Here is a 46,236-nt window from a genome sequence, read left to right as displayed (position 1 = left end):
TCGGTTGAGGCAACTTCGGCGGAAACAGGGCCGTCTACGATGTCGCAAATTTCTTTAACAACTTCGAGGAAATCGCGGCCCGATTTGGCGATCAAACTTGGGTTGGTTGTAACACCGTCCAAAAGACCGGTTTCATTGAGTTCTTTAATGTCTGCAACTTCTGCAGTGTCGACGAAAAATTTCATGGCTCACCTCGTTTGGTTGTGGCGTCAAAATGTGGGGCCGTTGTCTCACAATTTGCCCCCTAACCGCAAGGCGCAACATAGGTGAAGTTAAAATTTTTATCAAATAGTCAAATTTTGACACGATTGCGCTTGCTTGCTGGTTCAGGTAGCACTGCCCCATGCAAAATCATTTGGCTAAAATCAGTCTAGAACCAGATTGTAAAAACTGCGCTGCCTATTGCTGCGTGGCGCTGGCGTTCGATAAGTCCGCGATGTTTGCCTATGACAAGCAAGCGACCGAGCCGTGCAAACATTTGGATGATCAGCACGCCTGCGCCATTCATGACAGCTTGGACGATCAGGGATTTCGCGGCTGCATACGCTACAATTGCTTTGGCGCAGGGCAACGGGTGACCAATCAGATTTTTGATGGCCGATCTTGGCGTGATCACCCTGATGAATCACAAGAGATGTTTGACGCTTATCGGGCCATGCATAAAGTACATGAGTTTTTGGCGATGCTGATGGAAGTGCGCAAGCTAAAGCTAAATGCTGCCCAATTCGCGCAAGTTGAGGCGTTTGAAACCGAACTCACCCCCCTTGAAAAATGGACCAGCGCCACCCTAATCGCCTATGAAACATGCGGCACGTTTGAAGAAATTGGAAGCTTTTTTAAAGGGCTTGGGGATCGGGTTTGAGGGATGGCATTTATTTAAAAATAGAAAGCCCGTTTGGCCATTTTCGGGCCGTAGCGGACCTTCGTCTTGTTCGCAAATTCTGCACGTGTAAACGTCAATTTCTTTATGCTATAGACTACCAATAGGCAAAACACTTCTTAACGCAGACCGAGCAACGGCAGCGTCTTCGGCGGATGATGCGCCGGAAATTCCGATTGATCCAATGATGTTCCCGTCATGCCAAACGAGCTCGCCTCCGGGTTGAGGCGCAAATTTCCCGTCGGCAGCGGCACTGATCGAAGCTGAAAAACGGTCGGGTAATACACCCTGTTCAAACAATTGAAACAGATCGCTTGTGCTCATTCCCATGCCGATAGCGGCATAGGCCTTGGCTTGGGCGATTGGAAAGCGCAAGGGCCCGGCACCATCTTGAACGGTAGCGTGCTTGATGTTTCCACCAGCGTCCAACATGACAATAGCCAAAGGTGAAAGCGCGCGCTGCGTAGCTATTGCCAAGGCCGTTTGTGCCAGGGTCTTGGCGAGGTCATGCTTCATGGGTAAACGCCCACGCCGACATGCCTATTGAGCCGTAGCTACAGCTGCGATGCAACCGCTGGGCCTGACCCGTGCCATTTTGTCCCATTCCTGCACCTGCCGCCATGAGCAGTGGTAGAAAATGCTCTGGCGCGGGGTGACACATCCGACCGTTTTGTGTGTGTGCAAACTCAAAAAGGGTAGACCAATCACGTGCGGCCAAAGTCCGCTCAACCCAATCGTCAAATTCCTCAGCCCACTTAGGAGGGGACGTGCTTTCCGGACTGATCCGTTGCAGATTATGAACCGATGCGCCGGAGCCAATCACCAAAATATTTTGGGCTGAAAGAGCAGATAGCGTTCGGCCAAACTCAAAGTAGCCTGCCGGTTGACTTCGACGCGGCAATGAAATTTGCACGACAGGAATATCGGCAGCAGGCACCGCAAGGCGTAAGGGGATCCAAGCGCCGTGATCCAAGCCTCGAGAGGTGTTTTTGGTAACTGAAATACCGTTGTTTCGTAAGTTCGCTTCAACAGTTTCAATTAGCCACGTATTGGTTTTTGCTGGATATGAAATGGCGTACAGATCCTGAGAAAACCCACCAAAATCACGGATAGTCGAAAGCGTGGGTGCTGAGGTCATCTCTAAGCCTGCCGTTTCCCAATGGGCTGAAATGATGACGATCCCATCTGGTCGCTTTGCGTCATTAAGCACTGATCTTAGGAACACTGCCGCAGGAATGTCAGCGATCGCCAAATCAGGCGCGCCATGTGGTAAAAATAAAGCTGGTTGCATGTCTTATAATCCTAGGGCCGAAAGATCGGGTCCATTGGGCACTATTCCTAAAGGATTAAGCGCCTTTACTGAGTAGTAACCCGCCTTTATGTGATCAATATCAACGGCTTCACGGCCCCCCTTCAAGGCCAACAGTGATTTCAAAAACGCCTGCAAATGGGGGTAATCGGCAATGCGTTTATGATTGGTCTTGAACAGGCCGTGATACGCTGCATCAAAACGGATCAACGTCACGAAAAGTCGGACATCCGTTTCTGTGATTGCATCCCCAAACACAAAGCGCCTGCCGTCCGATAAGCGCGCATCAAGCTGATCAAGTTGTGCAAAAATTTCGGCGTTTGCTTCCTCATATGCTTGCTGTGATGAAGCAAAACCCGCTTTATACACACCGTTATTGAGCGTCTCGTAAATTTCGGTGTTGAGTGCGTCAATCTTATCCGCCAGAAAGGCTGGATACAGGTCTGGCCCAATCGCGCCAACGTTATCAAAAGCCGTATTGAGCATGCGTAGAATGTCTGCGCTCTCATTGTTGACAATAGTGTTGGCCTGCATGTCCCACAACACCGGTACTGTAGCGCGACCCGTGTATGTAGAATCCGCACGTGTGTATAGTTCATGCATGAAAGACGATCTAAACATAGGGTCTTCATCGGCGCCGTAAAAACCACCAAAGGCCCATCCTTGATCTGTTAAACGCGGATTCAGCACCGTGACTGCAATCATCTCCTCTAAACCTTTAAGTTGACGTGCGATCAATGTTCTTGATGCCCAAGGACAGATCAATGCCACGTATAACCTGTAACGCCCTTCCTGTGCTTGAAAACCAGCTTTTCCCGTTGGCCCAGCGGATCCGTCGGGCGTGATCCAATTGCGAAACACTGACTGCTGGCGGACGAACCGACCGTCCTCATCTTTTGACTGAACTGGTTGCCAGTCTTTTTGCCATACTCCATTGATCAGCACAAAATTACTCCTTCAAGATAACAGGTTGTCTAGGTCTTATGAGTCAAACGGGTAAGGGCGCCGCAACTGTGTTGCAGCGCCACAAAACGTGATTAGTCGCGCAATCCAAGTTGACGATAAAATGTGTCGTTATCCCAGAACAGCCATTCATGAATCATGAGACCATCTTGCCAAAAACCCACTGTCGCCATTTTTAACTCAAATGTTCGCCCTGTAGGCTCAATGAATTGGCCTTCACCAATTGGCATTGGTTCGGAAAACGTGCCGCTCATAACGCCAATAACTGTCGTCCAGTCACCAGATCCAATTTTCACAGGGTGCGTTTTGATTGAAATATCTGGCGCAAAGACAAACATGTTTTTGAGATCCGAGATATGGACTTCAATACCTGTGGTAGAGTGTCCGTCAGGCCATGTAACGATGATATTTTCGTCGTGGCTTTCATGTAAACGTTCCCATTGTTGCCCTGAGAATACTTCGAAATCCAAAACATCAAATTTGTCGATATGAGACTGCGCTTCCGTGCCGGAAGTGGAGCCGCCATTATAGAATTGTTCTGCGGTGATCCCGTGCGGCATGGATACGTGGCTGGGGCTCATATCTGCGGCCAAAGTGGGGACTGCAGGGAGTGTAATGATCGCAGCTACGAGGGCAGCTTTTAGGTTGTATGTCATTCTCAAAGTCCTTGTGTGTTCATCTGTCGTTACGCGAATGCAGCGTTTATTTCGCCAACATAGCTGTCCGATGGGTTTGGTATGACAGCTTCAATTGAGCTGATAAATAGACCTATTGCAGAAACTCTTTCGCCGTAGTATGGACAATCATGGACACTCTTGATGGTATGAAAACATTTGTCGCTGTAGTTGAAGCAGGTTCATTCACCAACGCGGCGGACCGGCTCTCGATATCTAAAAAGTTAGTCAGCAAATACATCGCGCAGCTTGAAGATCACCTTGGATTACGATTATTACATCGAACGACCCGACGGATCAGCGTTACCAGTGAGGGGCAACGATATTACGATCAAGTTCTTCGGATACTCGATGAGATTGACGATCTTAATACGAGCCTACGCGATGATACGGCAAATCTATTAGGTTTACTGCGGATTTCTGCCCCCAGCACGTTCGGAGAACTCTATCTTCAACCGTTGCTCTGCGCGTTTCACAACCATCATCCGGACATTTCATTCGACCTCAAACTCAGCGACAGTTATGTCAGTTTGACCGAGGGAGGGTTCGATTTAGCGATACGTATCGGTGAGTTGGAGACATCTAGTTTGATCGCCCGAAAGTTAGGGGCAACAGAGCTTTGGACCGTAGCATCGCCGCGCTATCTTGAAGAAAATGGAACACCTAAAATTCCAGACGACCTTATCAATTATGATTGTATTCGTGACACCAATATGCGGTCTGGGGATAACTGGGTATTCACGCACGGCACCCAATCGTATAGCATCCCGGTGAAGGGGAGTTTTAAAGTCAATTCAGCCAGATCTTCACGGGATTTGGCTGTGGGGGCTCAGGGGATTGCACTTTGCCCAGATTATGTTGTATCACGCGACATCGCAAATGGGCGTTTAGTACGGATATTGTGCGACGCGAGCACCCAGACCAAAGGCATTCACGCCATTTTCGCCGCAGCCAAATATATGCCTTCGCGCGTCCGTACCTTCATCGAATTCCTGACGGTAGAATTTAGTGCAAATCCTGACTGGAAGACGAACAGGTTCCAAGATATTGGGCGCGACGTAAAACACTAAACCCAACAACATTACAGTTCATGATTTCTCCCCCCCACATAACGCTTCTTTCGCATCAGCAACGAAAGTCCGCTTCCCGCCCTTCTATCTTCCGACCTAACCAAACCCGCTTGATCTGAAGTGCAAGATGACAGGTACTCTATTTGACTGAGCGAAAACGCTTTAGCGCTATTCGCCTCAAACAGAACTAAGCAACAAGTTCGTTTCAGAATTCAAAATCCCGTCGATCATGCGGACTTTGCGCAATACATTGTCGAACTCGGACAATGATCCCGAGTGGATTTCTGCGATTAGATCCCAATTGCCGTTGGTGGAGTGGATGGTGTGGATTTCTGGTAGGCCGCGTAGTTTTCGAATGACGTCGGCGGTGGATTTTCCGACGATTTCAATCATCATTACGGCGCGGACCTGATCATTATCATAGTCTTCGCGCACCATATCAAGCGCGGCGTTAAACAACACGGTATTGTAGCCAATGCCAGCCCAAAGCGAGACGATGACGATTGCCTGCATGGCCAGATTTTGATCGGTCAGCATGTTGGGGATATGGATCGAAGCTGAACTCATCAAGAAGTCCAATAATCCGTCCAACCCGAAATTTCTGGGGTCACTGTGATGTTGGGGTGTTCTTTGGTTACGAGATCAGCAAGGCTTTGCCATAGAGCCGCGTCGGTTTCGCTTCCCCACATTTGCAACGATAAATTCACAGTTGCATCTTGCGCATTTGCGCTAAATATGGAGCCACCTACCCTCAGACCCTCAGCGCGCAAAGCATCTACATAGGGGCCAAGCATATCCTTGCCATATGGCGTATTAGTGACTTTGTAGTCGGTGAACTTGCTGTCCCAAAGACAAAAACCCTCATGGTGTTTGGCGGTGAGCACGACATATTTCATGCCCGCCTCACGCGCAGCACGCGCCCATTCTTGAGGGTCATATAAATCTGGGTCAAAATTCTCGAAATATTTTGCGTAATCTTGGGTTGTTATCTCTTCGCGATGCTTCAACCATTCGTGGCGCGCACCCAAGGCATAAAGTCCGAAATGGATGAACATGCCAAAACGGTCAGAAGTGAACCACGCCTTGCCATCATTCGTGTCTGAAAATTTCTGTGTTGGCAGAGCTTGATCCAAAATATTTCTCCCTAAATTCTACTTGTTCGAACCGGTTCGATAGCCAATACTGGACTCAGGCATTGGCGAATGTCAAGGCTCGAAACGAGAGTGGCTCGCTATTTGGCTTGCAAAACGGCGATAGTCTGATAGTTTTCTTCGTCAACATGCTGGTTTACTTAGACAAGAGAATTATTATATTAATGGAAGCGGTTCGATAGTTTTATGCCTAATATTCGTGATGTCGCCAAGCTTGCAAAGGTTTCTGTTTCTACTGTTTCTCTTGCGTTGAATAGTCCGAGCCGTGTGAGTGAAAAAACACTTGCGCGTGTTCGAAGCGCGGTCACAGAAGTGGGTTATGTCGCAGATCCGCTCGCTCAAAGTCTTGCGCGTGGGCAAAGTCGGATGATCGGCTTTGTGGTTGGTCATGTGGGTAACCCATTTTTCGGCGACATCCGTAGGCAGTTGGAAAACCATGCTTTGGCGCAAAACCATTTTGTGTTGGTTACTGACTCTTCTGGTGAAGAGGAACGAGAGCGACAATTGGTGAAACACTTGATCGGCTTAAAAGTCGCAGGTCTTGTGCTGTCACCCGCCGGATTTGATGAGAAATACACTGATTTCATCAAAGAATTGAAAATTCCTATCGTATGCTTTGACCAAAAAGTGCCCGGGATCGAGCGCGACTTTGTCGGCTCTGACAACCATTTGGCCGGCGCAATGTTAACTGAACACTTGTTGCAATTGGGCCACCGCGATATCGCATTCATCGCAGGTCCCGAACACATGCATACAGCCAGCGAACGCTATCGCGGCTTTCGAGATACGATGATGGGCGCGGGAGTTGATATCAACCCCAACTTCATTGTGAATGGTAAGTTTTCGCGCCAAGCAGGATATGAGGCGGCCATGCGTTTACTCGTTCAAAAAGAACGCCCTACCGCGATCATAGGCGTTAATAACGTCGCAGCGCTGGCGGCGCTTCAAGCCATGCAAGAACTCGGCTTCAATTGCCCTAACGATGTATCGCTAGCGATGATTGACGATATCCAATGGAGCGAGGTCATGACGCCGCGCATTACTATGGTCATTCAAGACACACTGGAACTTGGTCATATCATTTCACAACGTATCCTGCACCGCATTACCAACCCTGAAGGCCACGCAGATCCAATAGAAGATTTTGTGCTCGCACCCAAATTCGTCCCAGGCAATTCGTGCCGCAAACTTTAGTGCGGATGCGCCGTTAGCCGTGATCCTCTCGCCAACCTTCTCGACCTTGGAAACTGGTTCAGTTTATGCCCTGATGGGCACCTGCTTTTGATGGAATAGAGATAGCTCAAAGTTCACATTGATTGTTCATTTCAAAATATAATCGTTTTTATTTTTGTCAAATTGTGTATGAGTCTGAAAAATGGATTGGGTTTCAGTTTAGCGAAAGCACGGAGCGATTAGTATGTTGGAGTTGGGCGTTTGTTATTACCCAGAGCAATGGCCGAAAGAAATGTGGGCAGATGATGCGCGCAAAATGGCCGCTTTGGGTTTGACTTGGGTCCGCATTGCTGAGTTTACCTGGTCATTGGTTGAGCCAAGCGAAGGTGAGTTCGATTGGGATTGGCTTGACCAGGCGGTCGATACGTTGGGAAAAGCGGGTCTGCAGGTCGTGATGTGTACGCCGACAGCTGCCCCGCCTAAATGGTTGGTTGATAAACATCCCGAAATACTGCCTGTGGATGAACATGGCAATGTGCGTAAGTTCGGCGCACGCCGCCATTATTGTTTTTCAAGCGACATTTACCACGAACATGCGGTGCGCATTACAAAAGCATTTGCCAATCGATACGGTAAAAACGAATTCGTGCATGCATGGCAAGTCGACAATGAATATGGCGATCACAATACAATCTATAGCTATTCAGATGTTGCACAAACAGCTTTTCAAAAGTGGTTGAGCGCTCGATATGAAGCCATAGATTGTTTGAATGAAGCGTGGGGCACCCGCTTTTGGGGGATGACCTACCAATCGTTCAGCCAAATTGAATTACCTAATAATTTAGTTGAGGAACCAAGCCCTACCCACCTGTTAGATTTTTATCGTTTCTCATCTGATCAAGTTGTGAGTTTTAATAAGATGCAGGTGGACCTGCTGCGCAAACTCTCGCCGGGTCGCCCAATCACCCATAACTTCATGGGGCATAACACTGACTTCGACCATTATGCGGTGGGTAAGGATATCGATTTTGCTTCATGGGATAGTTACCCAATGGGCGCCTTGGTTTATGCAGGGTTGGATGACGAAGAAAAGGCAGAACGGCTGCGCACTGGAATTCCTGATCAACCTGCATTCAACAATGATTTGTACCGACAGGTTGGGCAAGGAAAAGCTTGGATTATGGAGCAACAGCCCGGACCAGTAAATTGGGCGAAACACAATCAATCACCTCAAGATGGGATGACAAGGCTGTGGACATGGCTGGCATATGCGCATGGCGTCGATGTGGTTTGTTATTTCCGTTGGCGACAATCAAAATTTGCACAAGAACAGTTTCATGCGGGTCTATTATTGCCCAATAATGAGCCTGACCAAGGGTTTCTTGAGGTTGAACAAGTTGTGCGTGAAAGCGCTTTGTTGCCAGAAACGGGGCAGCGCCAGCAATCAGAGGTAGCGTTGGTGCTCGATTATCCATCTCGATGGGCTGCCCATGCATTGCCGCAGGGTGAAGATTATTCCAGTTCTCGGGTTGCTATGGATTGGTATGTTGCCTTTTCTCAGCGCGGCATTGACGTGGATATTGTCGGTCCGCATTCTGACCTTGAGCACTATAAGTTAGTGGTTGTGCCGGATATGATCATTGATAATTCAGCGTTTGTCGACAAGTTAGAAGAGAGTTCAGCCAAGGTCTATTTGGGCGCACGAACAGGCAGCAAAACCAAAGACATGCATATACCAACCAAGTTGCCGCCAGGAAACTTTACCCGTTTAATTGATGTGAAAGTGGAACGTGTGGAATCCTTGCCCCCCTACAATAAGGACCGCGTAGAACTCGACGGGATCCTGGGTGACTTGGGCAATTGGCGTGAGCATATTGTAAGTGACGAGACGGTGCTGGCAACGTTCCAATCTGAGTTCCGACAAGGCTCACCTGCACTCGTGGGAAATGACAAATGTTGGTATGGTGCAACGCACTTCACGCCAAGCCTACTGCAGGAAGTGGTTGGCAAGCTGACAAGTTGGGCTGACGTTTTCGCATCACCAAACGTTGCAACCAATGTGCGGGTCACACGTCGTGAAAACCTGAAGTTCGCATTCAATTTTTCTCATAAACCTGAGCAGCTTGATTTGCCAACAGAAACGCAATTCTTAGTTGGCGGGATGGAGCTGGCTCCCTATGACGTGGCCATTTGGCAGATTTAATATTCAACAGCGGATTTTACCAATGCTGTTTTGAATTGGTGGTTCGTATGAGTTGCATGATAAGCACAGAAGACAATTGTCAAAAGAAATTGAATGAAGACTTTACTTGAAAAGTTAAACGTTTATATTTCTAATGATACCTAAGGGAAAATGGGTGATAAATGGCTGGCGTAAAAATCAAACAGCTACACAAAAAGTTTGGAGATGTGCCTGTACTCTCAGGTGTTGATCTGGATATTCGTGATGGTGAGTTCGTAAGTTTTCTTGGCCCGTCGGGCTGCGGTAAAACCACCCTACTTAGATCCATCGCCGGCTTGGAAAAAATCAATGCTGGCGCTGTGGTTTTAGACGAACGTGAAGTCACCAATTTGCCACCTGCCAAACGTGACATTGCGATGGTTTTTCAGAACTACGCGCTTTATCCGCACATGAGTGTTTATAAAAATCTGTCGTTTGGCTTGTCGTTGAACGGTGTGCCGAGGAGAGAAATCGAAGAGCGCGTGCAAAATGCAGCGCATATTCTACAAATTTCGGACCTGTTAAAGCGCCGCCCCAAGCAACTTTCAGGCGGCCAGCGGCAGCGTGTTGCGATTGGGCGGGCAATTGTGCGCGACCCTGAACTGTTTTTGCTCGACGAGCCCCTATCTAATCTGGATGCAGGGCTGCGCGTTACCATGCGGGTTGAACTTGCTAACCTGCATAAGCGATTGGGCGTCACAATGATTTATGTGACCCATGACCAAGTAGAGGCGATGACCCTGTCAAATCGCGTCGTGGTTTTAGACAAGGGTAAAGTTGCACAATTTGGCACGCCACTTGAGCTGTTCTATGCGCCAGAGAACTTGTTTGTTGCAGGTTTTATTGGCTCACCAAAAATGAATTTTATCAAAGTTGAAGCCAAGGCATTGCCCGAAAAGAAGATCAGGGTTGTGGGTAATTCGCTCGATCATGCAATTGATATCACAATGCGTGAAGATGTTGCCGATCTGTCTGATGGTGAACACACATTGGGTATTCGGCCAGACAATATTGAACTGGTTGATGAGCGCGATGCAGATGCTCATGGCCAAGTCATCCTTGTTGAGCGTTTGGGCACAGAGAGCCAAGTGCATCTGGCATTAGATAACGGCCAGAATTTTACAATTATCACCCGTGGTACGCATCCTGTGGTCGCAAATGAACGGGTTCATCTGAAATTTCCTGCCCAGCATTGTCACATATTCAATCCTGACGGGGACGCAATCCCGCGTGCGTTGGACGCGGAAACACGATCGCTTATTGATCGACAAAAAGGGTCGCGAAATGCGACAGGAAGAGGAGAGGAATAATGAAAAATTTAAAAAAGCTAGCACTTGCTTCGGCGGTTGCGGCGCTCACAATTGGCGGCTCGGCGCTCGCAGAAGACGTGTTGCGTTTTGCGACTTGGGATAGCGACGAAAGCTTGGCCATTCAGCAAGAAATCGCCAAGCGTTTTGAAGCTGCAAACCCGGGTGTAAAAGTTCAAGTGGAACCGTATGCTGACGGGTATGATCAAAAGCTGATCGCATCATTTGGCGCTGGGAACCCGCCTGACGTAATGTACATGTGGAACTACCCAAAATATTACAAATCGCTGATGCCGCTAGACGAGTTGATGGCGCGTGATGCCGAAGATATGAACCTTAGCGATATACCTGCTGGTTTGATCAACACAACACGTATCGATGGCAAAGCCTATGGCATGCCAGCCGGGTTTACCACTCATGTTGTTTTCTACAATAAGGACATGTTTGAGGCCGCTGGTGTTGAAGCGCCAAGCGCAAACTGGACCTGGGCTGAGTTGCGCGAAAAGGCAGCCAAATTCCGTGATAAAGAAGGCAAAGTCTATGGCTATGCTGTAGAGGCTAAGCCCGATCCATTCGACTACGAGCAATTCTTCTGGTCAAATGGCACCCGCTTTATTGCCGCTGATGGCAGCGCAGTGGATGGGTACATGAACAGCCCTGAAGCTGTTGAAGTGCTTTCTATGTTTGCCGATATGGCGAAGAATGAAGAAGCTGTGGTGCTCGGCATTGGCGACAACACATCTGGTTCTGCCCTATTCAAAGGCAGCAAGCTGGCAATGTATCAAAGCGCCATGTGGTCAAAAAGCGGCATTGAAGAAGCCGGTATCAATTACGGTGTGGCAACGCTGCCTTCGTTTGGCGATAAACCAGTGCATTCATCAATTGGCGCTTCTGCAATGTCCGTTGCAAAAGACACCAAAAATGCTGAATTGGCATGGAAGTTCGTAAAATTCTTCTCATCAGCCGAAGCGGTCAAATTGCGCACAAACGATTTGCCGATCCGCACAAGTGTTGCTGAAGAACTCAACATGACAACGGATCCGATTTTCAAGCCATTCTTCGACATTTTGGCTGTATCTAATCGTGAGTCGAACGCCTTCTTGAAACACGAAGACTGGGGCAAAATTCAAACCAACCTAGAGCGTGCCATCGAAGCGACGATGATCGAAAAAGGTAATGCCAAGAAACATTTGGATGATGCAGTTGCCCGCTCTGCGCGGCATCTAAACTAAGCCATTCCAAGGGGGAGTAATGATATGGGCGCCAATCCCGATAGTGCAGCACAGCAGTCTCGAACACTCGAAAAGCTGACTCCATATCTCTTTATTTCCCCTTGGATATTGGGGTTCCTATTTTTCACCCTGGGGCCCCTAATATTTTCGTTGGTTATGAGTTTTTATGATTGGCCAGTAGTGGGTGAACGCACTTTCATTGGTCTTGAAAATTATGAAATTATGCTCACTCAAGACCCGCTCTTTTGGGATAGTCTTTGGGTAACAATCAAGTTCGGCTTGTTCTTTGTGCCCTTCAATATCGTCCTGGGTTTGCTGTTAGCTGTGCTGCTCAATCAACGGGTAATCGGCAGCGGTATTTTTCGGACCATTTTTTATCTACCGAGTGTGATCTCTGGGGTTGCGCTGGTGACCATTTGGGCTTGGATTTACAGCCATGAATATGGCATTTTGAATTTCCTTTTGGGACTTGCGGGAATAGAGGGGCCAAACTGGCTAGGTGATCCCAGTTGGTCACTGCTGGCAATTGTTGTGGCGTCTTTGTGGGGACTTGGCGGCACCATGTTGATTTTGTTGACAGGTCTTCAATCCATTCCCAAAGAACTTTATGAAGCGGCCAAGATGTCAGGTGTGCCTGCTTGGGCGCGTTTGATTTTTATCACCATCCCAATGCTATCGCCGATGTTGTTATTCACCTTTATCACCTCGATTATTGCCGCCTTCCAACAGCTAACAATTGCTTTGTTGCTCACAGGCGGCGGCCCACTTGAGAGCACTTACTTCTTTGCGATGTATATTTACGATAATGCGTTCAAGCACTTCGAAATGGGTTTTGCAGCCGCCAATTCCTGGGTGATGTTCTTGATCATTCTGGTGCTTTCTATGATGGTCATGAAATCCTCGTCAGCTTGGGTTTACTACGAAGGTGAAATGAAAAATAAGGACCAATCAGATGGTTAAATCACTCACATATGGCGCGTTGATTTTCCTGTCCGCTCTGTTTCTTATGCCCTTTTATTGGACATTGGTCACCGCGATCAAAAGCGTGCCAGAGCTTTACCAATATCCGCCGGTATTTTGGCCGTCAGATGCACAATGGAGCAATTTCCTCACGGCATGGTTCAAACAGCCTTTTGATATTTATCTTAAAAACTCGCTGATTGTTGTGGTGCTGTCTACCTTTGGGCAACTGCTTTCTTGCTCGCTGGTGGCGTATGGCTTTGCACGTTTCCAGTTCAAGGGCCGTGATGGGATTTTCATCTTGTTATTGTCCACAATGATGATCCCCTGGGACGTGAAAATGATCCCGCTTTATATGGAATTTAACATGCTTGGTTGGATCAACACGCTCAAGCCGTTGATCGTGCCGGCTTATTTTGCGGATGCATTTTTTGTGTTCCTATTGCGCCAATATATCATGACCGTACCCATAGAAATTGATGAAGCTGCACGCATGGATGGGGCCAATTCTTGGCAGATCTACTGGCGCATCCATTTGCCATTGATGATGCCTGCACTCGTGCTGGTGGGCACGTTCCACTTTATGAATGCTTGGAACGACTATTTGGGTCCACTTATCTATCTTAATGACCAATCTAAATATACGCTGACCTTGGGTCTATCGATGTTCAAAGGCCTGCATGAGACCGACATCACATCGATTGCAGCGATCACTGTTCTTTTGTGCATTCCCCCATTGATCCTGTTCTTCTTTGCGCAACGATATATCATGGATGGAGCGATTGGCTCTTCCGTAAAGGGGTAAAGTGTGAACCTGTTTAATTTTGAAAAGGTGCCGTTTTCACGACACCAACGGTTCACGACCCTTTCGATGGTTCCATCTGCAAAAGCTAACGCAAAAGAGTTTTATTTGCGTTTTGTGGCCGGAGGAGATGAACGCCCGACATTGGGAAATCTTTGCGCGATTTCGTTTTCAGATACAGATGGGCAGAACCTGAAACCCATCTTTGAATTAACGCCTGCCGCACTAATCGCAACTCTTTATGATGGTGAACGACGAGTTGGCACCGCAAAGTTTGCGCTGGGCGCCGGTGAAGTTCTGCATATTTACGCCGAAAACATAGTGATCACATTTGGCCTAAATGGCTCGCGTTATGACTATGCGTTCACCTCAGCAGACGGTCGCGATTGCGTCGTGGCTGCCGGCGAAAATTTGAAGCTTTCGCCCTTTGTCCATAAGGGCGGTTGCAAGGTTACGGGTCAATGGCGGCGTGACCATGCAGAAAATGTCGCTATCAGCTTTTCCGGCGAAACAATTGACGCTGGGATACAGATACATGAACGGTTGGCGCCACCCATACCGCTTGCGCATTTTTCAGACGCGCAACGTGCTTCTGCCCAAGACTTTCAGAGTTGGGCTGTGGATAATCAGATGTCCGCTGCGGTCGAGCTTGCTCAATATATATTGTGGGCAAACACTGTGCCTAAAGGCGGTATATTGACTGCCCCCGCTATATACATGTCGAAAAATCACATGATCAATATCTGGAGTTGGGACAACGCATTTTCAGCGATTGGGGTTGCAAAACTTCATCCCCAACTTGCATTTGATCAATTTGCCGCAATCTTTGACCATCAAGATGAAAGCGGCTTGCTGCCCGACTTCGTTCACGACAAGGGTAAATCCTACAGTTTTACAAAACCTCCGGTACATGGGTGGGCAATCGCTTATATTCTAGATGCCTATGGTCCCATTTTTACCGCCGAACAATGTCTTTATCTTCGCGATAAGTTGCAAAAACAGTTGCACTATTGGCTGACATATACGCGCGCGGATGAAGAACATTTGCCAAGTTATGCCCACGGAAATGATAGTGGTTGGGACAATGCGAGCTTTTTTGCTGAAAATGGCCCAGTTGAAGGGCCGGACCTGCCTACGTTTTTGGCCCTAACCGCTCGTATGATTTCGCGTATCTCGGCGACGATTGGCGAAACGGATGTTGCGCAAACTTACGACAGCATCGAAAATAAGTTGATTGAGTTGCTTGTTGCCAAATTGTGGGATGGAGGAACATTTCAGGTGCGACACCAGTCACGCAAAGATCTTAGCTTGCCAGATAAGAGCCTTATTCAGTTCATGCCGCTCATGCTGGGTGAAAAGCTACCAAAGGACATAGCGCAGAAGCTAATTGAACGGTTCAACGATCTACAATTGCTAACGCAATGGGGCGTCGCCACAGAGGCCCCAATGAGCACCTATTATGAAGCTGACGGTTATTGGCGCGGTCCAATTTGGGCACCAACAACGATGTTAATTGTTGATGGCATGTTGCAACAAAACGAACGGACTTTGGCTCACCAAATCATGTCTGGTTTCATAGCAGTTTGCGAGAAATCAGGTATGGCCGAGAATTTTGATGCATTGACAGGGCAAGGGCTTCGCGACCCTGCTTTTGCGTGGACTTCGGCCGTCTACTTGCGCTTCAAAATATTCTCGGCTACCCAAGAACAAGATTTTTAAAGGATTCTGATGTTGCTGCGCCCAACCATTAAAACAATTGCAACCGAAACCGGGCTCTCAACGGCCACTGTTTCAAAAGCATTGAATGGTTCCCCCCAAGTTCGCCCGGTTACACGCGATAAGGTCATCGATGCAGCAAATCGGCTTGGATATGAGCTGAATTTGAGCGGTGTGCAACTCCGGACGGGCAAAACGCACCAGATTGCGATGGTTACGGTCGCCAGCGACCCTGATGACTATGAATGGCATGGTGTGGGCTATGCCCAACTGGTCAGTGGCATAGCGCATGCGTTGGAGCATAGCCCCTACCGAATGATCCAGTTTCAGGCCCGTAATTTTGACGAAAGCCTAAGGACAATTCAAAAAATTGTTGAACATTCCACTGCTGATGGAATTGTAATTTCGGGCACGTTGGCAAACGATCCGCGCATCAAATATATGCAAGAACGGAACTTTCCGTTCGTGACTTATGGCATGAGCAAGTCTGCGCAACCCCACGCGTTTGTGGACACAGACAATAACCGCATTGCAACAATTTGCGTTGAACGTTTGTTGGCACGTGGACACGAACATATTGCGTTGCTCAATGACCATGAAGACTTGATGTATTCGATGGAACGGCTCAACGCATATCAAGCCACCTTGAAATCAGCAGATATCAGTTTCCGTCCGGAGCTGGTCGCAAATGGGGGACTAACCCCATCCTTTGGTCGTTCGAAGATGCTGGAGATGATATCTCTATCTCATCCGCCAACAGCTTATATATGCGCAAACGAAGCTTCAGCACTTGGTGTCTTATCCGGATTTCACATGCACGGTTACGTTCATGGGCGCGACGCGGTCGTCATCGCTACAGATGATCTGAATATCTCTCAATATTTCACGCCACCGATCACAACATGCTACTTGCCAATTTCTAAACCAAGCCAGATGATCGGCGAGTTCATGCTGCGATTGTTACAAGGTGATGATCCAGCGAATTTACAAAAACTGTTTTTGCCAGATCTGATCGAGCGCTCGCCAGATAGCGTGATAAAAAGTGCTTGAGTTGTTAAAACTCACCAAAAAAAGTTCCACCACACGAAAATGCTGCTGCCTCACGAGGAAAATGCACGTGCTGCTTCTGGAGCCTATGCGATATGCTGAAAGCAGCTAGTTAATCGTGAAGTCTCCTAGATTTGTCATGAACGACGTTAAATGGTCTCCATCATCATTTGCGACCAATCCGATTGCTCGATTATCTGTGTTTACTGTCCACTGCTTGCAGATCCCGTTGTCGTATCGGGTAAATAATTCTGGGTAATTTGCTGATCCTCCAGCATTTTTTTATACGCTGGACGTGCCATTGTTATGCGGACTAAGCGGTTTAAATGTGGGAACTCCTCGCCGGGATGTTGCATGCCGCGGGTCCAACGGATCAGCATCGCTAAATAATAATCACATGCGAGAAATCGATCGCCACATAGCAACGGGCCGCTGCGCCCCAAATGTTTGTCTATAACTTGCCAGAGCCTGGCCAACCGTGCCTCTGCCTCGCGCCGTAGTTTCTTTTGAACATCGACATCAACCGTATATTGATCCGGGTGCCACCAGATGGTCATGGCTTCCTGAACCGTATTGGTTAAATGCACCATCCATTGTAGATAGCTCCCCCGAATGGGATCATCAATGGAAGGGCTTAACCCTGTTTCAGGGTGTTTCTCAGCCAGAAACTGACAAATTGCAGCACTTTCGTATAGGCCCTTACTCTCGCCATAAATAAGGGTTGGGACCGTGGCGTTTGGGTTGATCTCTCTATATTCGGCGCTTTTCAAGAATGCGCCCTTTGCTTCAATCAAATCAAATTTGGCGCCGGTATCATGCAAAATCGCATGAGGTGCCATGGCAGCGCTTCCTGCATACCAATATAGTTTGTATGTCATAATTGCCTTCAAAATATTCGACCAAAAATCAGGACATTGATGCCGACGCCGATGCCACAGACGCCAGCATATGGGTCCCCGACGATGCATTCATGCGCGCCAGCCGTTAGCGTTGCGATGATTTGCTGAAATGGGCTTCCAGTCGGCCTTGCAACAATTCAAAAAGGAAACTGATAAACCAATAAATAAGGGCCGCCGTAATGAGCATCTCAAAATGCTTGAACTCAGAACGCCCAAGGGTGCGGGCCAGATACATCAATTCCATTACCCCCATCGCTGAAACCAATGATGAATCCTTGAGCATTGCGATGAAATTATTTCCCGTTGGTGGAATTATAATTCTAATCGCTTGCGGCAAGACAACTTTCAACATGATCTGCCAAGGCTTTAATCCAAGGGCAAATGCGGCTTCAGATTGGGACTTGGGAACGGCTTGAATACCTGATCGAAAAATCTCGGTCATATAGGCGCCATAACAAAGCGACAGAGCGATAACACCAGAGGGTATCGCATCCAGAATGATGCCAAGCTGAGGCAACCCCAAATAAATCAGATAAACTTGCAACAACAATGGTGTCCCACGAAAGAAAGAGACATAGAATGTTGAGATGGCAAATGCCGCGCCATTATTCGACAACCGCATTAAGGAGCCGAACAACGCAATCAGGCTCGCAAATGTGATCGAGAGGGCTGACACCAGCAATGTGTACCCCACACCAGTAAAGATCAGCAGTGGTAAACGTTCGGAAATAAAGCTGTAAGACAAGTTGAACGAGTAGAAGAACGCCAAGAACAGCGCCAACAACTGAAGCCAGAACACCGCAACCTGAACACGAAACGACAGATAGAGAACAAGGTGTACGTTGAGCGTGAGTACCCCTGCAATGATTGCTGCTATTGCAGGCCTGCCCAACGCCCAATTTTCAGGATAGTTGAAGTTAACCAACACCCCAAACAAGACGAGAAATAGCAACACGCGCCTTGCCAGCGCGTGTTGCATGATTGCGGCTATGTTTGCCATGATTGCTTTTTTCACAGACTTTTTCAGTCCGCCTTGGTCGTAACAAGGTCCGCACCGAACCATTTGACTGAAAGCGACTTAAGCGTGCCGTCAGTTCGCATCTCTTCAATGATGCTGGCAATTTTGCTTGAGAATTCAGTGTCGCCTTTTGCCACAACAACAGCTAGAGGTTCGAAGAATACCGGCTCACCCAAAATCCGCAGTGGGTAATCGTTCTTCACAGCCTCAAGAATGTTTGGCACGGACGAAATGCCTGCATCAAGACGCACACCGTCGCCAAGGCGCAAGTCGTCCATAACATTTGTATCCGTCTCGTAGGTACGAATTTCACCGGGATCGACAAGATAGTCGAACGCTGGTGAATAAGCGCTGTCCAACGTAAGGGTCTTATTGAGATAACCTTCATAAGTTGACCCGGCGCTGGATCCAATTTTCTTGCCGCTCAGGTCTGCCAAGGACTGATAAGGAGCGTCCGCATGAACATAGAAAGCAGCAGGTGTGAAATAGTAGATCGCTGGAAAATCCAGAACTTGGGCTCGTGCGGGGGTTGGCGTCATTGATCCAATAGCAACCTGCCAGCGACCACCCCATTTTCCCGAAGTGATGGCCTCCCAAGCCGGGTTCATGAATTTTGCTTCAACACCCATGCGTTTCGCCAACTCCTTCGCTACATCAACGTCAAAGCCCTCAAATTCTCCTTTGGAATTTAGATATGAGGCGGGTGGATATTCTGAATTTGTCGCAACCATCATGGTTTTTTCATCCATAACTTTGTCCAACACCTCGCCCGCCTGCGCAAACGAAGCAAATGCCACAACAGCAGCCATTCCAACAACGTATTTTGTCCAGATATTCAAAATGGTTCTCCCTAGTTTTCAAATTTTGTCCTCTGACCTTGAGCGTATTCGAGCCGAGTTTCGATGGCAAGATTTATTTTACAAACGTATAATAAGGCCCATTCTGGCCCGACAAACCCTTATTGCAACTTGAAAAGTCTCACTAGATCGGTAACGTAGTAATGCCTTCTGACCATAGAAAGAGAGACACCTTGCCCACTGTAAGAAAACATCCCCCTAAATATTCGCGATTGGAAGCGGAGGTGAGGCGCGAACGGTTGATTTTAGCAACGATCGAGTCTGTGGGTGAAGTTGGATATTCCGCGACTACAGTGCGCGAAATCTGCCGCCGTGCGGAGGTGTCTCCTGGGCTGCTTAGGTTCCATTTCTCAGGTAAAGCCGAACTCATTCTTCACGCATACGAGCGGTTATTGAAGGATTTTATCACGGGTCTTCTTGACCTCGTCCGGCAAGAATGTATCGAACCAAGAGAGCGGCTAGCCGCATTTGTCGAGGCCTGTTTTGATCCTGAAGGGCACTCAGAAAATCGACTTTCTATGATGCTGGCGTTCTGGAGTGAACTTCGCCAAAATCCAAATATCCGTGGCCCTGCCGCGGAGATGTTTATGTCTTACCGCGCTGAACTGGTGGCCGTAATTGAAGAAGTCGCAATAGCCGAAGGAAATGCAGATGAAGTGGATGCTGGCCTTGTTGCGATTAGCCTCACATCCTTAGTTGACGGACTATGGCTTGAGCGCAGCGTCAATCCGCAGGGGTTCTCTTTAAGAGATGCAAAGCTGGCCTGTTATGGATTGTTAGATGGATTTTTATTCTGCGGCACCAATGAACAATGGCTGCAGGAGCGTGCCGCCGGACGAAATATCTGAGGTCCCTTTAAGGAAAAGCTATTCGCACGCTTCACCAATGAGAAACCATGGGCTTGTCGCAAAGTTTAGGGTTTACCCAGTTTAGAGATTTAGACGATAAAACCTTATAAAATCAGCGGCCGGCAAAAACATCTATACCGAGCGATTTATAAACGCGACAATCCATAAGAATTCCTGCTGGCGGCAAGGCAATATTTAGGTGTAGCAAAGACGTTTTTCCTCAAAAATGCTCAAGGATGACCCTTTGCCCGCACGCCAAAAACGTGGAACCGCCCCTAAATAACAGCACCCAACTGCATTACTCCACGATACGCTGTTCAGACTCTGGATCAAAAGCGACCACCTTTTCCATGTCCACAGCAAACCCAAATGGCTTGCCCGCTTCAACATTTGAATCGGCACGAAGGCGAGCGGTAATATCCTTTCCGCCTAAATTGGTCGTCACAAACGTATCAGATCCGGCAAGTTGAATAACGCCGGCCTTGTTCTCAAGTATTATGATGTTCTTTGAGTTCTTGTCGGCGCCATTTTGATCAGTCAATGCCTCTGGGCGAATGCCCAAGGATACTTGTTTTCCTGCCCAATCTATTAGGTTCTTTTGGCTGAGCATTAAATCGACGGTTTCGCCACTTGACGTTGCAATTTGTGCAAAAGGTACCCCGTCTTTAGCTTTGATCAGAGCGGGAATAATATTCATCGCTGGGCTGCCCATGAAGGTCGCTACGAATATGTTCGCGGGCCGATCATAAATCTCTTTGGGTGTGCCCAATTGCTGCACATAGCCTTTGTTCATCACCGCAATTCGAGTTGAAAGTGTAAGCGCTTCGACCTGGTCGTGCGTTACATAGACAATAGTTGTCTTCAAATGCTCGTGTAGTTTTTTGATCTCGGTGCGCATATCGACACGCAACTTGGCATCAAGATTGGACAAAGGTTCGTCAAACAAAAACACATCTGGGTTTCGCACCAATGCGCGTCCCATTGCTACACGCTGGCGTTGTCCACCGGAAAGTTGACCCGGTTTTCGGTCAAGCAGTTGCTCAATTTGCAATAGGCTAGATACGTCCGCTAGGGCTTTGTCACGTTTTGGCTTTGGTACGCCATGCATCTCAAGGCCAAATGTGATGTTTTGCCCCACGGTCATATTGGGATAGAGCGCGTAACTTTGAAACACCATCGCGATGTTACGTTTGGACGGATGAACGCCGTTTACAACCTGGCCTCTAATGGAAATGTCGCCGTTGGTGATGTCTTCCAATCCCGCGATCATATTGAGTAGTGTGGATTTACCGCAACCAGATGGCCCAACAAGGACCAAAAACTCACCCTCATTCACTTTAATATCGACGTGATGTAGCACTTCCACGTTGCCGTAGGATTTGGAGATGTTGGAGATCTCAAGAAAGCTCATGGTATTATCCTTTGACTGATCCAGCCATCAAGCCACGCACAAAATAGCGGCCAGCGACAATGTAGACAATTAGTGTGGGTAGCGCGGCCAAGATGGCCCCAGCAAAATGAACGTTATAAGCTTTGACGCCCTGGGACGACTGAACGAGGTTATTCAGTGCAACCGTCATCGGCTGCGTCATACCGCCAAATGAAGCGCCAAACAAAAAGTCGTTCCAGATATTTGTGAACTGCCAGATCACCGAAACCACCGTTATTGGTCCGGACACGGGCAAAAGGATGCGCCAAAAGATTTTGAAGAACCCCGCTCCATCAATCATTGCTGCGCGCACCAATTCTGTAGGGAAGGAGGCATAGTAGTTGCGATAATAAAGAGTGGTGAAACCAACGCCATATACCACATGCACCAACACAAGGCCTGGAATTGAACCCGCCAAACCAAGCTTTCCCAAAACTGCGGCCATCGGGATCAGCACAATTTGAAACGGGATGAAGCAAGAAAAGAGTAACAGCCCAAATATAATATTATGGCCGCGAAAGCGCCATTTCGTCAGCACATATCCGTTAAGTGCGCCCAAAACCGTTGAGATCGCAACAGCGGGGACGACCATCAGAATTGAATTCATGAAATATGGCTTGAGGCCCGTCGGCTCAACCCCAATCTGAGCAGTGGACCAAGCAGTAAGCCATGGCTCAATTGTCCATTCTTTTGGCAGCGACATCATATTGCCGCCGGATATCTCGGACAGTGGCTTGAGCGAGTTCACCAGCATGACGAAAAACGGCAGCAGATAAAACAATGCGAACAGCAACAGCACCAAATAGATGAATGCGCGTGTAATCCGTCCAGAACTGACTGCGGTGTCTTGTGTTGATATGGACATCACTTCGTTTCCTTCAGTTCAGCATAAATGTAAGGCATCATGATAGCTGCGATGGTCATCAACATGATCACCGCGCTTGCAGCGCCTGTCCCCATTTGGTTGCGGGTAAACGTGTAAGAATACATGAATGTTGCGGGGAGTTCTGTCGCCCGCCCGGGGCCACCCCCCGTGAGTGCAATCACCAGATCGTAAGATTTAACGGCGAGGTGGGCAAGAATAACAAACGCCGACAAAAAAGCAGGCCGTAACAACGGTATGACAATTCGTCTGTACAGGTTCCAATTTGAGGCGCCATCTATTTGCGCGGCCTTAAGGATGTCATTGTCGATGCCGCGTAGACCCGCAAGGAACATGGCCATGACAAAGCCACTGGTTTGCCAAACGCCGGCTATGACGAGCGTATAGATTGCAAAGTTGCGATCTTTGATCCATCTGAATTCAAAGCTTTCCCAACCCCACAAATGCATCGTGTGTTCAAGACCTATTCCCGGATCCAGGAACCACTTCCATGCAGTTCCGGTCACAATGAACGACAAGGCCATTGGATATAAATAGATGGGACGAAGCACGCCTTCGCCTCGAATTTTCTGATCTAAAAAAATGGCCAGAAGCAGGCCGATTGCGGTGCTGAACAATATGTACAAAGACGAAAATATTGCCAAGTTTTTTATGGCAGTCCACCAGGCTGAAAGCCCCCAAAGTCGCACATAGTTTTGCATACCAACAAGATCGTAATTCGGTAGCATTTTTGAGCCAGTAAAACTCAAATAGAACGTGAATACTATGAAGCCGTAGACGAACACAAATACCATCGCAATCGATGGCGACAACACCAATTTTGGTATCCATTGCTGTAAAATTGTTCGAAGATCCGCTGCTGTAGTCTTGTTAGCCATTTGGCTGTTCCTTACTGGCGTCGGTTGAGTGGCAAAAACGGTCTCTGGGCCGCACCCATAGCGATGACCCAGATCCCGGAGGAAGTGGGGCGAATATCCGTCGCCCCACCAAGAGAGTTACATTGCAGATTCTACAGCATTCACCAATTCACTGGCAGCTGTTTGAGCGTCATATTCGCCATTGAAATGCGCTGTTACCACATCGTAAATCGCATTTTTCACAGATGCTGGAACTGAGTGTCCATGGGCCATCGAACCAAAGAGACGACCATTTGAACCTGCGTCGGCCAAATCAGCCATACCCTTTTGTCCGCAAGCATCAAAGTCGGCATTTGACACATCCGTACGAGCAGGAACAGAGCCTTTAACAACATTGAATGCGCTTTGGAACACAGGGTTCATTACGGCAGCTGCCATGGCTTTTTGCGCGTCTTTTCCGTGATCAACATCAAACATGACGAATTGATCGGAATTAAAGGTTACTGCGCCTTGAGTGCCCGGGAAGCGAATACATACGAAATCTTCGCCCGGCACTTTTCCCGCACGCAAGAACTCGCCCTTGGCCCAGTCGCCCATGATTTGCATGCCGGCGGTTCCATTAAGAACCATTGTGGAAGCGAGGTTCCAATCACGCCCGGAGAAGTTATCATCGACATAGGAGCGAAGTGTCGCCATGCGTTCAAACGCTTGCACCATTTTTTCGCCGCCAAGTGCATCCATATTGAGGTCGATCATCGTCGTTTTGTAGAAATCATCTCCAAGACTAAGGACGACAGAGTCAAAAAGCGTGGCGTCCTGCCAAGCTTGCCCACCATGTCCGAGTGGCGTGATGCCGTTCTCTTTCATCGCGTCAAGTACGGCAACAAGCTCTTCCCAATTTGTGGGTTCAGCTAGACCTGTGTCGGCAAGTGCAGATTTGTTCATCCAAACCCAGTTTGTTGAATGGACATTAACAGGCGCCGCGATCCAATGACCTTCATGCTTTGAAAAGAACTGAAGAGCTTCGGGAACAACCGCATCCCAGCCTTCTGCCATGGCGACTTCGTCCAGATTTCCCAAAACGCCTTCATTCGCCCAGTCAATGATGTCAAAGCCCAGCATTTGTACAGCTGTTGGCGCATTGCCCGCTGTTACACGTGCACGCAATGCCGTCATTGCACCTTCGCCGCCGCCGCCGGCGACTGGCATATCAAACCAACCGATGCCCTGCTCGGCCAAATCTTCTTTAAGCACATTTAGTGCAGCGGCTTCGCCGCCGGATGTCCACCAATGCAATACTTCAACATCATCTGCGAGTGCAGTGCTAGACGATAGGGCCAACATTGAGACGCCAGCCAATATACATTTCTTGATCATTTGTAATTCCTCCCAAATTGATACTCATGTTTTATAACGTTATAAATATGTATCTTGTCAAGGGCTGTTTTCTACAAAATACTATGACTATGCCCCAATCTACAGGGGTTATGGCCTGTAAAACTAATTTTTTTGCCAGGAGTTGTATGTTTAATCGTTTTAAATTATGCTTCTAGCGAACAATCATTGAAAGACGCTAGATGCCCGGCTTGAATAAACCGCCTCGTCCAACACAGCGAACAATCGCAGACCGCGCAGGTGTCTCGGTTGGCGCAGTGTCACGCGCGCTTTCGAATGACGAAAAAATTGCTGAGCACACGCGAGTGCTGGTGCATAAAATTGCAAAGGAGGTCGGATACGAACCTGACCGAGCAGCGCAACGATTGAGAACGGGCCGTACCCAAGTAATAAGTCTTGTTTTGCCGCCTCACGAAGAAATTTTTGGATTTGGTAGCTCGCTCATCCAAGGAATTTCAGACGGTTTAAATGGATCAGCATTTCACCTAGTTGTAATGCCGGATTTTGGTTTGGAAAATCAAGATGACGCAATTCGGCGCACGGTAAAAAACAGGCTTGCCGACGGCGTTGTGTTTTCCAGAACTGAACCGACTGATCATCGTGTAAAATATCTACTTGAAGAAGATTTCCCATTTGTTTGCCATGGGCGGACAGAGTTAGCGACCGAACACCCTTATGTCGATTATGATAATTTTGCGTTTTCGAGCCAAGCTGCGCAACGTTTAATTGAAAGGGGCGCCTCTAAGTTAATTATTGTGTTGCCCCCAGACAACCTGACATTTCGTCAACACCTGCTGCATGGCTTTATGAATGCCGTACGTCAAGCTGGCGTTGATTTTGAAATTTTGGAGGGAGCTACTTTGGATAGCCCCTCGGAAAAAATTAGACAGGCAGTTCAAGATAGATTAGAGGCCCCCAACCCTCCGGATGGCGTGGTTTGCCCGGGCGAAGTTTCAGGTTTGGCTGTGCTTGCCGCCATCCACGATGCTGGGTTGCAACCCATGAAAGACGTTGATGTGATCGTTAAGCAAACCAGCGGTTTGTTCAATTTAGTGCGCCCAGAAATTGAGAGTCTATACGAAGATTTACCTGAAGCAGGATTTAGAATGGCTAAGCTTTTGCTTCGAAGAATCGCGGGTGAATCGCCAAATAATTTGCAATACATTCAGCCAGTTTCAAGCGGGTCTAGCCCTAGTCGCCGACCAAGTATCGAAAGTTAACATCATGGAATCACCACTTATTGAAAGTCAAGCGCGAGGCGAATCGTTGCTATCGTCTTCTAAGCACCGTTCATTCTTGCTTGCTGATGCGCAAAAACAACTCGCTTTTTTTGACCAAAGCCGTCGGCCCGATGGCGGGTTCTATGTGCTAGAACGCGACGGAACACCGGCCCAAACTACAATCCAAGAACTACATAATACAACACGTATGATCCATTCATTTTCGCTTGGAAAGATTGCCGGCATTGCCAATTGCGAGAATGTCATCGATCAGGGCTTAAATTACTTAACAAGTCATCATCTTGACCCCGAGTTCGGCGGGTATTTTTGGGCGTTAGATGGCAAAAAGGTACATGATGAACGCAAATTGGCTTACGGTCATGTATTTGTGCTTCTAGCTGCAGCAAGCGCCCATGCAGCCGATCATCCGGCCGCACTACCGCTTTTAGACAAAGTTGATGAGGTCTTGGAAAAGCGTTTTTGGGAAAAAGAACACCAACTTTTCAGCGATGAATGGAACCGGGACTGGACGCCATTTTCAACCTATCGTGGCATGAATGCCAACATGCACGGCGTTGAAGCATTACTGTCTGCGTATGAGGCGACGGGACGCCGTAATTTTTTGGAAAAAGCGGGCTCAATTCTTGATTTTTTCGTTTTTAAACGCGCTGCATCCCAGAGTTGGCGCGTACCAGAGCATTACACCGATCAATGGGCTATCGACCATGATTACAGTGAAAATCCCATGTTCCGGCCAGCGGGAACAACGCCAGGTCATTCTTTCGAGTTGGCGCGTCTACTCCTGCAATATTGGGACCTGATGGGGCGGCCAGAGGGCGACTACCAAAACACAGCACGCAGGCTTGCATACCGCGCAGTTGAAGACGCTTGGGATGATGAAAAGGGCGGGTTTTATTACACATTGGACTTCGATGGAAATCCGGCAATCACTGATCGGTATTGGTGGCCAGTGACTGAAGCGATTGGTGTCATGGCGGCATTTATTAAGCTAGGCGGCACCGCCGAGGATGAGCGTTGGTACAATCGATTGTGGCAATTTGCACAGGCAAACTTGATTGATCAAGAATACGGTGGATGGTTTCCTGAGCTTGATGAAAACAATCAGTCAACAGACTGCCAGTTTGTCGGCAAACCAGACATTTATCACTCATTGCAGGCCGCATTGTTACCTTTATGTCCGAACATTTCCCAAAGTTACGAGGGCTTGGCTGAGCTCGCTGGAAAATAGAATGGGCTAGTGTAATTTTGGAGCGACTTTAACTGAATGTACTCCAAGGTTTATAGAGTATCGACCAAAATGCGGGACCTTGCTGCATTCCCGTTTTGGTCGTGGTCCTCTTTATCGTCGCCAGCACTTCCTAACTAGAGTGATTGCCCACGCCTATTGACTATTTCTGATTTCCGCTCAGTCTGCAGATGGTCGACGATATGCTGGCGCAAAGCTTTCGCAACATCAAAGCTGGACAGCATTTGATGCGCAAACTCACGAACGCACGAGGGTATTCCCCACGCGTGTTGATCATAGCCATTTGGCCCGATGAAACTAGAGATCATGCCGGATCAACGATAGTGGAGTGATTGCCCATTGTGGAATATTTGCACTTTTTCTGGTGTCGCTGAAACGCGAACCGTTTTGCCGCGTAGATCGCCGTGAATTCCTGGAAGTTTCCCAATCACCGCATTATCTCCAGCGTTTTCAAAATACAACAAAGTGACTTCCCCCAGGGCTTCGGTGAATTTTACTTTGCCTTCATAAATATGCCCTTCGGTCGTCTCCACCATATCTTCTGGTCGCACGCCGATATTGACCTTTAAGCCCATGTCATCTTGGTTTGTGGGTATCGCAGATACAGCTGTGCCCCCGCCATCTAGTTTTACCTTTGTCTGATTTCCGGTTTCAACGATTTCGCCAGCCAATAAATTCATGGCAGGCGAACCGATGAACTGAGCGACAAACTCGTTTTCTGGGCGCTCATAAAGTTCCAATGGCGTGCCGACTTGGGCGATCCCTTTATTGGCTAGAACGACGATTCTTGTTGCAAGCGTCATCGCTTCAACCTGATCGTGGGTTACATAAATCATCGTGCTTTCGGGCATTGATTCTTTTAACTGAGCGATCTCAATGCGCGTCGCAACACGTAGCGCTGCATCCAAGTTGGACAATGGCTCATCGAATAAATAAACCTTGGGATCACGCACAATAGATCTGCCGATGGCAACGCGCTGTCGTTGGCCGCCTGATAGAGCTTTAGGCAGTCGATCTAAATATTCTTCCAGCTGCAAAGTTTTGGCCGTGCGTGAAATAGCTTCATCAATTTCAGCTTGGGATTTTTTGGCGAGCTTTAGAGCGAAGGACATATTCTCGCGCACGGTCATATGCGGGTAAAGCGCGTAGGATTGGAATACCATCGCGATCCCGCGCTGTGCGGGCGGAATATCGTTTACAACTTCTCCGCCAATTTCCAGCGTGCCTTCAGTGATTTTCTCCAGCCCCGCGATCATCCGAAGCAGAGTGGACTTGCCGCAACCAGAAGGGCCAACAAAGACAATCAGCTCGCCTTGTTTGATATCAAGATTAATGCCATTCAGAACGTTTACAGCCCCGCCGTAGGTCTTCCCTACATCCATTAATTTTACATCTGTCATGATAGTACCCCTTCAGATCCTAATGCTCACGTTTTAGTCCGATATAAACCTGCCAAGGTTCAAGATGAATTTTGTTGCCGACTACGTTTTGAACGCAGCCCAGTTCCTCGCCTAACGGCAGCCAGTTACCACTGGGTAAAGTGAATTCAGATGGCGTATCACTTACGTTAAATGCGCAGTGGATTGTCACGTCATCCAAAAAGCGATTGAACGATACAATGTGTCCATTGGTACTTAGATCGCTATGCGCGCCTATAACCAAAGCTGGATTTGCCTGTCGAAAATGGATCGCTCTGCGATAATGGTGCAAAATTGCGTCCGGATCTTTTTCTTGCTCATCGACCGACATATGCAAATGTTCGTGTGCGACAGGCAACCAAGGTCGCCCTTCCGAAAAACCGCCATTTTGATTGCTTGTTTGCCAAACCATCGGCGTACGACATCCATCGCGCCCCCGGTATTCCGGCCAAAACTCAATACCGTATGGGTCTTGGATATCGTCAAAATCAACGTTCGCTTCTGGCAACCCAAGCTCTTCGCCTTGATAAAGGCAGACCGATCCGCGCAGACACATAATAAGTGTTGCGAACGCTTTTTGGGCATCAGGCGATAAATTCCAACGTGTCGCGTGGCGTTGAACGTCGTGGTTGGAAAACGCCCAACACGCCCAACCATCGGCTGCGACGTCATCAACTTTTTGCAAAACACTCACGATGCGATCGGCGGTTGGCTGTTCTTGCGCAAGAAACTCGAATGCATAACACATCTGCATCAAGTCATTTCCAGCGGTGTATTGGCCTAATATTTCAAGGCCGAATTGCGCATCCCCAACTTCACCAACTGCTGCCGCGCCAAATGGCTCCATAACCGCCCGCAAACGACGCAAAAACGGCAAGTTTTCAGGGCGGTTTTTATCATATAGGTGGTTTTGGTGGTTATAAGGATTAACCGATGGTGCAATCGTTGCATTACGCTCTTCAACTGGTAGCGCAGGATTATTTCTTAGTTCAGCATCGTGAAAATAAAAATTTATCGTGTCCAATCGGAACCCGTCCACACCTCGGTTGAGCCAAAATGTAGCGACATCAAGTAAGGCATCCTGAACTTTTTCGTTATGAAGATTTAGATCAGGCTGAGATGCTAGGAAATTGTGCATGTAATATTGTTCACGCCGCCCATCCCACTGCCACGCAGAACCACCAAAAATTGAGAGCCAATTTGTCGGCGGTGTGCCGTCTGGCTTGGGATCAGCCCAAACATACCAATCCTGTTTAGCATTGGTTTTATCTTTGCGGCTTTGCGCAAACCAAGCATGTTGATCACTTGTGTGGCTCAACACAAGATCAATCATCACCCGAATGCCATGCCCGTGTGCAGCGTCAACAATTGCATCGAAATCGGCCAGCGTGCCAAACATTGGGTCTACGTCACAATAGTCACTGACATCGTAGCCGAAGTCTTTCATTGGGGAGGTGAAGAATGGAGAAATCCATATCGCGTCCACGCCCAATGAGGCAATATAGGGCATCCGTTGCACAATACCGGCTAGATCACCAACACCATCTCCCGTGCTATCTTGAAAGCTACGTGGGTAGATCTGATAAATCGTAGCGCCACGCCACCAGTCCGTATTCGTGGCATTATTGGTAGCGTTACCCAATGATGGAGTTACGGCTAAATTCATAGTTTTTAGTCCTACTTTACTGAACCAGCTAAAAGACCACGTACAAGGTATTTCTGCATCGCAAAGAACACCAACAACGGAACTGCAATTGACACGAAGGCAGCGGTCGCAAGAATTTCCCAATTCCCCCCTCTGGTACCTAACAGTTCGACAATTTGATTGGTCATAACCGTGGTTTCACCCGTGGCATCGATAAGGAATACTTTGGCCACGAGCAGATCGTTCCATGTCCACAAGAATTGGAAGATGGCAAAAGATGCCAAGGCAGGAAAAGAAAGTGGCAAAATGATCTTCATAAAGATTTGGAAATCGGTAGCACCGTCAACGCGGGCATTCTCGATAATATCTTTGGGTAATCCGACCATGTAATTTCTGAGCAAATAAATTGCAAGCGGCAGACCGAAGCCGGTATGGGCTAGCCATACACCCAAATATCCCTTTCCAATTCCTATACCCAAATGCAGGCGGAGCACTGGAATTAGAGCCAATTGCAGGGGAACAACAAGCAATCCAACAACGATGGCAATCAATATAGCACGACCGGGAAAATCCATCCAAGCCAGCGCATAGGCGGCAAAAGCTGCAATGATAATCGGAATAATTGTCGCGGGAATTGTAACCGTTAGCGTATTGAAAAATGCCTTAGCCATACTATCGGTACTATCGCCGCTAAACAGCACGTTTTGATAGTTCTCAAATGTAAATTCTGGCGGTGTTGTTGCCGTCGCAAAAACCCGTTGACCACGACCTGTCAATTCAACAGGACTGGTCCAACGATAGGTGCCATCCCCCTTAACGGTCATTGTCTCGCCGTCTTTTAGCTCAGCAGTATCGCCTATCTTATTTGCATCAATATCACGAGATGAAGTGCCCCAAACACTGATCTGTGCATCTCCGGCAGTCCCGAAAAGATTGCCTTCGACGATATAGATGCCATTGACTAGATTTTGAGCACCTTCATCATCAGGATCGGCTGTGCGTAATGTCAGGTTCTGTTCGGTAGGGAATAAGGATTCCCACCAGCCAGAACCTGAAATCTGATCTGTTGTCCGGAAGGAGGAGACAAGCAAACCAATTGTGGGGAAAAGCCACAGAAGAACAAGCGCAACAACAGAGATTTGGACGGCCCAGTTTAGGCTAGATTTGCTTCCAGCTATATTATCCATCACTTCATCTCCTGGCGAGCGTTGTAGACATTCCAAATAAGGATTGGGCTGACCAATAACATGATGATCATGGCTGACGCCGAGCCAATGCCCCAGTCATTTGCACGGAATAATTTGTCGAACATGTAGTTGGCAAGAACCTGCGTCTCCCATTGACCGTTGGTCATGGCAAACACGATGTCGAAAACCTTAAGCACAACCAATGTAATAGTTGTCCAAACCACAACGATTGTTCCTGAAATTTGGGGCATTTTGATTTTGAAGAAAACTTGGAATGGATTTGCGCCATCCACAATCGACGCTTCAATTGTTTCTTCTGGTATGCCGCGCAACGCTGCCGACAAAATGACCATTGCAAAACCTGTTTGGATCCAAATTAAAACCACCATCAAGAGGAATGAATTCCAACCAGGGATCGTCAGCCAAGTTTGTGGTTCCCCATAAGGGTGGACCGAAGTGAGCGCGCCCCAAGCAAGAGACAGGAATGAATATGCAATGAAGCCGAGCAGTGCGATGGCGAGGCCGCGCAGAAAAACACCGCCTTTTTCACGAATTGCATTGAACAAGCCATAGCCGACATATCCAACCGCGGCTGTACCGCAAAGCATGAGTGTTGCTGGCAATAGTCGCAGAATTAGCCACGAGCCAACACCACCGTTAAACTGCAACCAAATCGCGTTCAATACGCCGATCTGCGCCTGATCAATGGGGCGAGTGTCATAAATCAATTTAAAGATTACGGCTGCACCAACAAATGAAATGGCCATTGGCATAAAGATTAGAGATTTGGCGATTGATCCCCATTTAATGCGATCAGTAAGTTGGGCGGCCAACAGCCCAAAACAAGTTGAAGCGGCGGGTACGATAATCAGCCACAACATGTTATTGCGCATAGCTTCCCAGAACTTTGGTTCGCTCATCATCTCTTGATAATTAGCTAAGCCAACAAAGGCGTCATCTTGGCTGCGATCAGTGAGTGAAAACCAGAATGTAGCAACAACGGGATAAGCCAGATAAACCCCTAAAGCGACCATGGCGGGCATGACAAATAGCCATGGTCGGATCATATTGGCGCGATTTATATTGCGGCCAGCATTTTTGCCGGTAGCAGGGTATATGACCTTGTCGAGGATTTGGTTGGACAGATAGAAATATAAAAGGCATCCACCGACGCCTAAAAATATTGTGAGTAACCCTTTATATGCAGCTTCCATCAGACACTCCCAAATCCTGTTTATCGTTTAACCCGTTGCCTCCTCAGGCGGGTATAGGCAAGACAGCCCCGCATGTGGGGGCTGCCTTTTATTCGTTGTCTTACTTGACGGCATCCCAGCTTTTTTGAACATCTGAGGCGGCTTCGGCAGCATCTTTGCCTCCTACATAATCCACCATAGCTGTCCAGAACGAACCCGTACCAACGGCACCAGGCATTAGGTCTGATCCATCAAAACGGAATGTTGTTGCACCAAGAAGAATCTCGTTCATCTTTGCTGTAGATTCACTTTTAAACTTAGATGGATCTACGCCCTTGTGAGGAGTTAAGAAGCCACCAAGCGCCATGAAGATTTCATGTGCAGCAGGTTCTTGAAGATACTCAATCAAGTCATGTGCAGCTTGGTTTTCGTTTGTGATCGCCCATAGTGTGCCGGCACCCAAAACTGGTTTACCAAGATCTTTGCTCTCATATGCCGGGAAGTAGAAGAAGTCAGCATCTTCACCAACTTCTGTTCCCTCAGGGAAGAAAGCTGGAATGAATGAAGCTTGGCGATGCATGTAGCATTGTGGCGGAGATGAGAACATGCCTTTTGGGCTATCCCGGAAATCCGTAGAGGCAACAGCACCCGCGCCACCTACAACATATTTGTCATTGCGGGCAAAAGCGCCGAACTCATCAATCGCCGCAACAACTGCCGGATCGTCAAATTTCAGTTCATTTGAAACCCATTTGTCATACATTTCTGGAGACTGAGTGCGAAGCATCATGTCTTCAACCCAGTCAGTCGCAGGCCATCCAGTTGCGCCGCCTGAACCCAGACCAATACACCACGGTGTAGCACCGTCGGCTACAATTTGATCTGTGAGTGCTTTAAGGTCTTCCATTGTCGTTGGGATTTCATAGCCAGCATCTTCAAAGTTTTCCGGATTATACCAAACCAGAGATTTCACATCGACTTTGTAGAAAAATCCGTAAAGGTTATCTGCACCAGCTTTATCTTTGTATGTGCCCAGATCGACCCAAGATGAGCCAGCAGCGTAGTTCTCTTTAATCCAGTCGCCTGTGCCGTCTTTTAGTGGTGTCAAGAAGCCGCGTTTTGCCATATCAGATGCCAAACCAGGTTGCGGAAATACTGCAACATTTGGTGATGATCCAGCCTCTGCATCGATCATGATCTGTTGTTCAAAACTGTCAGAGCCCACATACCTGACGTCATGGCCAGATTTTTCGGCGAAATCAGCGAGAACGACTTCGATGTTCTTTTGGTCAGGTCCGAGCCATGGGCCAAACACTGTCAATTGTTCCGCTTGCGCAGATGCGCCCAGTGCCAAGGTGGCGACACTAGCCAATAAAAGCTGTTTCGTAGCGATGTTCATAAAACTTCCTCCCGTTTATACATCTTCGCTTTTTCAAAACAATGAATATACAATTTTATCCAAAGCGCTTTGGAAGCTAAACTATAACAGATTATTTACTCGTTCTGTCAAGGAAGAAATTTTAACGATATTTTTCAGGAAGTTAAATGAAGCAGAGCGCGCATTGGTGTTTTTAACAATCCCCAGAAAATGAAGGCTACATCAAATATTCTATTGATTTTTTAAGCGGTTTGGATAAATTTGTCGAATGAATTTGAAGGAACTTTCAGAACTTCTGAATTTAAGTCAGACAACAGTTAGCCGGGCCTTAAATGGATTTCCGGAAGTATCTGAACGCACGCGCGAACGTGTTCAAAGGATTGCAAAGCAGAATAACTACGCACCTAATAAAGCGGCAAAAGGCCTTGCTACTGGTCAAACATTGACAATTGGTCACGTCATTTCGACATCTAACCAAAATGAAATGGTGAACCCTGTCTTTGGGGATTTTGTAGCTGGTGTTGGTGAAGTGTATTCCACCAACGGTTATAAGATGATGCTTTCGGTTGTTCCGCCACATGAGGATGAATACCAAGTTTATCGCGACCTAAAAGCACAAAGCACCGTAGATGCTGTGGTTGTTCAAAGCCCTTCCATAAACGACGGCAGAATTCCATTTCTAACAGAATTGGGATTACCATTCATAGTGCATGGTAGATCAACCCAATGCGATGTTCCCTACGCTTGGTTGGATGTCAACAATCGATCAGCTTTCGCTAGAGCAACAGATTTTTTATACGATTTGGGTCATCGCCGAGTTGGCCTACTCAACGGTAGTGAACACTTGGATTTCGCATTTAGACGACGGGAGGGTTATGAGAGTTCACTTATATCTCACAACTTGACCATAGACCCTGACCTTATGTACTCGGATGAAATGACGGAGAGTTATGGCTATCATAAAACTCTAGAATTATTGAAATTGAATAGCCCACCCACAGCAATTTTAACCGCATCAATTATTGTTGCCTTAGGAACTCGTCGAGCCGTTCAAGAATCTGGGATGATCGTAGGCCGTGATATTTCCATCGTCACGCATGACGACCGCTTATCCTATTTCCAGAACAGCGATGACATCCCTATTTTTACAGCAACAAATTCATCCGTAAGAGAGGCTGGGCGCCGCCTTGCCGAAATGCTGTTACAAATTGTTGCAAATCCCGAAATGAAGCCTCCAAGTGAATTACTTGAGGTTGAACTTATAGTGGGTCAATCGACTGGACCTGTTTTGATTTAAGGTGACTTCATCAGATTAATAAATCTGAATTGAAGTCCCCTACGACCTGGCCAATCTCAATATGCTGGCGGTGAGAGAAGAGATGTTTCTGGTCCTGTGTCTTCAGTCCAACGGCACCGAAACGCCGATATTGACCCCATAACTGCTAGCAGCTGTGCCAATTCCATCATATTGGCCAGAAACTGATATGGAAGAGCCGTTTATCGAATTCCAATCAACCCCTGTACCAATCGACGCTGAGAATCCATTGAGCGCATCGCTGTAGGACTTGGATGAAAGTGTGCCGGAGGCTTGGAACGCGTAATGCCCCTTCATCTCAAGCCAGGGTGTCAGCACACCTCCATTTTCAAGCACAATATCGTAAGAAACATACGGGGCAAAACTGATTTCCCCTTGAGCAACCCTTTGGCCGGGTATGCGTACATTCAAGCTGTCGGTATAGGGGTTTTGATTTTCGTCTATGTAAGAGAAAGCCAAAGTTGGTCGCACAGTCCAACCGTCTAAAACATACATCCCACTCAATGCGCCATCCAACATCCAGCGGCTTGTGCTGAAGTGATCAGTATAAGTGCCAAACGGTGAGATGGCATTTTGGGACATGCCCCAAGCGCCTGAAATATCAAAGAACAGATTTTCACCAAGTGCGATCGTCGCATAGGGTCCAACCATAAATCCAGTGCCTTCAACTTTGCCATTGGTCGAGGCAAACGCCTGATTCATCCAATCAATTTGTGCTTTTGCCCCTAACAAGACATCGTCGCTCAATAGATAGTCGGCACCAACATGTATCACACCAAAGCGCCCCGATTGAGTGTTGTGGTCGTTAAAAATATTGAAGCTACCCTCGGACCATATATCCCATTTACCAATGTCGGGAACATTTGCACTACCGGTACGGCTATTATAGAACCCCAAAGCGCCGCGTGCGCTGCCGGAATAGGACAACAGACCCCGGTTTAACGAAACGGCTATAGGCGATGGCAATTGTGCCGCAAAACCGAGTGGGGTGTTAATACTCAGATTGCTTTCTTGCGATATTCCTGCGTCCTTTAATCGAGAAAATCGACGTGTCCGATCCGCTTGATTGTTGAGGATGAAACTGTTCCGTGTACGCAGATAATCGCCAATCATCTGGTTCGTTACGCCGCGCGTTTCTCTCAAGGTGAATGTGCAAGTCACACTCTCGGAAGCCCCCACCACAATGGTTGCTGTACGAACAATCCGATCAGTGGTTGAATCTGTATCTGAGCATGTGATGGACGCTAAACCATAACCGTTCGTATTAAAGTCTGCGGTGACCAAATAGGTCCCCACCAAAAAACCCAGGAATATTGGTCTGTGCTGTGCCACCTATTGAATTAAGTGAGAAATTAAGTGAGGTTGTTGCGGATGAAAAATCAAGTCGAGTGTCCGATCCTTCTACATTGAGCACAATGGTGATATCGCCAACTACATTCTCTCCTGTGCCTTGTATATCAAAGCTATACGGACTCTCGTCGCCGTCATCATTTGTGATGGACAATGTGGCCGTACGTACACCTTGTGCTGTCGGGTTGAATTTAACATGTATGGGGGCGGAATTCCCAGCTGTGATCGTGCCCGGCAGCGCCTGTGTGATCGTAAAGTCGGCCTGATGCGCACCGGAAATTGCAGCGCTGGTGATGGTTAAGTCTGCGGTGCCGGTGTTCTCCACCGTAAAGACACGAGTGACATCGCCGCTGGTGACATCGTGACCACCAAAATAGGTGTGATCGGCAGTGTCAGGCGTCGTATCACCATCTAAGATGGTTCGTCCGCCGCCCGTCACATTGATTTCAGGCAAAGAATTGTTGCCATTAGCCAAGATAGTGAATGTAAACGGCCCTTCGTCACTATCATCGTTGTTTATTCTAACGCCAGCGCCAAAGCCGCCCTGTTGCGCAGTAAAGCGAATGGTAAAACTTGTCGTCGCGTTAGGTGCGACGATCGCAGCAGGTTGGGACGCTACTGAAAACACCTGAGGCAATGAGACACTCACCGCGTTCGCACCCAAGTTTAGGTTCGCTGTACCGGTGTTTTTGATCACATAGGTACGCTCGACAACCGTACCATTGTTTGAGACGGTGCCGAATTGCGTGCCATTGGCGGCGCTCACCGCGGCATTTCCGCTCCCGGTCTCAATGTCATTACCAAATCCGGTGACAACGATTTCCGGCGTCATCGTCGATCCTGGGCCTTGAATGGCAAATGAAAAAGGATTTCTGTCAGGGTCATTATTGTCGATTGTGATTGTCGCTGGCCGCGGACCAGGAGCTGAAGGATTAAAGGAAATCTTAAATTTAGAACTGCCAAAGATGCCGAGGGATGTGGCAGGCTGCGTGATCACTGTGAAGTCCTGTGCAGCAGCACCGCTGATCGTCACGCCGTTGGGAAGCGATAGATTTTCACTGCCGTTGAGCAATCTAGATGTTCCCCTGTTAGATACCGTGAACGTTCTCGAACTTAAACCATTGGCAACATCGGTTAAGCCAAAATCGGTGTGATCGCTGGCTGATGGGGTTGCATCCCCATCGACAATCTGTTGGAACAAAGCCCCTCCAAATAGTCGTACTTCAGGGTCGGCACCATATCCCTCTATACTAAACGTAAAGGGGTTTTCATCACCATCGCTATTATCGATGGAAACCGTTGCCTGACGCTGCTCGAGTTGCGTCGGGTCAAACGTGATAGAAAAGGTGGTGGTGCCGCCATTTGCGCTGACTGGGGTAACTGGTTGCTGGCTCACCGTAAAATCGCCAGAGTTTGCCCCCGAAATTGAGACGATGGGGGGGCCCTGTCAAGTTTAAGGGATCAGGCCCACTATTACTGATTGTGAAGATGTGAGTGTCACTGCCGCCAGTGACGCGAACAGCGCCAAAATTTGTATCCCTGGTAACTGACGGGAAAAAATTGTTGGGGATATTTCTGCCGTTTCCCTCGATGGCAATTTCCGGGGCAGCCATAGCCATGCCGGGTAGAAACAACAGGAGCATCAGGGCGGTAAAATACGCTGCAAACGACCGGAAGGCAGACCCAACATGACATCCTTTGGAAATTCTCGAAAGGATACCTGCTAGGTCAAACGCTGCGAACCCACCCGATATGTGGGTTAAGGTACTTGATACACTCTTCATAAAACGCCCCGGTCAAAATTTTCTTTGCGAGGTTTGCCAAGTGTACAAAGTCAGTTCTATCGTCCAACTCGTTGCGAGCACTGACCTAGTCGGCATCGTGCCGCGCCGTTATGCAGAGCAAGCTTCGCCTCAATACGGCTTGCAGATTTTTGATTTGCCATTGGAGCTGAGTAACCAACAATTTCATCTCATTTGGCACAAACGGGCGGCAGAAGATGAGGGAATTAAATGGTTAAGGGAGAAAATTAAATCTTGCTTTGCACAGAACCAACAAAATCAAACTTAATGGCACGACCCGCGATCCAAAAATGAACCGCAGCCCAAAAACCAGCAATCTGCAATGCCACCAAAGCATAGCGTAATGAATTCGGACCATATGCTGAGAATTGCGCGTCACTCATTAGCCCAACTAATATTGGTCCCAGGCCAAGCCCAATCAAATTGACCATAAACATGAATATGGCAGTCACCATGGGGCGCGAGGAAGCTTCCACGCGGGAATAAAGATGAGAAAAGGTAGGACCAATAAGCATCGCCCCGGTCAATGCTGGCACGATAAAAACGACGAGCGCTAACGTAGTATTGTCCAAGAGATAAAACAATATCGCGAAAGGCTTCGCGATCAATAAAGTAACAGCAATGAACTTAAGTCGCCACGTTGGATCTTTACTGCCAAGGTGGTCAGATATGACACCACCTAGCCATGTACCCAACGCGCCAACGATGCCTATTGTGATCGCTAGATAAATGCCGACATGGGCGATACTCAGCCCGTGAGCGCGGATTAGAAATGCAGCAATCCACGCTCCCGCGCCCAAGCTCACCATTGCGGCAAGGGCGGCACCAAAGAGCGAGTGACAACAACTCTTGTCCATAACAAGTTGTTTTACGAGCGATTTGTAGCCAATTCCTTTTGGTGATGTTTTTTTAAGGTTGGAGTTTGACTTAAGCTCTTCAAATTTGAAATACATCCAAAGCGCCAACAATCATTGAGTGCGATGGCGGCACGCAGCCAGCCTCACCAACCCCCACGCCAACACGCGCGATCAACAAAGTGCCAAATGAGCTTGCCAACCCCATTAAGGCAGTCATGCCACTCCAAAGGGTTAGCGCACCTATTGCGATCATCTTACGGTTGCCGGGGCGAATAATGCGCGCGATAGGGAACCCAAATATGACATAAACGATTGCAAAAGCAATTCCGGACAAGCTACCCAATTGCAAGTCGCTTAGTGCAAACTCAACCCCAATATCGTTTAGCGTAATATTTAAAACTTGCCGATCTAGGTAACTAAGTGAAAACATTGCTGTCAAAGAATAAAGAATTGCCCTGTTCGCCGAATTACTACTGTGCCCCATGTTATTCCCCCAATCAGTGCGCCAATTGGTAAGGCATACAGTACAGAATGGCTAGAGCTTCCTAAATATATGAATATGTGAAAGAACGTGAATGGTTTTGATTGGCGTTTGGTCGCGACAGGATTGGTAAGGTGCCCACTTATCCAAACCCAACATCAATGAACCATATATTCGTTTCAACATGTGCATTCTTTCAATTTCATAATTTATATAGACTGGTCTATTTTAATTTGTTACTAGCAATCTGCCATGAAGGTTTGGTGACTGGGTAGTAATTAATTAGGGACTGACGATGGTAAAGCCAGAAGCAGCAAAAAAAACTAAAGGTGAACTAACACGTGAGCGGCTGATAGCTGTGGCAGCAGAGCTGTTTCAAGCAAAGGGGTACCAAGCGATTGGCCTCAATGAAATTTGCACGGTCGGCGGATTACCCAAGGGCTCGATGTATTACCACTTCCCCAAAGGGAAAGAGGAAATCGCAGTTGCTGTGATCGAAGCATCGAAACTTGAAATCGGCGCAAACATTGAAGCGGCACGTGGAATGGCCGCGAGTGTCGATCAATTTGTGGATTTGCTGAATGGCCATTTTAGTCAAAACCTAAGTGGATCGGATTTCACGAAGGGCTGTCCGATTACCACCATAAACTTAGAGATGGCATCTGAATCCGAAAGTATTCGGAAAGCCTGCGATGCTGCTTTTGCGCATTGGACAGACCAGTGCGCGGCATTTTTGGTTTCAAGCGGGTTTGCATCTGAAAAATCGAAAGAACTAGCTGAGTTTCTTCTCGCAGCGATAGAAGGCGCGATGATCTTGGCGCGCGCTGAAAAGAGTGTTGCTCCCCTCAACCGCGCCGCTTCTCACATAAAACTATATCTCGCGTAACGGAGTATTTCACATGCGTATTATCAAGATTGTAGGCGGCGTTGCTGCCCTCATCGTTGTTGGCATTTTTGGTTTTTTCACCTATCAATTTTGGCCAAGAACGGTAACATCAATGCTGGACATTGATGCGAGTATCCCAGCACCACAAGTTCCCTCGCAAATCAAACTTTCTGCTTTCTCAACGGGACAGAATGTTTCACCCGAAGCGCTGATTTATAGCGGTGGTGATCTGGGCAGATACCATCGCAGTGTTTATTCAGGATTTGTGATTGAGCACCCAAAAGCCACGTTTATGCTAGAAGGTGGCATCGGCACAAACATTGCTAGAGAACATGCGGACAATTTCAATGTGCTTGAAGAGCAACTATTTGCCTTTGAGCAGAGCGAAACGGCCAAACAGCGATTTGCGAACGCGGATTACTATGCGTCAAAGCTCGACTATATTGTTTTAACCCACCTGCACTGGGACCACGCGGCGGTCATCCCTGACTTCCCTCAATTACCAATTTGGACCACAGAGCAAGAATTGACGGACGCCCAAGCAACTGCCGCCCGACAATTTTCAATTTTTGAAGAGTATGTGATGCGGTCTGATACGGATTGGAACTTCGTTCAATTTGATGCAAAGCAATACGGACCGTTTGAGCGCAGCTTTGACGTGTTCAACGATGGAAGCGTCGTTGCGGTGCCTCTAGGCGGCCACACTGCAGGCAGCATGGGATTGTTTGTGAGCACAGCAAACAGCAAACGCTATTTCTTCATCGGCGATGCCAGCTGGTCGTTTAAAGCCATCACTGAGTTACGACCAAAAATTCCTTTGGTTCAAGGCATGGTCGACCATGACAAAGAGCAAACAGAAACAACGCTGGCGCTGTTGCACGAAGTTTGGAAGGACAATCCAGACATCCAGATTGTGCCCACCCATGACGGCCCGATTGTAGATTCAATTACGCAGTTTCCAGCATTTGAATAATTGCAGAGGACAAGCGCGAAGGCATCCGCCCTCTCTAATAGCAAGACAATACTTGCAATAATTTGATTTGTTATTAAATGGTACTCCAATCGGAGGCCAAACGCCAAAACGGGGCAAGATGACGAATACGCAATTTGACTGGGCGAAAACGCGGCAACTCAACTGGGTGCAATTGGTTGCTGCATTTGGTATTCCCAGCGCCATCGCATTCACTGGGTTTCATGCTGTTTTGCCACTCCTTCACGCAAACGGTATGCCTGCCATTGTCGCATGGCCGATTGTTGCTTCTGTAATGTTGCTGGGCTTCACCCTCGCCCCGCTTTGGTTGATGAACAAAGAAGCCAGAGAATTAGGCATTAATTTAAGAAGCCGAATGTGCCTCAAGCCACTTGATCGACGCCAATGGCTTTTTGCATCTGGCATATTGGTTGTCGGGTTAGTTGTTGCTGGCGGCACAGGTGGGTTGAATACGGTCTGGAGTGAGTTTTCCGGGTTAAGCGCGCCAGACCATTTCCCGTTTTTCCTCGATCCAACTATCGACCCGATATCCGTGTTGCCGAGTGACCTGACCCCAGGATTTAGACTAAAGGGCGCCTATTGGTTGATAGGCTTAATGGTTGTTACTTTGCTGCTCAACATACTTGTGGAAGAACTGTATTTCCGCGCTTGGCTCTTGCCCAAAATGTTCGGTTTGGGCGCTGCTGCATGGGTTGTAAATGGCGTCGCATTTGCGCTTTACCACACGTTTCAACTTTGGCTGCTCCCGCAATTGATCCCGCTCAGCCTGTTCATGGCCTTTGTCGTTTACAAGACCAGAAGCATTTGGCCGGCGTTTGTTTTTCATTTCTTGGTGAATTCGCTGAACGTTATCGCAATTGCCTATTTAGTCATATCCTGAATAGCGCCATTGGCTTTAAACAGAACTCAGCAGCAAGTTCGTTTCAGAATTCAAAATCCCATCAATCATGCGAACTTTACGCAATACATTGTCGAACTCGGACAATGATCCCGAGTGGATTTCTGCGATTAGATCCCAATTGCCGTTGGTGGAGTGGATGGTGTGGATTTCTGGTAGGCCGCGTAGTTTTCGAATGACGTCGGCGGTGGATTTTCCGACGATTTCGATCATCATTACGGCGCGGACCTGATCATTGTCATAGTCTTCGCGCACCCGCACCGAAAAGCCGAGCAATGTGCCGGACGCTAAGAGCCGGTCGAGCCGGTTTTGCACGGTGCCGCGGGAGACTTTTAGCATTTCGGCCAGCTTGGCCAATGAGGCGCGTCCGTCTGAGCGCAACAGGCTGACCAATTCATGGTCGAGTGAATCAAGAATGTATTTGTCGTGCTGCATCGCGCTCACTATCAATTTTCACATATTTGAGTGACAATATTATCAAGAAGCTGCCGATTTTTGCAAGCTTTTGCCATTTTAATTGAAATTTTGGCGCGTTACACTCTGTTTTTGTTAATTCACGCTGCGCGAGCACAACCAAAGCTAAGGCCCTAGATCGATGAAATTTGCACCGAATTCGCTGAACATCGTCCCCTTCGTTAGTGTCGATCACATGATGAAGATTGTCCTGTCTATCGGCGTTGAAGAAATGCTTGAGGGCATTGCTCAATATGTTGAGGATGATTTTAAGCGGTGGGAACTTTTCGACAAAACACCGCGTGTGCCATCGCATTCTGAAAAAGGCGTAATTGAACTGATGCCGACCAGCGACGGTGAAGTTTATGGATTTAAATATGTGAACGGGCACCCTGCCAACACCAAAGAAGGCCTGCAAACGGTAACGGCTTTTGGCATGTTGGCAGATGTTGCAACTGGCTACCCGGTTCTTCTGTCCGAAATGACCATTTTGACGGCCCTGCGCACGGCGGCCACTTCGGCGGTTGCAGCGAAGCATCTGGCGGCAAAAGGCGCGGATACGATGGCACTGATCGGCAATGGCGCGCAGTCAGAATTCCAAGCGTTGGCGTTTAAAACCATTTTGGGCATTAACGAGGTTCGCCTTTACGATATTGACTCGGCAGCGACTGAAAAATGCGCCCGTAACTTGGCGGGCCGTGGGTTGAAAGTGGTGAGCTGTACGTCTTCCGAGGAAGCCTTGGAAGGCGCGCAAGTCGTTACGACTTGTACAGCGGACAAGCAATATGCGACCATTTTGACCGACAATATGGTTGGCTCTGGTTTGCACATCAATGCGATTGGCGGCGATTGCCCGGGCAAGACAGAATTGCACAAAGACATTTTGCTGCGTTCAAGCATTTTCGTTGAATATCCGCCACAAACCCGCATTGAAGGCGAAATTCAGCAGTTAGACGATGACCATCCGGTTACCGAGCTTTGGGAAGTGATTACTGGCAAAGCGAAAGGCCGCACGAGCGAGGGTCAAATCACACTATTTGACGGTGTTGGTTTTGCGACTGAGGACTTTTCGGCCCTTCGTTATTTGCGCGACAAATATAAGGCAACAGGGTTTTATGAAGACCTTGATATGATCGCCGACCCAGATGATCCACGCGACTTGTTCGGCATGGTTCAACGTGCGGCAAAGCCACAGCAGGCGGCAGTCTAACATGTTAATGAAGCGACGCAGTGCCCAGGCGCCAAATGCCATTGTGATGGTGCGTCCGCACCATTTCCACCCGAACACTGAAACGGCGGCTGACAACAAGTTTCAGTCGACGTCACAGGCGCGGGGAAACGTAGATCTGGCTAAATTGGCGTTTAACGAAGTGACGCAGGCTGTTGCAAAGTTGGAAACCTACGGCGTGCGCGTTCATTTGTTTGATGATGAGAGCAAAGACACCCCGGACAGCGTGTTTCCCAACAATTGGTTTTCCACCCATCCGGGCGGTCACGTTGCGATTTATCCCATGTACGCGACAAGTCGGCGAAAAGAGCGCCGCGCAGACGTCATTGAAAAACTAAAACGCTGCTATCGTGTGCAAGAAATCGTCGACTATTCTGGGCTAGAGCCGGATGGGATTTTTCTTGAAGGCACAGGCGCGATGGTGCTGGACCATATCGAGCGCGTTGCCTATGCGGTGCGTTCGCATCGGCTCGACCCGATTGCACTTGAGCGCTTTTGCACTCATTTTGGCTATGAGCCGATGGTTTTTGATGCCAAAGATGCTGCGGGCGATGACATTTATCACACCAATGTGCTGATGTGCATTGCGACAGAATTTGTGCTGATTTCTACTGGTATGATTGTCGACCCCATACGGCGCAAAGAAATTGTTGAACGATTTGAACAATCTGGCCGTCATGTGATTGACCTTACGCCCGATCAAATTGCTAGCTTTTTGGGTAATGCGATTGAGCTTACTGGTACTGATGGCAATCTTTTGGTTTTATCAAAAACCGCCCATGACGCGTTGACACCAGCGCAGAAAAGACGGATCGAAAAAAGCGCAAAATTATTGCCTTTGTCGGTGCCTACAATTGAGATGGCTGGCGGCTCGGTGCGCTGCATGATCGCGGGCATTCATTTAACACCGCGCAATAAGGCCTAAAGTTTTTCGAATTTGGCGGGAGCAATGCCCCCGCCTCAATTTCTTTAGGCCGCTATTTGATCATTTACGAATGACGCAAGGTGGCCTTGTTTTTTCTTGATGAAGCTCAAAAGCTGATCTGAATAGTCAGTCGGTGCCGCGTCGACTACGCTCTGGCGGGCCAAAACTTTATTGTGCCATGTGCGCAACTTTTCAGATGTTTGGTAAAAATCAAAATCACCCAGCGTTTCAATTGTTTGTATATAGCGGAAAACTGTTCCCCATACGCCGTCTACCAAATGGAACTGGTCGCCAGCGAAAAATGGGCCTTTAACCTGTTCTGCGACGCGGGCGAACTTTTCAACAACAGCAAGGCGTTTTTCTTCAAACTCCTCTGCCGTTTTGACCGTATATAGGCCCAAAATCGAAGACAATGTTTGCGATGCAAATCCGATCCATGCGCGGTGACGTGCTTTTTGAAGCAGGTCGGTTGGATGGAGAGAACCTGCTGTGACCTCGTCTAAATACTCAGCGATCACTTGGCTTTCAAACAATACTTCTTCATCAGCCTTTAGCACTGGGACCTTACCTAAAGGCGAGAGTTTTAGGAACCAATCTGGCTTGTTTGCCAAATCGATATCAACCCGTTCAAACGGCACGTTTTTTTCCGCAAGCACAATTAGGGCGCGTTGAACGTAAGGGCAAAGTGGAAAGCTGATGAGTTTATAGTTTGGCATTTCGATCTCCAGTTACATGCAATTGCATCTAAATAACATATAGAAGTTGAAAGTCAATGCAGTTGCATCTATATTCGCTGTATGATGATACCAAGTGAAACAACCCAAATAGCGTGGGCGCGACTGTTTTGTTCCCGCACAATTGCCCATGAATCGGTCGAAGCGACCCTTAAAGAAGCAGGTCTGCCGCCGGTGACGTGGTACGATGTGCTGTGGGAATTGGAACGATCAAATAAATCGGGTCAACGTGCCTGCGACCTGCAGTCCAGAATGTTGATGCCCCAATATGGCATTTCGCGTTTGATCAACAAGCTCGAGTCGGAAGGCCTGATCGC

At 48.0% G+C, this 46,236-nt stretch carries 46 protein-coding genes (1 of these 46 cut by a window edge); 21 read left to right on the top strand and 25 right to left on the bottom strand.

From position 1 onward, the window contains the following. On the bottom strand, window positions 1–185 hold a 185-nt coding region (locus ACSHWX_RS05220; RefSeq protein WP_435667128.1), incomplete at its 3' end, for a transaldolase family protein. 158 nt (window positions 186–343) lie between these two features. Between ACSHWX_RS05220 and ACSHWX_RS05215 the strand changes: the two genes are divergently transcribed. Further along, window positions 344–862: a hypothetical protein gene (locus ACSHWX_RS05215; RefSeq protein ID WP_435667127.1), complete on the top strand. Its 519-nt coding sequence runs from the start codon at window positions 344–346 to the stop codon at window positions 860–862. Between the two features lie 108 nt (window positions 863–970). Here ACSHWX_RS05215 and ACSHWX_RS05210 read toward each other — a convergent pair whose 3' ends face one another. The 4 genes from ACSHWX_RS05210 to ACSHWX_RS05195 all read right to left on the bottom strand — a co-directional run bounded on the left by ACSHWX_RS05210 (window position 971) and on the right by ACSHWX_RS05195 (window position 3,808). Further along, complete coding sequence (locus ACSHWX_RS05210; RefSeq protein WP_435667126.1) at window positions 971–1,396, bottom strand: GlcG/HbpS family heme-binding protein; 426 nt, start codon at window positions 1,394–1,396, stop codon at window positions 971–973. Beyond that, entirely contained in the window at window positions 1,386–2,171 is a 786-nt protein-coding gene (locus ACSHWX_RS05205) for a DODA-type extradiol aromatic ring-opening family dioxygenase (RefSeq protein ID WP_435667125.1), read from the bottom strand. The genes ACSHWX_RS05210 and ACSHWX_RS05205 overlap by 11 nt, the downstream gene beginning before the upstream one ends. Before the next feature lie 3 nt (window positions 2,172–2,174). Beyond that, entirely contained in the window at window positions 2,175–3,134 is a 960-nt protein-coding gene (locus tag ACSHWX_RS05200) for a glutathione S-transferase family protein (protein ID WP_435667124.1), read from the bottom strand. A gap of 92 nt (window positions 3,135–3,226) precedes the next feature. Then, entirely contained in the window at window positions 3,227–3,808 is a 582-nt protein-coding gene (locus ACSHWX_RS05195; RefSeq protein WP_435667123.1) for an ester cyclase, read from the bottom strand. A gap of 149 nt (window positions 3,809–3,957) precedes the next feature. Between ACSHWX_RS05195 and ACSHWX_RS05190 the strand changes: the two genes are divergently transcribed. After that, window positions 3,958–4,896, top strand: coding sequence for a LysR family transcriptional regulator (locus ACSHWX_RS05190; protein ID WP_435667122.1), 939 nt, complete (start codon window positions 3,958–3,960; stop codon window positions 4,894–4,896). A 177-nt stretch (window positions 4,897–5,073) separates the two neighbouring features. Here the strand turns inward: ACSHWX_RS05190 and ACSHWX_RS05185 are convergent, their stop codons facing one another. Both ACSHWX_RS05185 and ACSHWX_RS05180 read right to left on the bottom strand, forming a co-directional pair. After that, entirely contained in the window at window positions 5,074–5,463 is a 390-nt protein-coding gene (locus ACSHWX_RS05185) for an Lrp/AsnC ligand binding domain-containing protein (protein ID WP_435667121.1), read from the bottom strand. After that, on the bottom strand, window positions 5,463–6,029 hold the full coding sequence (locus ACSHWX_RS05180; protein WP_435667120.1) for an alpha-L-fucosidase: 567 nt from the start codon (window positions 6,027–6,029) through the stop codon (window positions 5,463–5,465). The genes ACSHWX_RS05185 and ACSHWX_RS05180 overlap by 1 nt, the downstream gene beginning before the upstream one ends. Before the next feature lie 204 nt (window positions 6,030–6,233). Here ACSHWX_RS05180 and ACSHWX_RS05175 point away from each other — a divergent pair, with 204 nt between their 5' ends. From ACSHWX_RS05175 to ACSHWX_RS05140, 8 genes are all read left to right on the top strand, one after another. Further along, a complete protein-coding gene (locus ACSHWX_RS05175; RefSeq protein WP_435667119.1) occupies window positions 6,234–7,241 on the top strand; it encodes a LacI family DNA-binding transcriptional regulator in 1,008 nt (335 codons plus the stop codon). Between the two features lie 223 nt (window positions 7,242–7,464). Next, the gene (locus ACSHWX_RS05170) at window positions 7,465–9,423 is read left to right on the top strand and encodes a beta-galactosidase (protein WP_435667118.1); all 1,959 of its coding nucleotides are present in this window, start codon (window positions 7,465–7,467) and stop codon (window positions 9,421–9,423) included. A 161-nt stretch (window positions 9,424–9,584) separates the two neighbouring features. Further along, the gene (locus ACSHWX_RS05165) at window positions 9,585–10,751 is read left to right on the top strand and encodes an ABC transporter ATP-binding protein (RefSeq protein WP_435667117.1); all 1,167 of its coding nucleotides are present in this window, start codon (window positions 9,585–9,587) and stop codon (window positions 10,749–10,751) included. Further along, window positions 10,751–11,980, top strand: a complete 1,230-nt coding sequence (locus ACSHWX_RS05160) for an ABC transporter substrate-binding protein (protein ID WP_435667116.1) — start codon at window positions 10,751–10,753, stop codon at window positions 11,978–11,980. Before ACSHWX_RS05165 ends, ACSHWX_RS05160 begins: the two co-directional genes overlap by 1 nt. 24 nt (window positions 11,981–12,004) lie before the next feature. Then, window positions 12,005–12,940 carry a carbohydrate ABC transporter permease gene (locus ACSHWX_RS05155; RefSeq protein ID WP_435667115.1) on the top strand — a complete coding sequence of 312 codons (936 nt, stop codon included), beginning with the start codon at window positions 12,005–12,007 and terminating at the stop codon, window positions 12,938–12,940. Continuing rightward, the gene (locus tag ACSHWX_RS05150) at window positions 12,933–13,745 is read left to right on the top strand and encodes a carbohydrate ABC transporter permease (protein ID WP_435667114.1); all 813 of its coding nucleotides are present in this window, start codon (window positions 12,933–12,935) and stop codon (window positions 13,743–13,745) included. The genes ACSHWX_RS05155 and ACSHWX_RS05150 overlap by 8 nt, the downstream gene beginning before the upstream one ends. Before the next feature lie 3 nt (window positions 13,746–13,748). Further along, on the top strand, window positions 13,749–15,461 hold the full coding sequence (locus ACSHWX_RS05145) for an amylo-alpha-1,6-glucosidase (RefSeq protein WP_435667113.1): 1,713 nt from the start codon (window positions 13,749–13,751) through the stop codon (window positions 15,459–15,461). A 12-nt stretch (window positions 15,462–15,473) separates the two neighbouring features. Beyond that, the gene (locus ACSHWX_RS05140) at window positions 15,474–16,508 is read left to right on the top strand and encodes a LacI family DNA-binding transcriptional regulator (protein WP_435667136.1); all 1,035 of its coding nucleotides are present in this window, start codon (window positions 15,474–15,476) and stop codon (window positions 16,506–16,508) included. A gap of 200 nt (window positions 16,509–16,708) precedes the next feature. Here ACSHWX_RS05140 and ACSHWX_RS05135 read toward each other — a convergent pair whose 3' ends face one another. The 3 genes from ACSHWX_RS05135 to ACSHWX_RS05125 all read right to left on the bottom strand — a co-directional run bounded on the left by ACSHWX_RS05135 (window position 16,709) and on the right by ACSHWX_RS05125 (window position 19,231). Further along, window positions 16,709–17,383, bottom strand: coding sequence for a glutathione S-transferase family protein (locus tag ACSHWX_RS05135; protein ID WP_435667112.1), 675 nt, complete (start codon window positions 17,381–17,383; stop codon window positions 16,709–16,711). A gap of 106 nt (window positions 17,384–17,489) precedes the next feature. Next, window positions 17,490–18,419 carry an amino acid ABC transporter permease gene (locus ACSHWX_RS05130; RefSeq protein WP_435667111.1) on the bottom strand — a complete coding sequence of 310 codons (930 nt, stop codon included), beginning with the start codon at window positions 18,417–18,419 and terminating at the stop codon, window positions 17,490–17,492. A gap of 8 nt (window positions 18,420–18,427) precedes the next feature. Next, window positions 18,428–19,231 carry a transporter substrate-binding domain-containing protein gene (locus ACSHWX_RS05125; RefSeq protein ID WP_435667135.1) on the bottom strand — a complete coding sequence of 268 codons (804 nt, stop codon included), beginning with the start codon at window positions 19,229–19,231 and terminating at the stop codon, window positions 18,428–18,430. Window positions 19,232–19,518: 287 nt separating this feature from the next. On the opposite strand from ACSHWX_RS05125, the gene ACSHWX_RS05120 reads away from it, so the two are divergent. After that, complete coding sequence (locus ACSHWX_RS05120) at window positions 19,519–20,127, top strand: TetR family transcriptional regulator C-terminal domain-containing protein (RefSeq protein WP_435667110.1); 609 nt, start codon at window positions 19,519–19,521, stop codon at window positions 20,125–20,127. A gap of 298 nt (window positions 20,128–20,425) precedes the next feature. Here ACSHWX_RS05120 and ACSHWX_RS05115 read toward each other — a convergent pair whose 3' ends face one another. The 4 genes from ACSHWX_RS05115 to ACSHWX_RS05100 all read right to left on the bottom strand — a co-directional run bounded on the left by ACSHWX_RS05115 (window position 20,426) and on the right by ACSHWX_RS05100 (window position 24,640). Next, the gene (locus ACSHWX_RS05115) at window positions 20,426–21,538 is read right to left on the bottom strand and encodes an ABC transporter ATP-binding protein (protein ID WP_435667109.1); all 1,113 of its coding nucleotides are present in this window, start codon (window positions 21,536–21,538) and stop codon (window positions 20,426–20,428) included. Between the two features lie 4 nt (window positions 21,539–21,542). Next, window positions 21,543–22,421, bottom strand: a complete 879-nt coding sequence (locus ACSHWX_RS05110; protein WP_435667108.1) for a carbohydrate ABC transporter permease — start codon at window positions 22,419–22,421, stop codon at window positions 21,543–21,545. Beyond that, a complete protein-coding gene (locus ACSHWX_RS05105; RefSeq protein WP_435667107.1) occupies window positions 22,421–23,317 on the bottom strand; it encodes a carbohydrate ABC transporter permease in 897 nt (298 codons plus the stop codon). Before ACSHWX_RS05105 ends, ACSHWX_RS05110 begins: the two co-directional genes overlap by 1 nt. A gap of 117 nt (window positions 23,318–23,434) precedes the next feature. Continuing rightward, on the bottom strand, window positions 23,435–24,640 hold the full coding sequence (locus tag ACSHWX_RS05100; protein WP_435667134.1) for an ABC transporter substrate-binding protein: 1,206 nt from the start codon (window positions 24,638–24,640) through the stop codon (window positions 23,435–23,437). Window positions 24,641–24,873: 233 nt separating this feature from the next. Here ACSHWX_RS05100 and ACSHWX_RS05095 point away from each other — a divergent pair, with 233 nt between their 5' ends. Together ACSHWX_RS05095 and ACSHWX_RS05090 are read left to right on the top strand one after the other, a co-directional pair. Continuing rightward, on the top strand, window positions 24,874–25,911 hold the full coding sequence (locus ACSHWX_RS05095) for a LacI family transcriptional regulator (protein ID WP_435667106.1): 1,038 nt from the start codon (window positions 24,874–24,876) through the stop codon (window positions 25,909–25,911). Between the two features lie 4 nt (window positions 25,912–25,915). Further along, a complete protein-coding gene (locus ACSHWX_RS05090) occupies window positions 25,916–27,160 on the top strand; it encodes an AGE family epimerase/isomerase (RefSeq protein WP_435667105.1) in 1,245 nt (414 codons plus the stop codon). Between the two features lie 332 nt (window positions 27,161–27,492). On the opposite strand, the gene ACSHWX_RS05085 is transcribed toward ACSHWX_RS05090, so the two are convergent. The 5 genes from ACSHWX_RS05085 to ACSHWX_RS05065 form a co-directional block, all read right to left on the bottom strand. Continuing rightward, a complete protein-coding gene (locus ACSHWX_RS05085; protein WP_435667104.1) occupies window positions 27,493–28,578 on the bottom strand; it encodes an ABC transporter ATP-binding protein in 1,086 nt (361 codons plus the stop codon). A 19-nt stretch (window positions 28,579–28,597) separates the two neighbouring features. After that, window positions 28,598–30,262 (bottom strand): alpha-amylase family glycosyl hydrolase, encoded by a 1,665-nt coding sequence (locus ACSHWX_RS05080; RefSeq protein ID WP_435667103.1) that lies wholly within the window; start codon window positions 30,260–30,262, stop codon window positions 28,598–28,600. Between the two features lie 11 nt (window positions 30,263–30,273). Further along, entirely contained in the window at window positions 30,274–31,428 is a 1,155-nt protein-coding gene (locus ACSHWX_RS05075) for a carbohydrate ABC transporter permease (RefSeq protein ID WP_435667102.1), read from the bottom strand. Beyond that, window positions 31,428–32,642, bottom strand: coding sequence for a carbohydrate ABC transporter permease (locus tag ACSHWX_RS05070; protein ID WP_435667101.1), 1,215 nt, complete (start codon window positions 32,640–32,642; stop codon window positions 31,428–31,430). The genes ACSHWX_RS05075 and ACSHWX_RS05070 overlap by 1 nt, the downstream gene beginning before the upstream one ends. Window positions 32,643–32,742: 100 nt before the next feature. Then, the gene (locus ACSHWX_RS05065; RefSeq protein WP_435667100.1) at window positions 32,743–34,020 is read right to left on the bottom strand and encodes an ABC transporter substrate-binding protein; all 1,278 of its coding nucleotides are present in this window, start codon (window positions 34,018–34,020) and stop codon (window positions 32,743–32,745) included. Between the two features lie 247 nt (window positions 34,021–34,267). On the opposite strand from ACSHWX_RS05065, the gene ACSHWX_RS05060 reads away from it, so the two are divergent. After that, on the top strand, window positions 34,268–35,296 hold the full coding sequence (locus ACSHWX_RS05060; protein ID WP_435667099.1) for a substrate-binding domain-containing protein: 1,029 nt from the start codon (window positions 34,268–34,270) through the stop codon (window positions 35,294–35,296). 102 nt (window positions 35,297–35,398) lie between these two features. Here the strand turns inward: ACSHWX_RS05060 and ACSHWX_RS05055 are convergent, their stop codons facing one another. After that, the gene (locus ACSHWX_RS05055) at window positions 35,399–36,610 is read right to left on the bottom strand and encodes an autotransporter outer membrane beta-barrel domain-containing protein (RefSeq protein ID WP_435667098.1); all 1,212 of its coding nucleotides are present in this window, start codon (window positions 36,608–36,610) and stop codon (window positions 35,399–35,401) included. Continuing rightward, window positions 36,579–38,090 carry a choice-of-anchor D domain-containing protein gene (locus tag ACSHWX_RS05050; protein ID WP_435667133.1) on the bottom strand — a complete coding sequence of 504 codons (1,512 nt, stop codon included), beginning with the start codon at window positions 38,088–38,090 and terminating at the stop codon, window positions 36,579–36,581. The genes ACSHWX_RS05055 and ACSHWX_RS05050 overlap by 32 nt, the downstream gene beginning before the upstream one ends. A 326-nt stretch (window positions 38,091–38,416) precedes the next feature. Between ACSHWX_RS05050 and ACSHWX_RS05045 the strand changes: the two genes are divergently transcribed. Continuing rightward, window positions 38,417–38,734, top strand: coding sequence for a LysR substrate-binding domain-containing protein (locus ACSHWX_RS05045; RefSeq protein WP_435667132.1), 318 nt, complete (start codon window positions 38,417–38,419; stop codon window positions 38,732–38,734). Here the strand turns inward: ACSHWX_RS05045 and ACSHWX_RS05040 are convergent. Continuing rightward, on the bottom strand, window positions 38,694–39,419 hold the full coding sequence (locus tag ACSHWX_RS05040; RefSeq protein ID WP_435667097.1) for an MFS transporter: 726 nt from the start codon (window positions 39,417–39,419) through the stop codon (window positions 38,694–38,696). The two genes, ACSHWX_RS05045 and ACSHWX_RS05040, sit on opposite strands and share 41 nt — an antisense overlap. Continuing rightward, complete coding sequence (locus ACSHWX_RS05035) at window positions 39,403–39,807, bottom strand: MFS transporter (protein WP_435667096.1); 405 nt, start codon at window positions 39,805–39,807, stop codon at window positions 39,403–39,405. Before ACSHWX_RS05035 ends, ACSHWX_RS05040 begins: the two co-directional genes overlap by 17 nt. A gap of 292 nt (window positions 39,808–40,099) precedes the next feature. Here ACSHWX_RS05035 and ACSHWX_RS05030 point away from each other — a divergent pair, with 292 nt between their 5' ends. The 3 genes from ACSHWX_RS05030 (at window position 40,100) to ACSHWX_RS05020 (ending at window position 42,561) form a co-directional block, all read left to right on the top strand. Beyond that, complete coding sequence (locus ACSHWX_RS05030) at window positions 40,100–40,690, top strand: TetR/AcrR family transcriptional regulator (protein ID WP_435667095.1); 591 nt, start codon at window positions 40,100–40,102, stop codon at window positions 40,688–40,690. A 13-nt stretch (window positions 40,691–40,703) separates the two neighbouring features. Further along, window positions 40,704–41,663, top strand: a complete 960-nt coding sequence (locus tag ACSHWX_RS05025; RefSeq protein WP_435667094.1) for an MBL fold metallo-hydrolase — start codon at window positions 40,704–40,706, stop codon at window positions 41,661–41,663. 118 nt (window positions 41,664–41,781) lie between these two features. After that, on the top strand, window positions 41,782–42,561 hold the full coding sequence (locus ACSHWX_RS05020) for a lysostaphin resistance A-like protein (RefSeq protein WP_435667093.1): 780 nt from the start codon (window positions 41,782–41,784) through the stop codon (window positions 42,559–42,561). Between the two features lie 15 nt (window positions 42,562–42,576). Here the strand turns inward: ACSHWX_RS05020 and ACSHWX_RS05015 are convergent, their stop codons facing one another. Then, window positions 42,577–43,014: an Lrp/AsnC family transcriptional regulator gene (locus ACSHWX_RS05015; protein ID WP_435667092.1), complete on the bottom strand. Its 438-nt coding sequence runs from the start codon at window positions 43,012–43,014 to the stop codon at window positions 42,577–42,579. Window positions 43,015–43,174: 160 nt separating this feature from the next. Here ACSHWX_RS05015 and ACSHWX_RS05010 point away from each other — a divergent pair, with 160 nt between their 5' ends. Both ACSHWX_RS05010 and ctlX read left to right on the top strand, forming a co-directional pair. Then, window positions 43,175–44,242: an ornithine cyclodeaminase gene (locus tag ACSHWX_RS05010; RefSeq protein WP_435667091.1), complete on the top strand. Its 1,068-nt coding sequence runs from the start codon at window positions 43,175–43,177 to the stop codon at window positions 44,240–44,242. Window positions 44,243–44,249: 7 nt separating this feature from the next. After that, window positions 44,250–45,185, top strand: coding sequence for a citrulline utilization hydrolase CtlX (gene ctlX / locus ACSHWX_RS05005; RefSeq protein ID WP_435667090.1), 936 nt, complete (start codon window positions 44,250–44,252; stop codon window positions 45,183–45,185). 44 nt (window positions 45,186–45,229) lie between these two features. Here ctlX and ACSHWX_RS05000 read toward each other — a convergent pair whose 3' ends face one another. Further along, the gene (locus tag ACSHWX_RS05000; RefSeq protein ID WP_435667089.1) at window positions 45,230–45,901 is read right to left on the bottom strand and encodes a glutathione S-transferase family protein; all 672 of its coding nucleotides are present in this window, start codon (window positions 45,899–45,901) and stop codon (window positions 45,230–45,232) included. Window positions 45,902–45,982: 81 nt separating this feature from the next. Between ACSHWX_RS05000 and ACSHWX_RS04995 the strand changes: the two genes are divergently transcribed. Beyond that, on the top strand, window positions 45,983–46,236 hold the 5' portion of the coding sequence (locus ACSHWX_RS04995; RefSeq protein WP_435667088.1) for a MarR family winged helix-turn-helix transcriptional regulator. The gene runs 202 nt beyond the window's last position; 254 of the gene's 456 nt are visible here — the first part of the coding sequence; it begins with the start codon at window positions 45,983–45,985; the stop codon falls past the right edge of the window.

It is taken from the genome of Maritalea sp. (assembly GCF_051251695.1).
Classification (GTDB): Bacteria; Pseudomonadota; Alphaproteobacteria; order Rhizobiales; family Devosiaceae; genus Maritalea.
This window is presented reverse-complemented; position numbering and strand designations above follow the sequence as displayed.

What these genes read in the sequence shown, in the direction of transcription:
- ACSHWX_RS05045 (WP_435667132.1), top strand. Translation starts at nt 38,417, where the DNA reads ATGTGGGTTAAGGTACTTGATACACTCTTCATAAAACGCCCCGGTCAA.
- ACSHWX_RS05215 (WP_435667127.1), top strand. Translation starts at nt 344, where the DNA reads ATGCAAAATCATTTGGCTAAAATCAGTCTAGAACCAGATTGTAAAAAC.
- ACSHWX_RS05115 (WP_435667109.1), bottom strand. Translation starts at nt 21,538, where the DNA reads ATGAGCTTTCTTGAGATCTCCAACATCTCCAAATCCTACGGCAACGTG.
- ACSHWX_RS05070 (WP_435667101.1), bottom strand. Translation starts at nt 32,642, where the DNA reads ATGGAAGCTGCATATAAAGGGTTACTCACAATATTTTTAGGCGTCGGT.
- ACSHWX_RS05025 (WP_435667094.1), top strand. Translation starts at nt 40,704, where the DNA reads ATGCGTATTATCAAGATTGTAGGCGGCGTTGCTGCCCTCATCGTTGTT.
- ACSHWX_RS05085 (WP_435667104.1), bottom strand. Translation starts at nt 28,578, where the DNA reads ATGACAGATGTAAAATTAATGGATGTAGGGAAGACCTACGGCGGGGCT.
- ACSHWX_RS05110 (WP_435667108.1), bottom strand. Translation starts at nt 22,421, where the DNA reads ATGTCCATATCAACACAAGACACCGCAGTCAGTTCTGGACGGATTACA.
- ACSHWX_RS05210 (WP_435667126.1), bottom strand. Translation starts at nt 1,396, where the DNA reads ATGAAGCATGACCTCGCCAAGACCCTGGCACAAACGGCCTTGGCAATA.
- ACSHWX_RS05015 (WP_435667092.1), bottom strand. Translation starts at nt 43,014, where the DNA reads ATGCAGCACGACAAATACATTCTTGATTCACTCGACCATGAATTGGTC.
- ACSHWX_RS05065 (WP_435667100.1), bottom strand. Translation starts at nt 34,020, where the DNA reads ATGAACATCGCTACGAAACAGCTTTTATTGGCTAGTGTCGCCACCTTG.
- ACSHWX_RS05090 (WP_435667105.1), top strand. Translation starts at nt 25,916, where the DNA reads ATGGAATCACCACTTATTGAAAGTCAAGCGCGAGGCGAATCGTTGCTA.
- ACSHWX_RS05135 (WP_435667112.1), bottom strand. Translation starts at nt 17,383, where the DNA reads ATGACATACAAACTATATTGGTATGCAGGAAGCGCTGCCATGGCACCT.
- ACSHWX_RS05175 (WP_435667119.1), top strand. Translation starts at nt 6,234, where the DNA reads ATGCCTAATATTCGTGATGTCGCCAAGCTTGCAAAGGTTTCTGTTTCT.
- ACSHWX_RS05020 (WP_435667093.1), top strand. Translation starts at nt 41,782, where the DNA reads ATGACGAATACGCAATTTGACTGGGCGAAAACGCGGCAACTCAACTGG.
- ACSHWX_RS05105 (WP_435667107.1), bottom strand. Translation starts at nt 23,317, where the DNA reads ATGGCTAACAAGACTACAGCAGCGGATCTTCGAACAATTTTACAGCAA.
- ACSHWX_RS05150 (WP_435667114.1), top strand. Translation starts at nt 12,933, where the DNA reads ATGGTTAAATCACTCACATATGGCGCGTTGATTTTCCTGTCCGCTCTG.
- ACSHWX_RS05190 (WP_435667122.1), top strand. Translation starts at nt 3,958, where the DNA reads ATGGACACTCTTGATGGTATGAAAACATTTGTCGCTGTAGTTGAAGCA.
- ACSHWX_RS05205 (WP_435667125.1), bottom strand. Translation starts at nt 2,171, where the DNA reads ATGCAACCAGCTTTATTTTTACCACATGGCGCGCCTGATTTGGCGATC.
- ACSHWX_RS05165 (WP_435667117.1), top strand. Translation starts at nt 9,585, where the DNA reads ATGGCTGGCGTAAAAATCAAACAGCTACACAAAAAGTTTGGAGATGTG.
- ACSHWX_RS05095 (WP_435667106.1), top strand. Translation starts at nt 24,874, where the DNA reads ATGCCCGGCTTGAATAAACCGCCTCGTCCAACACAGCGAACAATCGCA.
- ACSHWX_RS05040 (WP_435667097.1), bottom strand. Translation starts at nt 39,419, where the DNA reads ATGTATTTCAAATTTGAAGAGCTTAAGTCAAACTCCAACCTTAAAAAA.
- ACSHWX_RS05160 (WP_435667116.1), top strand. Translation starts at nt 10,751, where the DNA reads ATGAAAAATTTAAAAAAGCTAGCACTTGCTTCGGCGGTTGCGGCGCTC.
- ACSHWX_RS05080 (WP_435667103.1), bottom strand. Translation starts at nt 30,262, where the DNA reads ATGAATTTAGCCGTAACTCCATCATTGGGTAACGCTACCAATAATGCC.
- ACSHWX_RS05170 (WP_435667118.1), top strand. Translation starts at nt 7,465, where the DNA reads ATGTTGGAGTTGGGCGTTTGTTATTACCCAGAGCAATGGCCGAAAGAA.
- ACSHWX_RS05030 (WP_435667095.1), top strand. Translation starts at nt 40,100, where the DNA reads ATGGTAAAGCCAGAAGCAGCAAAAAAAACTAAAGGTGAACTAACACGT.
- ACSHWX_RS05155 (WP_435667115.1), top strand. Translation starts at nt 12,005, where the DNA reads ATGGGCGCCAATCCCGATAGTGCAGCACAGCAGTCTCGAACACTCGAA.
- ACSHWX_RS05100 (WP_435667134.1), bottom strand. Translation starts at nt 24,640, where the DNA reads ATGTTGGCCCTATCGTCTAGCACTGCACTCGCAGATGATGTTGAAGTA.
- ACSHWX_RS05195 (WP_435667123.1), bottom strand. Translation starts at nt 3,808, where the DNA reads ATGACATACAACCTAAAAGCTGCCCTCGTAGCTGCGATCATTACACTC.
- ACSHWX_RS05060 (WP_435667099.1), top strand. Translation starts at nt 34,268, where the DNA reads ATGAATTTGAAGGAACTTTCAGAACTTCTGAATTTAAGTCAGACAACA.
- ACSHWX_RS05185 (WP_435667121.1), bottom strand. Translation starts at nt 5,463, where the DNA reads ATGAGTTCAGCTTCGATCCATATCCCCAACATGCTGACCGATCAAAAT.
- ACSHWX_RS05000 (WP_435667089.1), bottom strand. Translation starts at nt 45,901, where the DNA reads ATGCCAAACTATAAACTCATCAGCTTTCCACTTTGCCCTTACGTTCAA.
- ACSHWX_RS05125 (WP_435667135.1), bottom strand. Translation starts at nt 19,231, where the DNA reads ATGGCTGCTGTTGTGGCATTTGCTTCGTTTGCGCAGGCGGGCGAGGTG.
- ACSHWX_RS05075 (WP_435667102.1), bottom strand. Translation starts at nt 31,428, where the DNA reads ATGGATAATATAGCTGGAAGCAAATCTAGCCTAAACTGGGCCGTCCAA.
- ctlX (WP_435667090.1), top strand. Translation starts at nt 44,250, where the DNA reads ATGAAGCGACGCAGTGCCCAGGCGCCAAATGCCATTGTGATGGTGCGT.
- ACSHWX_RS05010 (WP_435667091.1), top strand. Translation starts at nt 43,175, where the DNA reads ATGAAATTTGCACCGAATTCGCTGAACATCGTCCCCTTCGTTAGTGTC.
- ACSHWX_RS05035 (WP_435667096.1), bottom strand. Translation starts at nt 39,807, where the DNA reads ATGGGGCACAGTAGTAATTCGGCGAACAGGGCAATTCTTTATTCTTTG.